A 55,069-nucleotide genomic window follows, 5' to 3' on the forward strand; every position below is an offset into this window, starting at 1 on the left:
AGTCAGGTCACCGTCGGCCAGGTCGGCGATTTCGTCCAGAAGACGCATGATCGCGTTCTGGTTGCGCTCGTTCTTCTGCGCGGTTTCGTGCAGTTGGCGATTGGTTTCACGGACCATGACCAGGCCGATCAGGATGATCGACGTCAGCGCCAGCAGGCCCAGCACGTAGCCACCGATGGTGTGGACGGAGCGGCCTGCGGCGAGGTTCTCCAGTGCCGTGGTCAAGTGCGAGGCTTCGTCGAGCAGGGTCTGTGACAGGTTGAAGATATTGCCAGCCGATTCGCGGACCTTGAACAGCTCCGGCGAAGTCTCGAGAATTTCGTCCACCGAGCCCGAAACGAACTCGAACAGCTCGCTGATTTCAGTGAGGCGTGCCCGGGCGTCGCGGTCCTGGACCTGGGAAATCTTCAAGGTTGGATCACCTTGCAGCATGCCGTTGAGTACCTGGCCGAAACGTGCGGCATCGCGGCCGAAGGTGTCGGCGGCCTGGCTGGCGTTCTCATCCCCCGCCAATACGGTGTTCACGGCGCCAAGAATGCGTTCGGCCAGCAGCGACTGACGTTGGGCCATGGCCACCTGGCCGGCGGGCGCGCCACGTTGCAACAGGATTTCGACGACTTTCTCGTACTCGACCTGCAACTGCGGCACGGTTTCGGCCAGGGTCGCCGCCACCTGGTGCAACGACAGCACGGTCTGCTCACTGGACAGGATGGCATCGGTGTTCTTGAGCAGGCGCTCCCAGTCCAGTTGCACGGCGCGCAACTGGGGCCGCAGGGTCGAGGGCGCCGGCGGCAGTCCAGTCACCGGGTCGCCTTGCTTGAGATACCCCCAACGCTGGGCGAAATCGTTGCGGGCGTCGCTCAACAGCTTGAATGCCGCAGCCTTGCCAGCGGCGGCCTCGGTGGCGTTTTTGGCAATGCGCTGGGACAGCACGCGCAACTCGCCGGCATGGCCGATGTACTGCTTGTCGTAGGTGGACTGGGTATTGAGGTAGGCGAAATTGGCGAACAACAGCATGATGAAGACGATCAGCGCGACGAACAGCACGATGATCTGCGAACGACTGCGCGACGCTTCCAGTGGCTTGCCTGTGCTTGCTTTGATCATCGGTTCTCGCCTGTACTGCCCAATCCAACTCGCCATGGGTGACTGACCTCAGGGCGGCTCTGTGGGAGCAAGGCTTGCCCGCGATGATGACAACACGGTTTGCTGCCGACCGAGGCGTCTGCATCGCGAGCAAGCTTTGCTCCCACAGGCTCGCTCCCACAGGAGGCTGCGCTGTATCTGTTAAATCGCCACATCCATGAACCCCGCCGACCGCGTCAATGCGAAAGGACTGAACACCTGCCACTGCCGCTCGCCGCGAAACCGGCCCTTGACGAAAACCGCTTCCGGCCCGTCGAGATCGCCAACAGGCGTGGGCTCCAGGCTGTCCTGCGCGAAATGCTGCAGCCCGAGGACTTCGTCCACCAGCAACCCGGCAAATATCTCGTCGTGATCCACCACCAGCACCCGCCTTTGCTTGCGCACGGCCGACAGTTCATGACCGAAAAAACCGCACAGGTCCATCAAGGGCAACAGCCGGCCACGTAGGTTAGCCACGCCGCGCACCCATGGCTTGACCCCGGGCAGATGCGTATGGCGCGGCTCATGCAGCACTTCGCTGACTTCGTCCATGGGGGCCACGTACCAGTGCTCGCCCAGGCGAAAGCCGATGCCACTCCAGTTGTGGCGCAGGATCGGCTGGGACGGCAGGTCCGCGGCCAGCGACCGGCAGCGCCGGTCAATCTGCGCCAACAGTTCGAATGCGGTCAGGGATGGGCTCATGGCCGCGGCGTCAACCCGCCAGTACGTTGTCGAGGGTCTTGATCAGGGTGTCTTCGTCCACCGGCTTGGTCAGGTAATCCTTTGCGCCCTGGCGCGTGCCCCAGACCTTGTCGGTGTCCTGGTCCTTGGTGGTGATGATGATCACCGGGATATGGCCGGTTTCAGGGTCCTTGGTGAGCTGGCGTGTCGCCTGGAAACCATTGAGGCCCGGCATGACGATGTCCATCAGCACAGCGTCGGGCTTTTCCTGGCGCGCCAGGGCCACGCCGTCGGCGCCGTTCTCGGCTTTCAGGACCTGATGGCCGTGCTTTTCCAGCATGCCGGTCAACTTGTACATTTCGGTCGGCGAATCATCGACGATCAGAATTCGTGCCATGGTGTTCCCCATTCTTGTCGACCCCAGGCCCAACGGCCGAGCGTCATTTAATGTGCCTGGTGCGGCTGGACGGCGGCAAAGCCCGGGACATGGGCCTGTATCGCGCCCAGCAGTTCTTCCCTGCTGAAAGGCTTGGTCAAAAACTGATCGGAACCGACGATGCGTCCCTTGGCCTTGTCGAACAGGCCATCGCGGGACGACAGCATGATCACCGGCGTGGCCTTGAACGCACTGTTGTTCTTGATCAGGGCGCAGGTCTGATAACCGTCCAGACGCGGCATCATGATGTCGACAAAGATGATGCCCGGATGATGGTCGGTAATCTTGGCCAGGGCATCGAAGCCGTCGACAGCCGTGATCACTTCGCAACCCACGTTGCGCAGCAAGGTTTCGGCGGTGCGGCGGATGGTCTTCGAGTCGTCGATGACCATGACCTTCAAGGCGCTGGGTTGTTGTTGCGTAAGATGCTCTGCCATTGCCACTGCGAACCGGTTTTTTACGCGTAAATGCGACCGACGGCGCAAGCCCTTGATGTTCAAGGCCCGCGCGCCACATGGCAGCCTTTTTAGCACAGTCTCCGGCGCCGGGCTATCGGCCGCTCGGTGCGATGGTTTTTCCTTGACCGCCAATTCTCCGGGCGCCACTCTGACGCCACTTTTTTACATCATTCGTGTCCATCAGATTTCGAGGAACCAAGCCATGAGCGTACGCGTCGGCATTGTCATGGACCCTATTGCCAGCATTTCCTACAAAAAGGATAGCTCGCTGGCCATGCTGCTGGCCGCCCAAAAGCGCGGCTGGGAGCTGTTCTATATGGAGCAGCGCGATCTCTACCAGGCCGAAGGCCAGGCGCGGGCGCGGATGAAGCCGCTGAAAGTCTTCGCCAACCCGGAGAAATGGTTCGAACTGGGCGCCGAAAGCGATGCATTGCTGAGCGATCTGGACGTGATCCTGATGCGCAAGGATCCGCCTTTCGACATGGAGTTCGTGTACTCCACCTACCTGCTGGAACAAGCCGAAAGCGCCGGCGTGCTGGTAGTCAACAAACCCCAGAGCCTGCGCGACTGCAACGAAAAGCTGTTCGCCACACTGTTCCCGCACTGCACGCCCCCCACCATCGTCAGCCGGCGCCCGGATGTACTGCGAGAATTCGCCGACCATCACGGCGACGTGATCCTCAAGCCGCTGGATGGCATGGGCGGGTCTTCGATCTTCCGCCACACCGCCGGCCATCCGAACCTGTCGGTGATCCTGGAAACCCTGACTCTGCACGGCCAGCAGCAGATCATGATCCAGGCGTACCTGCCGGCCATCGTCGACGGCGACAAGCGCATCCTGATGATCGACGGCGAGCCGGTGGACTATTGCCTGGCACGCATCCCGGCGGCCGGCGAAACCCGTGGCAACCTGGCGGCCGGTGGTCGGGGCGAAGCGCGACCGCTGACCGAGAAAGACCGCTGGATCGCCGCCCAGGTCGGTCCGACCCTGCGGGAAAAAGGCCTGCTGTTCGTGGGCCTGGACGTGATCGGCGAACACCTGACGGAAATCAACGTCACCAGCCCGACCTGCATCCGCGAGATCGACAACGCCTTCGGCACCGACATCGGCGGCCTGCTGATGGATGCCATCGATCAGAAGCTCAAGGCTCGTTGATCCGGATCTGATGAAGGAAACCGACATTGCGTTATCATGCCCGGCCTGAAAAAAACGCGATGCTGGTTTCCTTGTCATGACCCTCCCATCCGATCTGCCCCAAGAACTCGCCCATCGCGGCGTGCGCCCGGCCGATCGCCTTGGTTTTACCTTGTTCCTGGCAGCGCTGATCCACCTGGCCCTGCTGCTGGGCGTCGGGTTTGCCACGGTCGAACCCAAGCAGATCAGCCAGACCCTGGAAATCACCCTGGCCACCTTCAAGAGCGAAACCAAGCCCAAGCAGGCGGACTTCCTGGCCCAGGATAACCAGCAGGGCAGCGGCACCCTGGAAAAGAAGGCGACCCCCAAGACCACCGAGATCGCACCCTTCCAGGACAATCAAGTGCAAAAGGCCACCCCTGCGCCGGCAGCCAAGCCCGAAGTGCAGGAAACCGCGCCCAAGGCGGCCGTGACCACTGTGGCACCGAAGCCGAAAAAAGCCCCGGTCAAGGAAGAGGTCAAGCCCGATCCCAAGCCCAAGGCCCCGACGCCGACCTTCGACAGCGCCCAGTTGTCCAGCGACATCGCCAGCCTGGAAGCCGAACTGGCCCAGGAACAGCAGCTCTATGCCAAGCGCCCGCGCATTCACCGCTTGAGCGCCGCCTCGACCATGCGCGACAAGGGCGCCTGGTACAAGGATGAGTGGCGCAAGAAAGTCGAGCGCATCGGCAACCTCAATTACCCCGACGAAGCCCGACGCAAGCAGATCTACGGCAACCTGCGGCTGATGGTCTCGATCAACCGCGACGGTTCCTTGTATGAAGTGCTGGTGCTGGAGTCTTCCGGCCAGCCATTGCTGGACCAGGCGGCCCAGCGCATCGTGCGCCTGGCCGCGCCATTCGCGCCGTTTACCGGGGACCTGTCGGACATCGACCGCCTGGAAATCATTCGCACCTGGAAATTTGCCCGGGGTGACCGGCTTTCGAGCAACTGATCCACCGCAAAACCTTTGTGGGAGCGGGCTTGCCCGCGAAGACGGTGGCCCAGTCACAAGATAGCCATTGACTGTCCTGGCCCCTTCGCGAGCAAGCCCGCTCCCACAGCGGGATGAGGACCCACTGCTGCATTTCCTGCACATCCCCAGCTTGTCAGTTCCGCCCTGCACCGCCACACTAGCGCCTATGAAAAATGTCAGCCCCACCTACCTCAAGCATCATTTCCTGATTGCCATGCCGCACATGGCCGATCCGAACTTTGCCCACACCTTGACCTACATCGTCGAGCACACGGCCAATGGCGCCATGGGGCTAGTGATCAATCGGCCGCAGGAGCTCAACCTGGCGGACATTCTCGAGCAGTTGCGCCCCGAAGTAGAGCCGCCATTGTTGTGCCAGCACGTCCCGATTTTCATCGGTGGCCCGGTACAGACTGACCGCGGCTTCGTGCTCCATCCGTCGGGACAGAGTTATCAGGCCACCGTGGAGCTTGATGGCATATCGCTTTCCACCTCCCAGGACGTACTGTTCGCCATTGCCGATGGCGTCGGCCCGGAAAAAAGCCTGATCGCCCTCGGTTATGCCGGTTGGGAAGCCGGGCAGCTGGAAGCCGAACTCGCCGACAACGCTTGGCTGACCTGCCCGTTCGACGCCGACATCCTGTTCAATACCAGCAGCGAACTGCGCCTGGAAGCGGCGGCCAGCCGGCTGGGTATCAACCTCAGCCTGCTGACCAGTCAGGCAGGCCACGCCTGATGGCCCTGCGTTTGCTGCTGGGATTCGATTACGGCACCAAACAGATCGGCGTCGCGGTCGGCCAGGTCGTGACCGGGCAGGCCCGCGAGCTGTGCACGCTGAAGGCGCAGAACGGGGTGCCGGACTGGAATCAGGTCGAAGCGCTGATCAAGGAATGGAAACCCGATGCCGTGGTGGTCGGCCTGCCACTGAACATGGACGGCACGCCCAGCGACATGTGCGTACGCGCCGAAAAGTTCGCCCGCCGGCTCAACGGCCGTTTCAACCTGCCTTTCTATACCCACGACGAACGCCTCACCACGTTCGAAGCCAAGGGCGAGCGCCAAGGGCGCGGGGGGCAGAAAGGCAGTTACCGCGACAACCCGGTGGACGCCATCGCCGCCGCCCTGCTGTTGCAGGGCTGGCTCGATGCCAATACCGCCCTGTTCGATACCTGATTTTCGAAAGCGCCGCCAAGGCGCTTTCTTTTAGCGATGAACCGCGCCACTCACACCGGCCCGGAAACCTGAAGGAGCCAGCATGAGCCTGCCCAATCCTGCCGAACTGATCAGTCAGATGGCGATCCGTCTCAAGGCACACCTGGAACAACGCGGCATCAGCGAGCCGCGCTATATCGGTATTCGCACCGGTGGCGTGTGGGTCGCCCAGGCCTTGCTCGAAGTATTGGGCAGCCAGTCGCCCCTGGGCACCCTGGATGTATCCTTCTACCGCGACGACTTCAGTCAGAACGGCCTGCATCCGCAAGTGCGTCCTTCGGCGCTACCCTTCGAGATCGAGGGCCAGCACCTGGTGCTGATCGACGACGTTCTGATGAGCGGCCGAACCATCCGCGCCGCCATGAACGAGTTGTTCGACTATGGCCGCCCGGCCAGCGTGACCCTGGTCTGCCTGCTGGACCTGGACGCCGCCGAACTGCCGATTCGCCCGAACGTGGTCGGCGCGACGCTGACGCTGGCCGCTCACGAGCGGGTCAAGCTCTTGGGCCCGACGCCGCTGCAACTCGAACTGCAAGACCTTGCCCTTTAACTGCCCTTGTAAGAGTCCATCGCGATGACGCCTCTCGAAACCAAGCGCCCGCTGCAGCTCAACGATCAGGGCCAGCTGCGGCACTTCCTGTCCCTCGACGGCCTGCGCCGCGAGCTGCTGACGGAAATTCTCGACACTGCCGACTCGTTCCTCGAGGTCGGCGCCCGGGCGGTGAAGAAAGTCCCGTTGCTGCGCGGCAAGACCGTGTGCAACGTGTTCTTCGAAAACTCCACCCGCACCCGCACAACCTTCGAGCTGGCCGCCCAGCGGCTGTCGGCGGACGTGATCACCCTCAACGTGTCCACGTCTTCGGCGAGCAAGGGTGAGACCCTGCTCGATACCCTGCGCAACCTCGAAGCCATGGCTGCGGACATGTTCGTGGTGCGTCACGGCGATTCCGGGGCGGCGCATTTCATTGCCGAACATGTCTGCCCGCAGGTGGCGATCATCAATGGCGGCGACGGCCGTCACGCCCACCCGACCCAAGGCATGCTGGACATGCTCACCATCCGCCGCCACAAGGGCGGCTTCGAGAATCTCTCGGTGGCCATCGTCGGCGACATCCTGCACTCCAGGGTGGCCCGCTCCAACATGCTGGCCCTCAAGACCCTCGGCTGCCCGGACATCCGGGTGATTGCACCCAAGACCCTGCTGCCCATTGGCGTCGAGCAATACGGCGTGAAGGTCTACACCGACATGACCGAAGGCCTCAAGGACGTGGACGTGGTGATCATGCTGCGCCTGCAACGTGAACGCATGACCGGCGGCCTGTTGCCCAGCGAAGGCGAGTTCTACCGCCTGTTCGGCCTGACCACCGCCCGACTGGCCGGGGCCAAGCCCGACGCCATCGTCATGCACCCGGGACCGATCAACCGAGGCGTAGAGATCGAGTCGGCAGTGGCCGACGGTCCGCATTCAGTGATCCTCAACCAAGTGACCTACGGCATCGCCATTCGCATGGCCGTGCTCTCCATGGCCATGAGCGGACAAACGGCCCAGCGCCAACTCGACCAGGAGAACGCCCAGTGAAACTCAGCATTCTCGGCGCACGCGTGATCGATCCGGCCAGCGGCCTGGATCAAGTGACCGACATTCATATCGATGCCTGCAAGATCGCCGCGCTTGGCGCCGCACCGGCCGGCTTCACTGCCGCCCAGACCCTCGATGCCCGGGGTCTGGTGGCCGCGCCCGGTCTGGTAGACCTGAACGTCGCCCTGCGCGAGCCCGGCTACAGTCGCAAAGGCACCATTGTCAGCGAGACACACGCTGCCGCCGTCGGTGGCGTGACCAGCCTGTGCTGCCCGCCACGGACGAAACCGGTCCTGGACACGTCGGCCGTGGCCGAACTGATCCTCGACCGCGCCCGCGAAGCCGGCAACACCAAGGTGTTCCCCATTGGCGCCTTGAGCAAAGGCCTGGAAGGCGAGCAACTGGCCGAACTCATCGCCCTGCGTGACGCCGGTTGCGTGGCCTTCGGCAACGGCTTGAACAACTTCCGCAACACCCGCACGCTGTGTCGCGCCCTGGAATACGCGGCGACCTTCGGCCTGACGGTGATCTTCAACTCGCAGGATAATGACCTGGCCGACGGCGGGCTGGCCCACGAAGGCCCGACCGCCAGTTTCCTCGGCCTGCCCGGCATTCCGGAAACCGCCGAGACCGTGGCCCTGGCCCGGGACCTGCTGCTGGTGGAACAGAGCGGCGTGCGCGCCCACTTCAGCCAGCTCACCAGCGCTCGTGGCGCGGCGCTGATCGCCCAGGCCCAGGCTCGTGGTCTGCCGGTCACCGCTGATGTGGCGCTGTACCAGTTAATCCTGACCGACGAAGCGCTGATCGACTTCAACAGCGTCTATCACGTCCAACCGCCCCTGCGCACCCGCGCCGACCGGGATGGCCTGCGTGAAGCCGTGAAGTCCGGCGTGATCTCGGCCATTGCCAGCCATCACCAGCCCCACGAGCGCGATGCCAAGCTGGCGCCGTTCGGTGCCACGGAGCCTGGCATCAGCAGCGTCGAATTGTTGCTACCGCTGGCCCTGACATTGGTGGAAGACGGCTTGCTGGACCTGCCGACCCTGCTGGCTCGCCTGAGCACCGGCCCGGCCCAGGCGCTGGAGCTGCCGGCTGGCAAACTGGCCGTCGGCGCGGCGGCGGACCTGGTCCTGTTCGACCCGTGCGCATCGACCGTGGCCGGCGAAGCCTGGCGCTCCAAGGGTGACAACTGCCCGTTCCTCGGTCACAGCCTGCCGGGTGTGGTGCGTTATACCTTGATGGATGGACGGATTACCCACCAGGCCTGATACCGCGTCGCCTGCTTCGCGAGCAAGCCCGCTCCCACACTGGATCTTCAGTGATCACATATCTTGTGAGCACCCTATGATCAAATGTGGGAGCGGGCTTGCTCGCGAATACAGGCGACTCGGTCTTCCCGCCTTACTGAAAAGCCCCTCGCTTCTGCGCATTACGAATCGACACCTGATCGTTCAGCGTCCAGAAGTCATACAGCACCCCCAGGAAGAACACCCCGCCGGTCAGCAAGTAGACGATACCGCTGAGCCACTTGCCCTGATACATGCGGTGCACACCAAAAACACCGAGAAACGTCAGCAGGATCCACGCCACGCTGTATTCGATCGGCCCCGGAGTGAAGCGCAGGTCCGCTTCGCGGTCCATGGACGGTATCAGGAACAGGTCGATCAGCCAGCCAATGCCCAGCAAGCCCAGCGTGAAGAACCAGATCGTGCCCGTCACCGGCTTGCCATAGTAGAAGCGGTGGGCACCGGTGAAACCGAAAATCCAGAGCAGATACCCGATGACTTTGCTGTGTGTATCGTGCGCTGTGCCCTGCTGATAGTTGTTCATGAATGGTCTCTTTACCTCGATAGATAAATTTGTTGGGACTTTTTGTGACTTTTTCGTGTCGAGCCGACAAGCGGTGCCTGATGATGCGAATCGGCGAAAGCCCCGGAATACGGGGGTTCTGTCGGACAATCCATACAAAATGCCGCAATTACCCGCTTTTTAGCGCCCTTTTGAATCGACAAACGGCCTCGGAATCGCAAAAAAAGCTGTTATAAAGTTGCGCGCTAACCTTTATGAGCCCTGCCTAATGCGTCCATTTTTCAAGACATGGCTGACCCTTTGCCTATTATTGCCCCTGGCCGCCCACGCCACCAACCGTGAGCAACGTCTTCCCAATATCAATGGCTTCACACCTAAATCCCATGTTTCTGCTCCTTCGAGCAAGAACCGGCAGAACGCCCAGCGTGTGAGCACCGCCAACAGCAAGCTGGTGCCGCCCATGGCCGCCAAGACAAGCAGCACTGTCCTGAGCCGCGCCGTGAATGTGCTTGGCACCCCTTATCGCTGGGGCGGCAGCAGTCCGAGCAAGGGTTTCGATTGCAGTGGACTGGTGAAATATGCCTTCAACGATGCCACCTTCGATCTGCCACGCACCTCCAATGCAATGGCCAGCGGGCATGGCGAGAAAGTCGATCGCAAGGACCTCAAGCCCGGCGACCTGATTTTCTTCAAGCTCAAAAGCCGTCGGGTCAATCACGTAGCGATCTACCTGGGCAACGACCGTTTTATCCATGCGCCGCGTCGTGGCAAGTCGGTGACCATCGACAATTTGAACAAACCCTACTGGGACACCCATTACGTGGTGGCCAAGCGGGTCTTGCCGAAAGAGCCGGCGGGGATGCGAGTCGTTCAGCGCTGATCCAGCGTTCAAGGCCCAGCCGATAGCCCCATCGCGAGCAGGCTCGCTCCCACAGGGAATGCACTCTTCTGTGGGAGCGAGCCTGCTCGCGATAGCGTCCTCGAAACCTACTTAGAAATTATCCGGCGTGCGCGCCCTCTCCCGCGCATGCTCCCGGCTGATCAGCCCCTTGCTCACCAGATCCTTCAAGCACATGTCCAGGGTCTGCATTCCCAGCGAGCCGCCAGTCTGGATGGCCGAGTACATCTGCGCCACCTTGTCTTCACGGATCAGGTTACGGATCGCCGCCGTGCCCAGCATGATTTCATGGGCCGCGACGCGACCGCCGCCGATCTTCTTGATCAGCGTCTGGGAGATCACCGCTTGCAGCGACTCCGACAGCATCGAGCGAACCATGGACTTTTCATCGCCCGGGAACACGTCCACCACCCGGTCGATGGTCTTGGCCGCCGAAGTGGTGTGCAGGGTGCCGAACACCAGGTGCCCGGTTTCAGCAGCGGTCAGCGCCAGGCGGATGGTCTCCAGGTCGCGCATCTCCCCCACCAGGATCACGTCCGGATCTTCCCGCAGGGCCGAGCGCAGAGCCGTGGAAAAACCCTGGGTGTCGCGGTGCACTTCCCGCTGGTTGATCAGGCATTTGCGCGGTTCGTGGACAAATTCGATGGGGTCTTCGATGGTGAGGATATGGTGATGCTTATGAGTGTTGAGGTAATCGATCATCGCCGCCAGCGTAGTGGACTTGCCCGAACCGGTTGGCCCGGTCACCAGCACCAGTCCCCGGGGCGCTTCGGTCACTTTGCGAAACACATCGCCCATCCCCAGGTCTTCCATGGTCAGGACTTTCGACGGAATGGTCCGGAACACCGCTCCCGCCCCACGATTCTGGTTGAAGGCGTTGACGCGAAACCGTGCCACACCCGGTACTTCGAAGGAAAAATCGGTTTCCAGAAGCTTTTCGTAATCGACTCGCTGCCGGTCGTTCATGATGTCGTAGATCAACTCATGGACCTGCTTGTGGTCCAGTGCCGGCAGGTTGATCCTGCGCACATCGCCGTCGACGCGGATCATTGGCGGCAGCCCGGCGGACAGATGCAGGTCCGACGCTCCCTGTTTGGCGCTGAACGCCAGCAGTTCGGTGATATCCATAGCGCTCCTCAATTCCAGTAGAATGCCGCGAACCTCAGACCCGCTGGCGCTTCTTTATGTCCACCATAGCAGACAACATCGCCCAGGTAGTTTCACGGATCCGCGCCGCGGAACAAGCCGCCCAACGTGCCGAACACAGCGTTCAGCTGCTGGCGGTAAGCAAGACAAAACCCGCCCAGGCCCTGCGGGAAGCCTATGCCGCCGGCTTGCGTGATTTCGGTGAGAACTACCTGCAAGAGGCACTGGGCAAGCAGGCCGAACTGACCGACCTGCCCTTGATCTGGCACTTCATCGGCCCCATTCAGTCGAACAAGACACGCGCTATCGCCGAACATTTCGCCTGGGTGCATTCCGTGGATCGCTTGAAAATTGCCCAACGCCTGTCCGAACAGCGCCCGGCCGAGTTGCCGCCGCTGAACATCTGCATCCAGGTCAACGTCAGCGGCGAAGCCAGCAAATCCGGCTGTACCCCAACGGACCTGCCAGCCCTCGCCGACGCCATCAGCGCTTTGCCGCGCCTGAGGCTGCGTGGACTGATGGCCATTCCTGAACCAACCGAAGATCGCACGGCCCAGGACACTGCCTTTGCCACTGTCCAACGCCTGCAAGCCAGCCTCGACCTGCCACTGGACACCCTGTCCATGGGCATGAGCCACGACCTCGAATCCGCCATCGCCCAGGGCGCTACCTGGGTCCGTATCGGCACGGCCCTGTTTGGCGCCCGCGACTACGGCACCCGTTAACCCATGCCGACTCAACTCTTCAATCAAGGACCTGTCATGAGCAACACGCGTATTGCCTTCATCGGCGCCGGCAACATGGCCGCCAGCCTGATCGGCGGCCTGCGGGCCAAGGGCCTGGATGCCTCGCAGATCCGCGCCAGCGATCCCGGTGACGAGACCCGCGCCCGAGTGAGCGCCGAGCACGGCATCGAAACCTTCGCCGACAACGCCCAGGCCATCGACGGCGTCGACGTCGTCGTGCTGGCGGTCAAGCCACAGGCGATGAAAACCGTGTGCGAAGCCCTTCGCCCGAGCCTCAAGCCTGATCAATTGGTGGTATCGATTGCCGCTGGCATCACCTGCGCCAGCATGAACAATTGGCTCGGTGCCCAGCCGATCGTACGTTGTATGCCGAACACCCCGGCGTTACTGCGCCAGGGCGTCAGCGGTCTGTTCGCGACCCCGCAGGTCTCTACCGGACAACGCCAGCAGGCCGAAGAACTCTTGTCGGCCGTGGGCCTGGCGCTGTGGCTGGAGAGAGAACAGCAACTGGACGCGGTCACCGCCGTATCCGGCTCGGGGCCGGCGTATTTCTTCCTGCTGATCGAAGCCATGACCGCCGCTGGCGAGAAGCTTGGCCTGCCTCGGGAAACCGCCGCTCGGCTCACCCTGCAGACCGCCCTCGGCGCCGCGCATATGGCGGTGTCCAGTGACGTTGACGCCGCCGAGCTGCGCCGTCGCGTGACTTCGCCCGCCGGCACCACCGAAGCGGCGATCAAATCGTTCCAGGCCGGGGGCTTTGAAGCCCTGGTGGAAAAAGCACTCGGCGCCGCCGCGCATCGCTCGGCCGAGATGGCCGAACAACTGGGCCAATAAAGGAGCCATTCATGATCGGATTGAACACCGCAGCGGTCTATGTGCTGCAAACCCTTGGCAGCCTGTACCTGTTGATCGTGCTGCTGCGCTTCGTGCTACAGCTGGTGCGCGCCAACTTCTACAATCCGCTGTGCCAGTTCGTCGTCAAGGCTACCCAGCCGCTGCTCAAGCCGCTGCGTAGGATTATCCCGAGCCTGTTCGGCCTGGACATGTCGTCGTTGCTGCTGGCGATCCTGATACAAATGGCGCTGATGGCCCTGACCCTGCTGTTGACCTATGGCACCACTGGTAACCCGCTGCAGCTGCTGATCTGGTCGATCATCGGCGTGACCGCGTTGTTTCTGAAGATCTTCTTCTTCGCCCTGATCATCAGCGTGATCCTGTCGTGGGTCGCGCCGGGCAGCCACAACCCGGGCGCCGAGCTGGTAAACCAGATCTGCGAGCCGGCCCTGGCACCGTTCCGTCGCATCGTGCCGAACCTCGGCGGCCTGGACATCTCGCCAATCCTGGCGTTCATCGTGCTCAAGCTGATCGACATGCTGGTGATCAACAACCTGGCGGCAGTGACCATGATGCCGGAGATCCTGCGGGTGCTGATCTGACCCGATACCGGCCTGATCAGTCAGCACCTCTCTCTGTGGGAGCAAAGCTTGCTCGCGAAACAGGCACCTCGGTCCCCAAAAGACCGCATCGTCCCCATCGCGGGCAAGCCTTGCTCCCACAGGGTCTACGTTCACCGGAGAATCAGCCCCGCCCTTTGCTTGCCGCCCGCCCCAGCGGTCTTTAGACTTACGCCTCATTTCAACGAGAGCAGGGTCGATGCCAGCTGTCTTTCCCCCCGATTCCGTTGGTCTGGTGACGCCGCAAATGGCGCATTTCAGCGAGCCCCTGGCCCTTGCCTGCGGCCGTTCGTTGCCAGCCTATGACCTGATCTACGAAACCTACGGCAGCCTCAACGCCACGGCCAGCAATGCCGTGCTGATCTGCCATGCCTTGTCGGGTCACCACCACGCCGCCGGCTACCACAGCGTCGATGACCGCAAGCCCGGCTGGTGGGACAGTTGCATCGGCCCCGGCAAGCCCATCGACACCAATCGATTCTTCGTGGTGAGCCTGAACAACCTCGGCGGCTGCAACGGTTCCACCGGTCCCAGCAGCATCAATCCGGACACCGGCAAGCCCTTCGGGGCCGAATTCCCGGTATTAACCGTGGAAGACTGGGTGCATAGCCAGGCCCGTCTGGCCGACCGGCTCGGCATCGCCCAGTGGGCCGCCGTCATCGGCGGCAGCCTGGGTGGCATGCAGGCCCTGCAATGGACCATCACCTACCCGGACCGCGTGCGCCATTGCCTGGCAATCGCCTCGGCCCCCAAGCTGTCGGCGCAGAATATCGCCTTCAACGAAGTGGCGCGCCAGGCGATCCTCACCGACCCGGAATTCCACGGCGGCTCGTTCCAGGAACAGGGCGTGATTCCCAAGCGCGGGCTGATGCTGGCACGGATGGTCGGGCACATCACCTACCTGTCCGATGACTCCATGGGCGAGAAATTCGGCCGAGGCCTCAAGAGCGAGAAGCTCAACTACGACTTCCACAGCGTCGAGTTCCAGGTCGAAAGCTACCTGCGCTATCAGGGCGAAGAGTTCTCCGGGCGTTTCGATGCCAACACCTACCTGTTGATGACCAAGGCCCTGGACTACTTCGACCCGGCGGCAAACTTCAACGACGACCTGGCGAAAACCTTCGCAGGCGCCACCGCCAAGTTCTGCGTGATGTCGTTCACCACCGACTGGCGCTTCTCCCCCGCCCGCTCCCGGGAACTGGTGGACGCGTTGATGGCTGCGCGCAAGGACGTCTGCTATCTGGAAATCGACGCCCCCCAGGGCCATGACGCCTTCTTGATCCCGATCCCGCGCTATCTGCAGGCGTTCGGCAACTACATGAACCGTATTACGCTGTGAGGACGCCATGAGAGCCGATCTGGAAATCATCCAGGAATGGATCCCCGCCGGCAGCCGTGTGCTCGACCTGGGTTGCGGCAACGGCGAACTGCTGACTTGGCTGCGGGACAACAAGCAAGTCACAGGCTATGGCCTGGAAAACGACCCGGACAATATCGCCGAATGCGTGGCCAAGGGGATCAATGTCATCGAGCAGGACCTGGACAAGGGCCTGGGCAATTTCGCCAGCAACAGCTTCGACATCGTGGTCATGACCCAGGCGCTGCAAGCGGTGCACTACCCGGACAGGATCCTCGACGAAATGCTGCGGGTCGGGCGCCAGTGCATCATCACCTTCCCCAACTTCGGGCACTGGCGCTGCCGCTGGTACCTGGCGAGCAAGGGCCGCATGCCAGTGTCGGAATTCCTGCCCTACACCTGGTACAACACGCCGAATATCCATTTCTGTACCTTCGAGGATTTCGAGGAACTGTGCCGCGAGCGCCAGGCCAAGGTCATCGACCGCCTGGCGGTGGACCAGCAGCACCGCCATGGGTGGGCCAGTAAACTATGGCCTAATCTATTAGGTGAGATAGGCATTTATCGGGTCAGCAGCCCAGGCCTCACCGACCACCAGGTCGCGGTGTAACCCCCGCCTGATCAGGAGCACGACATGAAACGTCTAGCGTTGTTTCTCATTACCGCCTGTCTGAGTGTCATGGCCATGGCCGCCGAGGTCATCAAGCCCGAACGCATGGAGGTGTTTGGTGACATCACTGTGCATTACAACACCTACAACTCCACCTTTCTGAAGCCGGAAACTGCCAAGGCAGCCGGACTGAGCCGAGACAGCAAGGAAGGCGTAATCATTATTTCCGCGCTCCGGGCTGGCAAATCCCTGGAGGCCGAGGTCAGTGGCTCAATCAAGGACCTCATCGGCAACAGCATCCCGCTGACCTTCAAAAAGGTGGACGAGCCGAACGCGCTCTATTACGTCGCTCAGTATCCTGTACAACAACAGGAAGTTCGTACCTTTGAAGTCGCTGTGAAAACCGGCGACAAAGTCAACACCCTCAATTTCAACCAGGAACTGTTCCCCGGCCAATGATGAACCTCAGCCAACTCGTACTGGCCAGCCACAACGCCGGCAAACTCAAGGAACTCCAGGCCATGCTCGGCGGGTCGGTGCAGCTGCGCTCGATCGGCGAATTCAGCCAGGTGGAGCCTGAAGAAACCGGTTTGTCCTTCGTCGAGAACGCCATCCTCAAGGCCCGCAACGCGGCGCGTATTTCCGGCCTGCCGGCATTGGCCGACGACTCCGGGCTGGCGGTGGATTTCCTCGGCGGCGCGCCGGGCATCTATTCGGCGCGCTACGCCGACGGCAAGGGTGATGCGGCGAACAACGCCAAGCTACTCGAAGCCCTCAAGGACGTGCCTGAAGCCGAGCGCGGCGCGCAGTTCGTTTGCGTGCTGGCCCTGGTACGCCATGCCGACGACCCGCTGCCGATCCTCTGCGAAGGCTTGTGGCATGGGCGCATCCTCACCGAGGCCAGCGGCGAACACGGCTTTGGCTACGACCCGCTGTTCTGGGTGCCGGAGCGCAACTGTTCCAGCGCCGAGCTGGGCCCGGTTGAAAAAAACCAGCTTAGCCACCGCGCCCGCGCCATGGCCCTGCTGCGTCAACGCCTGGGTCTGCAATGACCAATGATTCCCCCGCACCGCTGATACACGGCGGTGCACAAGCGCCCAGGGCGCCGCTGCCGGTGTTGCCACCCTTGGCGCTGTACGTCCATATCCCGTGGTGCGTGCGTAAATGCCCGTATTGCGATTTCAACTCCCACGCCGCCAGCGCACAGCTGCCGGAAGAGGCATACATCGACGCCCTGCTGGCCGACCTCGATCAGGACCTGCACGCAGTACACGGCCGACAACTGAGCTCGATCTTCTTTGGCGGCGGCACTCCAAGCCTCTTCAGCGCCCAGGCCCTGGGTCGGCTGCTCGAAGGCGTGGCGACGCGAATACCCTTCGCCCCGGACATCGAGATTACCCTGGAAGCCAACCCCGGCACCTTCGAGCAGGAGAAGTTCGTCGCGTACCGGGCCTTGGGCATCAATCGCCTGTCCATTGGCATCCAGAGTTTCCAGCAGGCCAAGCTCGAAGCCCTGGGCCGGATCCACAACGGTGACGAAGCCGTGCGGGCCGCCGGCATGGCCCGCCAGGCCGGGTTCGATAACTTCAACCTGGACCTGATGCACGGCCTGCCCGACCAATCCCTCGACGACGCCCTGAGCGACCTGCGCCAGGCCATCGCCTTGAAGCCGACTCACCTGTCCTGGTACCAACTGACGTTGGAGCCGAACACGGTGTTCTGGAACCAGCCACCAACGCTGCCGGAAGACGACACCCTGTGGGACATCCAGGAGGCGGGGCAGGCACTGCTGGCCGAACAGGGTTACGCACAGTACGAAGTCTCCGCCTATGCCCAGCCCGGCCGGGCGGCGCGGCACAACCTCAACTACTGGAGCTTTGGCGATTTCATCGGCATCGGTGCCGGCGCCCACGGCAAGCTCAGCCATCCGGACGGGCGCATCGTGCGCACCTGGAAGACTCGCTTGCCCAAAGACTACCTCAACCCGGCCAAGCGCTTTCTGGCTGGCGAAAAAGTCCTGAACAACGAAGAGCTGCCCTTCGAGTTCCTGATGAATGCCCTGCGGCTGACCGAAGGCGTAGAGGCGCGGCTGTATCCGCAGCGTACCGGGTTACCTCTGGAAAGCCTGGCCGAAGGCCGGCGCGAGGCCGAACAAAGCGGGTTGTTGCAGGTCGAACCGTCACGTCTGGCGGCGACCGAGCGCGGACAGCTGTTTCTCAACGACTTGCTGCAGAAATTTCTGAGCTGATCAACACAAGGAAATCGAATGGATCTGGTACTCGACCTGCTCGCCACCGTGTCCCGCTGGAGCCGCAGCAACCTGTCGGAAATCTCCCTCGCATTGGTAGGCTGCCTGCTGGTGTTGTTTGGCGCCGACATCAAGGGTTGGATCGAGCAACGCCTGGGTAGCATCGCCGGAGCCTTGCGCGTCCCCTTGATCGCCCTGCTGTGCATGATCGGCAGCGGCGCGGCACTGATCTACGCCACGCCGTGGGTGGTTCGGGGCTTGAGCCAGTTCAACAACTACAGCCTGGCGCCGGTATTGTTGGTGGTGCTGGTGTTGATCGGGGTGGTGGCGGATCGGCGCTGAACCCAGCCACACCGCAAAAACAATTGTGGGAGCGAGCCTGTGGGAGCAAAGCTTGCTCGCGATTCAGGCGACTCGGATCCAGCTTGATACCGAGGCGCGGCTATCGCGGGCAAGCCTTACTCCCACAGCCCGCTCCCACATTGGGTACAGCGTATGGCTTACGCCAACTTCTCGAACTTCAAATCCCAAACCCCATGCCCGAGCTTTTCGCCCCGGCGTTCGAACTTGGTGATCGGCCGCTCGGCCGGACGCGGGATGTATTTGCCGTCTTCGGCCAGGTTGCGGTAACCCGGCGCGACGTTCATGACTTCCAGCATGTACTCGGCATAGGGTTCCCAGTCGGTGGCCATGTGCAACACACCGCCGACCTTCAACTTGCTGCGTACCAGCTCGGCGAATGACGCCTGGACGATACGGCGCTTGTGGTGACGGCTCTTGTGCCAAGGGTCTGGAAAGAACAGCATCAGCCGGTCGAGGCTGTTATCGGCCACACAACGGTTGAGCACTTCGATGGCGTCGCAATCGTAGACCCGCAGGTTGGTCAGCCCCTGGGTGAGCACGCCGTTCAGCAGCGCGCCGACACCGGGCCGGTGCACTTCCACGCCGATGAAATCCTGGTCAGGCGAGGCAGCGGCCATTTCCAGCAGCGAATGACCCATGCCAAAGCCGATTTCCAGCGAGCGCGGGGCCGAGCGGCCGAATACCTGGTCGAAATCCACCGGCCCATCGGCCAGCGGCAGGACGAACAGCGGTGCGCCCTGCTCCAGGCCACGCTGCTGGCCTTCGGTCATGCGCCCGGCGCGCATCACGAAACTCTTGATACGGCGGTGCTGGCGCTCTTCGCCTTCTTCCGGCAGGACCGGCGTGTCGTTCGATTCAGTCATCAATAACTCTTACTTGATCAGACCATCCAGCGGCGAGGAGGCGCTGGCGTAAAGTTTTTTCGGCATGCGGCCGGCCAGATAAGCCAGGCGGCCGGCCACAATGGCGTGTTTCATGGCTTCGGCCATCAGCACCGGTTGCTGGGCGTGGGCGATGGCGGAGTTCATCAACACGGCTTCGCAACCCAGCTCCATGGCGATGGTGGCGTCGGAGGCGGTGCCGACACCGGCATCCACCAACACTGGAATCCTGGCTTCTTCGAGGATGATCTGCAGGTTGTAAGGATTGCAGATGCCCAGCCCCGTGCCGATCAGGCCAGCCAGCGGCATGACCGCGATGCAGCCGATTTCCGCCAGTTGACGCGCAATGATCGGGTCATCGCTGGTGTACACCATCACGTCGAAACCTTCCTTGACCAGGGTTTCGGCGGCCTTGAGGGTTTCGATCACATTGGGGAACAGTGTTTTCTGGTCCGCCAGCACTTCCAGCTTCACCAGGTTGTGGCCATCGAGCAGCTCACGGGCCAGGCGGCAGGTACGCACGGCTTCGACGGCATCGAAGCAGCCGGCGGTGTTGGGCAGGATGGTGTAGCGATCCGGCGGCAGGATATCCAGCAGGTTCGGCTCGCCCGGGTTCTGGCCGATGTTGGTCCGGCGTACGGCGACGGTGACGATTTCGGCGCCCGAGGCCTCGATGGCCAGGCGGGTTTCTTCCATGTCGCGGTACTTGCCGGTGCCTACCAGCAAGCGCGACTGGTAGGTACGACCGGCCAGAACGAAGGGCTTGTCGCTACGAACGATGCTCATGGGAAATCCTCTGTAGGGGTGAGGTTCTTGCGAAATGCTGTGAAGCCGCCGTGATCAGCCGCCGCCGATGGCGTGGACCACTTCGACGCTGTCACCGTCGTTCAGCGTGGTGTCGGCATGCTGGCTGCGCGGGACGATATCCAGATTGAGCTCCACCGCGACGCGACGTCCGGCAAGATCCAGACGGGTCAGCAGGGCCGCAACGGTTTCACCGTCGGGCAGTTCAAAGGGTTCGCCGTTCAACTGAATGCGCATGCCGCATGCCGCCATCATTTTTAGGGGCTGGCATTCTAGCCCGATCCGTCAGGGCGACCCAAGTCCCTTGGTCAGGGAGCCCTGCAAGCGGCAGGATTCAAGCGGCAAGTTGGAGGCGCCAGGCCGCAAGCCCCAGGCAGAGCCAGCCGATCAGGAACGCTACGCCACCGAACGGGGTGATGATGCCGAGCTTGCTGATACCCGTCAGGGTGAGCAGGTACAGGCTGCCGGAGAACAGGACGATGCCGATCACGAATGACAACCCGGCCCAGGTCACGATCCGACCCGGAATATGCGTTGCCAGCAGCGCAACGCCCAGCAGTGCCAGCGTATGCACCAGTTGATAAGTGACCCCGGTGTGGAAAATCGCCAGGTACTCGGCGCTGAGGCGATTTTTCAGGCCATGGGCGGCAAATGCCCCCAGCGCCACGCCTGTGAAGCCGAAGAAAGCGGCCAGCATCAGAAAGTTACGCAGCATGAGAACTCCAGTCAGACTCGGTGGGCAGGGTCTGTATAATGGCCCGCTCGACCGGTTCGGCCAAGCCATCCCTATGCTGCGTTCACTGCGTTCACTGTTTCGACGATTCGTTAAAGCCTCGCTCTGGTTCGCCATCGGCAGCGTTGTGCTGGTGCTGTTGTTTCGCGTGGTGCCGCCACCGTTCACCGCGCTGATGATCGAACGCAAGGTCGAATCCTGGTTTGGCGGGGAACCGATTGACCTGCAGCGCACCTGGCAACCCTGGGATCAGATTTCCGACAGCCTCAAGGTCGCGGTCATTGCCGGCGAGGACCAGAAATTCCCTGAACACTGGGGTTTCGACATCAGCGCGATTCAGGCCGCATTTGCCCACAACGGGCGCGGCGGTTCGATTCGCGGTGCCAGCACCCTCAGCCAGCAAGTGTCCAAGAACCTGTTCCTGTGGTCGGGTCGCAGCTGGCTGCGCAAGGGGCTGGAAGCGTGGTTCACCGCTCTGATCGAGGTGTTCTGGCCCAAGCAGCGGATCCTCGAGGTGTACCTCAACAGTGTCGAGTGGGATAGCGGCGTGTTCGGCGCCGAAGCCGCAGCGCGACATCATTTCCGCGTCGGCGCCGATGCGCTGTCCCGCCAACAGGCGAGCCTGCTGGCGGCGGTCTTGCCCAATCCCCGTAAATGGAGCGCCAGTCGACCTAGCCCTTATGTGTTGCGGCGGGCGAGCTGGATCCGCCAACAGATGAGCCAGTTGGGTGGGGACAGCTATCTGCTGGGGCTGAACCATGCACGCCGGGCACCTTGGGCCCAGTAGCCACAACGCCATAGAGTCTTTATGGAAGATTCCTTGTGGGAGCGAGCCTGCTCGCGATAGCGGTGTATCTGACACATTGATGCCACTGACCTATCGCTATCGCGAGCAGGCTCGCTCCCACAGGGTCGGCGGTGGATTCAAATGTCGGGCACGAACAAAAACGCCCCGATCATCACTGATCGGGGCGTTTTTTTGTCATTACTGCAAGTCAGGCCGCAATCGACACCTTGAGCTTGTTCATCGCGCTTTTCTCAAGCTGGCGAATCCGCTCGGCCGACACGTTGTACTTCTGCGCCAGGTCGTGCAGCGTGGCTTTTTCCTCGGCCAGCCAGCGCTGGTAGAGAATATCGCGGCTACGCTCGTCCAGCACTTCCAGGGCTTCGTGCAGGTTGGTGTTGGAGTTATCGCTCCAGTCGGCGTCTTCCAGTTGACGCGCCGGGTCGTACCGGTGGTCTTCCAGGTAGTTGGCCGGCGATTGGAAGGCACTGTCGTCGTCCGCTTCGGCAGCCGGGTCGAAGGCCATGTCCTGGCCGGTCAACCGGCTTTCCATCTCGCGCACTTCCCGAGGCTCGACACCCAGGCTTTCGGCCACGCGATTGACTTCGTCGTTGTTCAGCCAGGCCAGACGCTTCTTCTGGCTGCGCAGGTTGAAGAACAGCTTGCGCTGGGCCTTGGTGGTCGCGACTTTCACGATGCGCCAGTTGCGCAGGATGAACTCGTGGATTTCCGCCTTGATCCAGTGAACCGCGAACGACACCAGCCGCACGCCCATTTCCGGATTGAAACGCTTGACCGCCTTCATCAGGCCAACGTTGCCTTCCTGGATCAGGTCGGCCTGGGCCAGCCCGTAGCCGGAATAGCTGCGGGCAATATGTACGACAAAACGCAGGTGGGCGAGCACCATTTGCCGAGCCGCCTCAAGATCCTGCTCATAGTAGAGACTCTCGGCCAGTTCACGCTCCTGCTCGGGTGTCAGCAAAGGGATGCTGTTCACCGTATGCACATAGGCCTCCAGGTTCGCACCCGGGACCAGAGCATACGCAGGTTGCAAAGAAGTGGTCATACGAAAAAACCTCCGACTCACATAACTCGTGCAGTTCAGCACTGCGAAAATTGACCTGGAACTCTAAAACTAGTTCCCACAAAAACCGAAAGGTCAATACGCGCAAAAAACACTATTTTGGCGCAAGCTCACGCAAGTGGCGTGCGACCGCAATCCATGCACCGATATAACCCAACAGCACCGCGCCAAGCAAGAGCGACAGACCGTCGGCGACCGGCACTCCGGCCAACGCGAAATCACTGCCGTACAAACCGGCCAGTCCCACCACCGCATCGTTCAGCCAGTCCAGACCGAACGCCAATACGCCCCAGGACAGGATCCCGGCACCGAAGCCATACAGCGCGCCCATATAGAGGAAGGGCCTGCGCACATAACTGTCCGTGCCGCCGACGAGTTTAATCACTTCTATCTCGGTGCGGCGGTTTTCAATATGAAGACGAATGGTATTGCCTATCACCAAAAGTAATGCAGAAACCAGAAGCACCGTCAGACCGAAGACAAACCGGTCGCCGAGCTTGAGGATTGCCGCAAGACGCTCGACCCAGACTAGATCAAGTTGCGCCTGTTGTACCTTCGGAAGTTCGGAAAGTCTTTGTCTTAATGCTTCAAGGGTCGGCTTATCGACCTCCTTCGGCGTCACCAGGACCACACCCGGCAGCGGGTTCTCCGGCAGTTCCCTGAGCGCTTCGCCCAGGCCGGATTGCTGCTGGAACTCCTCCAATGCCTGTTCGCGGCCAATATATTCGGCATCGGCGACGCCCGGCATGGCCTTGATCTGCTCGCGCAACGCCTCGCCCTCGGCCGGCGTCGCCTCCAGTTGCAGGTAAAGGGAAATCTGCGCCGCGCGCTGCCAGGAGCCCCCGAGACGCTCCACGTTGCTGAGCAATAATGACAGGCCCATCGGCAGGCTCAGGGCGACCGCCATGACCATGCAGGTAAAGAAACTGCCAATCGGCTGCTTGCCCAGGCGGCGAAGGCTGTCGAGCAGGCTGGCGCGATGACTTTCGATCCAGGCATGCAGCAACGTGGCGAAGTCCGGACCGTCGTCATCGTGCTTTTTCTTTTTCGGCTGAGGCTCGGAGGCTTTCGGAGCCACGCGTTCGGCCACTTTGGGGCTGCGGGTTGCGCTCATACGCCAGCCTCCCCGTCACCGATCAGGCGGCCACGCTGCAAGGTCAGCATGCGATGACGCATGCGCGCGATCAGGGCCAGGTCGTGACTGGCGATCAGCACACTGGTGCCCAAACGGTTGATGTCTTCGAATACGCCCATGATTTCCGCCGCCAGACGCGGGTCGAGGTTACCGGTGGGTTCGTCCGCCAGCAACAAGGCCGGGCGGTGTACGATGGCGCGGGCGATGCCGACGCGCTGTTGCTGGCCGGTGGACAGGTCGCCGGGGTATAGCTCGGCCTTGTCCGACAAGGCCACGCGTTCCAGGGCCGAATCCACACGCTTGCTGATCTCGGCCTTGGACAACCCCAGGATCTGCAGCGGCAAGGCCACGTTATTGAACACGGTGCGGTCGAACAGCAATTGGTGGTTCTGGAATACCACGCCGATCTGCCGTCGCAGGAAAGGAATCTGGGCATTGCTGATGGTGCTCAGATCCTGACCGGCCAGCAGCAGCTTGCCACTGGTGGGTCGTTCCATCGCCAGCAGCAGGCGCAGCAAGGTACTTTTACCGGCGCCGGAATGGCCGGTGACAAACAGAAACTCACCCCGACGCACCCGAAAGCTCAGTTCATGCAAGCCGACGTGACCGTTCGGGTAGCGTTTACCGACCTGTTCGAAACGAATCATGAATGCTCCCGCTCGGCAAACAGTGCCTGGACAAAGGGCTCGGCTTCAAAGGTGCGCAAATCGTCGATGCCTTCGCCCACGCCGATGTAGCGGATAGGCAGGCCAAATTGCTTGGCCAGGGCGAAGATCACCCCGCCCTTGGCGGTGCCGTCGAGCTTGGTCAGGGCCAGACCTGTCAGTTCGACGGTCTGGTTGAATTGCTTGGCCTGGTTGATGGCGTTCTGGCCAGTGCCCGCGTCCAGCACCAGCAGCACCTCATGGGGCGCGTCGGCATCGAGCTTGCCGATGACCCGTCGAACCTTTTTCAGTTCTTCCATCAGGTTGTCTTTGGTGTGCAGGCGACCGGCCGTGTCGGCGATCAGAACATCGATGCCACGGGCCTTGGCGGCCTGTACGGCGTCGAAGATCACCGAAGCGGAGTCGGCGCCGGTGTGCTGGGCGATCACCGGAATTCTGTTGCGCTCGCCCCATACCTGCAACTGCTCGACCGCGGCGGCACGGAAGGTATCGCCGGCAGCGAGCATGACCTTCTTGCCTTCCAGCTGCAGCTTCTTCGCCAGTTTGCCAATGGTGGTGGTCTTGCCGGCGCCGTTGACGCCCACCACCAGAATCACGAACGGCTTGTTCTGCGCAGCGATCACCAATGGTCGTTCCACCGGCTTGAGCAGGTTGCCCAGCTCGCCTTGCAGGGACTTGTACAACGCGTCGGCATCGGTCAGCTGTTTGCGGGCGACTTTCTGAGTCAGGTTCTGAATGATCAGCGACGTCGCCTCGACGCCGACGTCGGCGGTCAACAGTCGGGTTTCGATGTCATCCAGCAATTCGTCGTCGATGACTTTTTTGCCCAGGAACAGGCTGGCCATGCCTTCGCCGATACTGGCGCTGGTCTTGGACAGACCCTGCTTGAGGCGGGCGAAAAAGCCGACCTTGCCTGGCTCGGAGGCGGGCGTCGGCTCGTCGAGGACCGGCGCCTCGGACAGAGCGGGAACCGACTCCGGATCTGGCAGGGAGGCAGCGGGCGCTTCGGCGACCGGCTCCACGACCGGGGCCGGGATCGGTGGCGTAATATGGGGTGCCTGCACATCTTCCACCAGCCCTACCGGCTCCTCCGCCACCGGCAGGGTCAACCAGGGCGTTTGCCCGGCGGGGGGCGTCAGCGGCAGTTCGGCCACCGGTTCGGCAGCGGGCTCGGTCTGAGGCTCGACCGGTTGCAGCACCGGCTCGGCCAATGGCAGAACGATGGGCGCGGCGTCTTCGACCACTGCCTCGGCGGCAGGCTCGGGTTGCGGTTGTTCGACGACGGTTTCCTGCGGCTTCTTGCGCAGCCATCCGAACAGGCCTTTTTTCTCGCCAGCCGCAGCTGGGGTCTTCTTGTCGTCGTTGGAACCAAACATGGAGGACGGCTATCTCACGGTAGCGACGCGCCACAAGGGCGCCTCGGTGATCAATATTCGATGCTGAACAGACTGCGTTTCATCCAGCTTGTTCACGCGCAACATTTTGTCCAAGTGTTCCTGGAACACCTCGACCTTGATTTTTCGAAGGACTGGCAAGGCATCGTCGGCGAAAACGCCGCGATCAACGAGCCAAACCGACACTTTATCGGTACGTCTACCCGACAAAAGGCCCGATAGGCGTGGCCGCCAGTAAAACGGACCAGTATCCTAGCACCCTCTCGCCCGCCGACGCTAAGACATGGCGGGCAACCCAACAGGTTTAAACACGAATGAATGCTCTCGCCCGCCGCGCCGCAGGCCTGCTGCTCAGCGCAGTCTGCCTGCCCTTTTCAGCCTTGGCTGCCGATCCACAACCCACTCATGAATTCACCCTGGACAACGGCCTGAAGGTCGTGGTGCGCGAAGATCACCGGGCGCCGGTGGTGGTATCCCAGGTCTGGTACAAGGTCGGCTCCAGTTACGAGACACCGGGGCAGACCGGTTTGTCCCACGCCCTGGAGCACATGATGTTCAAGGGCAGTGAAAAAGTCGGACCAGGCGAAGCCTCGCTGATCCTGCGAGACCTGGGGGCCGAAGAGAACGCGTTCACCAGCGATGACTTCACCGCGTATTACCAGGTGCTGGCCCGCGATCGCCTGGGCGTGGCCTTCGAACTGGAAGCCGATCGGATGGCCAGCCTGCGCCTGCCACCGGAGGAGTTCAGCCGCGAAATCGAGGTCATCAAGGAAGAACGTCGCATGCGCACCGACGACAAGCCGATGTCCAAGGCTTATGAGCGCTTCAAGGCCATGGCTTACCCGGCCAGCGGCTACCACACGCCGACCATCGGCTGGATGGCCGATCTGGACCGGATGAAGGTCGAGGAACTGCGTCACTGGTATGAGTCCTGGTACGCCCCGAACAACGCGACCCTGGTGGTGGTCGGCGACGTGACACCGGATGAGGTCAAGTCACTGGCCCAGCGTTATTTCGGCCCGATTGCACGGCGCGACGTCCCTGTGGCGAAAATCCCCCTGGAGCTGGGCGAACCCGGCGAGCGCCAGATCACCCTGCACGTGCAGACCCAACTGCCCAGCGTAATGATGGCGTTCAATGTACCCGGCATCGCCACAGCAACCGACAAACGCTCGGTCAACGCGTTGCGGCTGATTTCGGCGCTGTTGGACGGCGGCTACAGCGGGCGGATCCCGACCCAGTTGGAGCGCGGCGAAGAGCTGGTCTCCGGCGGCTCGTCGAGCTACGACGCCTACACCCGGGGCGACACGCTGTTCTCTTTGTCGGCGACCCCCAATACCCAGAAGAACAAGACCCTCGCCCAGGCCGAAGCAGGCTTGTGGCGCTTGCTTGAACAACTGAAAACCACCCCACCGACCGACGACGAACTGGAACGCGTCCGTGCCCAGGTCATTGCCGGCCTGGTGTACGAGCGCGATTCGATTACCAGCCAGGCCACCGCCATGGGCCAGCTGGAAACCGTCGGTTTGTCCTGGAAGCTGATGGACACCGAACTTGCCGAACTGCAAAGCGTGACCCCGCAAGATATCCAGAAGGCAGCCCAGCTGTATTTCACCCGCTCGCGCCTGAGCGTCGCGCACGTCCTGCCCGAGGAGAAAGCTCATGAGTGAGCGCAAACCATCCCGCCTGCTGCTGATCGGCCTGGTGTCGATCGCCCTGGTCGGCGCCCTGGCCTTTTATCTGTCACCATCGAGCAGTACGGACGCCAGCCAGGCATTGGACAAGGCCAGGTCCGGTAACAAACTGCAATCCCTGTCCGAACTCGATGGCAAGGCACCCAGCCGACGCCAGCTTGACGTACAGACCTGGAAAACCGCCGACGGTGCCAAGGTATTGTTCGTCGAAGCCCGGGAATTGCCGATGTTCGACCTGCGCGTGACGTTCGCTGCCGGCAGCAGCCAGGATGGCGATGCGCCTGGCCTGGCGACGCTGACCAACGCCATGCTCAACGAAGGCGTGGCCGGCAAGGATGTCAGTGCCATTGCACAAGGCTTCGAAAGCCTGGGCGCGGACTTCGGCAATGGCGCCCACCGGGACATGGCCCTGGTGTCGCTGCGCAGCCTCAGTGCAAAGGACAAGCGGGAGCCGGCCCTGAAGCTGTTCGCCGAAGTGGTCGGCAAACCGACTTTCCCCACCGACTCCTTCGAACGCATCAAGAACCAGCTGCTGGCCGGTTTCGAGTATCAGAAGCAAAACCCCGGCAAACTGGCGGGCCTGGAACTGATGAAGCGTCTCTACGGCGATCACCCGTACGCCCACTCCAGCGACGGCACCGCCGAAAGCATTCCACCGATCACGCTGGCCCAGGCCCGTGCGTTTCACGCCAGGGCCTATGCCGCCGGCAACGCTGTGATTGCCCTCGTGGGGGACCTGTCCCGCGCCGAAGCCGAAGCGATTGCCAGCCAGGTGTCTGCCAGCTTGCCAAAAGGCCCTGCCCTGGCGAAAACACCGTCGCCGGTGGAACCGAAGGCGAGCACCACCCATATTGAATTCCCGTCCAAACAGACCAACCTGATGCTCGCGCAGCTGGGCATCGACCGTGACGATCCGGACTATGCCGCCGTGTCCCTGGGCAACCAGATCCTCGGTGGTGGCGGATTCGGCACGCGGCTGATGACCGAGGTGCGGGAAAAACGCGGCCTGACCTACGGTGTGTACTCCGGCTTTACGCCGATGCAGGGTCGTGGCCCGTTCATGATCAATCTGCAGACCCGTGCCGAGATGAGCGAAGGCACGCTGAAACTGGTCCAGGACGTGTTTGCCGATTACCTCAGGGACGGCCCCACCCAGAAAGAACTCGACGATGCCAAGCGTGAACTGGCCGGCAGTTTCCCGCTGTCCACGGCCAGCAACGCGGATATCGTCGGCCAGCTCGGCGCCATGGGCTTCTATGATCTGCCACCAAGTTACCTCGAAGACTTCATGCGCCAGTCCCAGGTACTGACGGTCGAGCAGGTCAAGGCAGCGTTGAACAGGCATCTGAGCATCGACAAAATGGTCATCGTCACCGCCGGCCCGACCGTGCCGCAAAAACCGCTGCCAGCCCCCACAGACAAACCCACCGAGCAACCGCTCGGGGTTCCGGAGCACTAATGGCCCGCCCATCGAATTCCAGCAAGAAACCCGTCCATAACGGGATCAACCAGCTACGTATCATCGGCGGGGAGTGGCGCAGCAGACGGCTGAGCTTTCCAGACGCGCCAGGCTTGCGTCCGACACCGGACCGGGTACGCGAAACCCTGTTCAACTGGCTGGCGCCTTATGTGCCAGGCGCCCGGGTGTTGGATCCATTCGCCGGCAGCGGCGCCTTGTTCCTCGAAGCGCTGTCCCGCGGCGCGGCCATGGGCCAGGCGCTGGACGCCAGCAGCCTGGCCGTCTCTAGCCTGAAAGAGCACCTGGGCACCCTGCGCTGCACCGTCGGTCAGGTACAGACGGCCGACGCATTACGTTATCTGGAAAGCCAACCGGCTACGCCATTCGACCTGGTGTTCCTCGACCCGCCGTTCAACCAGAACCTGCTGCCGACGGTGTGCGCCTTGCTCGAAGAACGCCATTGGCTGGCCGAGGATGCCTGGGTCTACACTGAAAGCGAGACCGCTCCATCCACCCTCGGCTTGCCGGGGAACTGGCGCTTGCATCGCGAGCAGAAGTCCGGGCGGGTGTATTACGCGTTGTGGCAACGCATGGCCGTTGCCGTTGGCTGAACGGACGGTCGCTGCATCGAGAACAACAATAATGTCTGCCGCATCAGAACGATTCGTCCCGGCTCCGGGCTTGGGCAACCCGCACCTGCAAACCTTGTGGGGACCGTTATGGCGCAAGACCCTCCCTATCGATCGCCAACGTGAACGCCTGTGGCTGGAGGACGGCGACTTCCTCGACCTCGACTGGCATGGCCCCCACAGGGCCGAGGTACCACTGGTACTGGTGCTTCACGGGCTGACCGGCTCTTCCAACTCGCCTTACGTGGCCGGGCTGCAACAGGCCCTCGGACGTCTGGGGTGGGCCAGTGTCGCGCTGAACTGGCGTGGCTGCTCTGGCGAGCCGAACCTGCTGCCTCGCAGCTATCACTCGGGTGTCAGCGAAGACCTCGCCGCCGCTATCGTCCATGTGCGAGCTCGACGGCCATTGGCGCCACTGTTTGCGGTGGGCTATTCGCTGGGGGGCAATGTGCTGCTCAAGCACCTGGGAGAGACCGGCAGTGACAGCCAGTTGCTGGGAGCGGTGGCGGTTTCCGTGCCGTTTCGCCTTGACCAGTGCGCCGACCGCATCGGTCAGGGCTTTTCCAGGTTTTATCAGGCGCACTTCATGCGGGAACTGGTCGCCTATGTGCGCAACAAACAACGCCAGTTCAAGCACGACGGGCGCCACGAAGGGTTGGCAGCGCTGTCGGCATTGGGCTCCCTGGAAAACATGCGCACGTTCTGGGACTTCGACGGCCGGGTGACAGCCCCCCTGCATGGCTTTTCCGACGCGTCGGATTACTACCGCCGCGCCTCCAGCCGGTATTTCATGGATGGGATCCGCACACCGACCCTGGTCATCCAGGCCGCCGACGATCCTTTCGTCTTTCCCCACAGCGTGCCTGAGCCCGGCGAATTGTCAGCTTCCACACGACTTGAGTTGCATGCCCAGGGCGGGCATGTGGGGTTTGTCGAGGGGACCCTGCGCAACCCCGGGTATTACCTGGAGCGGCGCATACCCCAGTGGTTGGCCAGCCTGGGCCTATGATCGATACTCGGTTCGCTCCCATATTGGTCCTGGGCTCAGCTGCTATTCCCCCGTCGCCACACTACGCTGCGGATCATTGATCCATTCGCTCCACGAGCCGGCGTATAACCGCCCTAACGGGTACCCCGCCAGGCATAAGGCGAACAGGTTGTGGCATGCCGTCACACCGGAGCCGCAATAAGCCACCAGCTCGGTCGGTGAACGCCCGCCGAGTTTTTCAGCGAAACGTTCCTTGAGCCGATCCGCCGGCAGGAAGCGTCCATCACCGCCCAGGTTGTCAGTGAACGCCGCGCACTGCGCCCCCGGAATGTGGCCGGCCACCGGATCGATTGGTTCGACCTCACCCTTGAATCGCGGCAACGCCCGGGCGTCCAGCAAGGTCATGTCCGAGCGACCGAGGCGTTGCTCAAGCTCTCGGGCACTGAGCAGCAGGGCCGCGTCCGGTGAACCGCTGAAGGCCCCGCGCTGAACAGCGGGTGGATCAAGGCTCAGGGGCAAACCGGCGGCATGCCAGGCCTTGAGCCCACCGTTGAGAATGTAGAGACCATCGCGCTTGCCCAGCCAGACCAGCAGCCACCAGGCCCGAGCGGCGTAGGCGCCGGGGCCGTCGTCATACAGCACGATATCGCTGTCGTGATTGATGCCCCAGGCCTGGAGGCGCTCGATCAAGGCGCCAGGCTCCGGCAACGGATGACGCCCGGTCACGCCCTTGGTCACCGGGCCGCTCAGGTCCCGTTCGAGGTCCGCGAACGAAGCCCCGGCGATATGACCCTCGGCGTAACTGCGCTGACCGTAATCCGGATCCTCCAGGGCAAAGCGACAGTCCAGAATCACCAAACCGGGCTGTGTCCTCCTTTGCTCAAGGGCTTGAGGGCTGATGAGTTGCGCGATGGGCATGCTGAAGCTCCTTTGACTGAATCGGGTCCGAATCCTACTGCCCTTCCTCCAGAGTCTGGGCCAAGGGGACATAATATTCCTTGAACAGTGCGTCCACCGCTTCGCGCGCCTCATCGGTCACGAAGCCGGCCTCCAGCACGAGTACCTGGTACACCCCGCGCTTGATGGCCTGTTCGCTCAAATGGCTGGAGTTTTCTCGCGTGGTACACAGAAACCGCACCCACGAGGTGAGGATGATCCAGGCGTTGAGCGTCAGGGACTCGATCTGTACCCGGTCCATCTTCAGGATGCCGGCGGCGACGAAACCTTCATAGATAGCAGTGCCGTGGATCAGGCAGCGCTGGGAAAACCGACGATAGCGGGCGGCAAGGTCCGGATCGCTGTCGAGCAGGTGTTCAAGGTCCCGATGCAGGAAGCGGTAGCTCCACATCGCCGACAGCAGTTCCTGCAGGTAGAAACGCTTGTCCTCCACCGTAGCCGCCCGGCCCTGGGGCGGTCGCAGGAAACTGTCCACCAGGTTTTCGTATTCGCTGAACAGCACGGCGATGATCGCCTGCTTGTTAGGGAAGTGGTAATAGAGATTGCCAGGGGACATGTCCATGTGGGCGGCAATGTGATTGGTGCTGACGCTGCGCTCGCCCTGCTGGTTGAACAGCTCGAGGCTGTTTTGCACGATGCGCTCGCTGGTTTTCATTCGTGTGGCCATGGCTTGGGCTTTACTTTGACGAAGGCATTGAACGGCATCTTACGATCTATCGTCTCCGGGACAAACCCAAAGCCGTCATGGATGTCATTTGACTTTTTAGAGCATAAGCTCTAAAAAACACCCACTCTAATAATAACCGGGGCCTGCCAATGTCTGCCGACATCGCTTTTCTGCACGAATCCCAACAGAACCTGGATGAGCTGCAGCCGCTCTTCGATGCCCAGCGCCAGGCCTACGCCGCTCATCCCTTGCCAACCGCCGCCCAACGCCGACAGTGGCTCAAGGCACTGCGGCAGATATTGAGCGACGAACGACAGGCCTTGATCGACGCCATCAGTCAGGATTTCAGCCACCGTAGCGCCGACGAAACGCTGCTGGCGGAGCTGATGCCAAGCCTGCATGGCATCCATTATGCGAGCCGGCATCTTCAGGGTTGGATGAAACCTTCCCGACGCAAGGTAGGCATGGCCTTCCAGCCCGCCTCGGCCAAAGTGGTGTATCAGCCATTGGGCGTGGTCGGGATCATCGTGCCCTGGAATTACCCCCTGTTTCTGGCTATCGGACCGTTGGTCGGAGCGCTGTCGGCGGGCAACCGGGTGATGCTCAAGCTCAGCGAGGCGACGCCGGCGACCGGGTTACTGCTCAAGCAATTGCTGGCCCGGGTGTTCCCCCAGGACTTGGTGTGCGTAGTGCTCGGCGAGGCTGACGTCGGCGTGGCATTTTCCAGGTTGCCGTTCGATCACCTGCTGTTCACCGGCGCCACCAGCATCGGCCGGCATGTGATGCGTGCCGCCGCCGACAACCTGACCCCCGTGACCCTCGAACTGGGCGGCAAATCACCGGCCATCGTATCCACCGACGTCCCCTTGAAGGACGCCGCCGAACGCATTGCCTTCGGCAAGATGCTCAACGCTGGACAAACCTGCGTCGCACCGGACTACGTATTGGTGCCGCAGAACCGAGTAGGTGAATTCGTCGAGGCGTATCGCGAAGCGGTTCGTGGGTTTTATCCGACCCTGACTGATAACCCGGACTACACCGCTATCATCAACGAACGACAGCTTGCACGGCTCAATGGCTACATCAGCGATGCCACCAGCAAGGGTGGTTTGCTGATCGAGCTGTTCGACCAGGGCCAGGGGCGGCGCATGGCCCACAGCCTGTTGCTCAATGTCAGCGACGACATGACCGTCATGCAGGACGAGATCTTCGGCCCGCTGCTACCCATCGTGCCCTATGAGCACCTGGACCAGGCGTTTGCCTACATCAATCAGCGGCCGCGTCCGTTGGCGCTCTACTATTTCGGCTACAACAAGGCCGAACAGAACCGCGTACTCAACGAGACCCATTCCGGCGGCGTCTGTCTGAACGACACACTGCTGCATGTGGCCCAGGATGACCTGCCATTCGGCGGCATCGGCGCCTCGGGGATGGGGCATTACCACGGACATGAGGGTTTCCTGACCTTCAGCAAGGCCAAGGGCGTGCTGACCAAACAGCGCTTCAACGCCGCCAGGTTGATTTACCCGCCTTACGGCAGACCGCTTCAGAAATTGATCCAGAAGCTGTTCATCCGCTAAAGCGCGTCTTGCCAGGTAATAACAATAATGAACCCAAGCCTGACCGATACACCCGCCCTGTCACGGCGCGGCCTGCTGAAATTCAGCGTCGGCGCCAGCCTTTTCCTGAGTGCCGTTGGCCTCGCCGGTTGCTCGCCAAGCCAACCGGGCCAGGGCCTGACGGCCGTGCGCGGCAGCGATCTGCCATTTCTGCGTGCCGTTATCCCTGTGATGCTGGACGGAGCGGTGGCCGTTGAGCAACTGCCCGCCGCTACGACTGCCACCCTGCAAAGCCTGGACACCGGCCTGGCTCATCTTTCCCCGGCCATGCTCAAACTCGTCCACCAACTGTTCGACGTGCTCACGCTGGGCATCACCCGAGGGCCACTCACCGGCGTCTGGGGCGCGTGGGAAAACGCCAGCGCCGATGACATCCGCCAGTTTCTCGATCGGTGGGAAAACAGCTCCCTGGACCTGCTGCGCCAGGGCCACGCCTCCTTGCTGCAAATGGTGATGATGGCCTGGTACAGCACGCCCGAGGCCTGGGCCCACTGCGGCTATCCGGGACCGCCTACCGTTTGAAAATTCAGGCAAACACCCTGTAGGAGCGGGCTTGCTCGCGAAAGCAGTGTGTCAGTCAATCTCAATATTGCTGATCCGCCGCATTCGCGAGCAAGCCCGGTTCCGCAAAGGGAGTCGGCGAAAATCCCTAAACGACAAGAGAATCTGAAATGCCCGTACCCGACCCGTTCCGCGAAGGCATGGCCCGCGGCTGGACCACCTACAACGGCGCGCAGTTGACCCAGGACCTGGTCCTGGAAGCGGATGTGGCGATTATCGGCAGCGGCGCGGGCGGCGGCACCACGGCGGAAATCCTCAGTGCCGCCGGCTACAAGGTCCTGCTGATCGAGGAAGGCCCGCTCAAGACCAGCAGCGACTTCAAGTTGCTCGAGGATCGAGCCTACACGAGCTTGTACCAGGAAGGCCTCGGGCGCATGAGCAAGGATGGGGCCATCACCATTCTTCAAGGGCGGGCGGTGGGCGGCACGACCTTGATCAACTGGACGTCCAGCTTTCGCACACCGGACCAGACCTTGGATCACTGGGCCTCGGCACACAGCGTCAAGGGGCACAGTCCCGCCGAAATGGCCCCCTGGTTCGAGCGCATGGAGCAGCGCCTGGGCGTGGCGCCATGGTTGATTCCGCCCAATGCCAACAATGACGTGATCCGCAAAGGCTGTGAACGGCTGGGCTACGATTGGCACGTCATCCCGCGCAACGTGCGGGGCTGCTGGAACCTGGGTTATTGCGGCATGGGCTGCCCCACCAATGCCAAGCAGTCCATGCTGGTGACGACCATTCCGGCCACGCTGGACAAGGGGGGCGCGTTGCTTTACCTGGCGCGGGCTGAACGCCTGACCCTACGCAATGATGCGGTTGTCGATCTGCAATGCGTGGCAATGGACGAACGCTGCGTGGCGCCGACCGGGCGGCGCATTACCGTCAAGGCGCGGCACTACGTACTGGCCGGCGGTGGCATCAACAGCCCGGCCTTGCTGTTGCGCTCCGATGCACCAGACCCACACCAGCGCTTGGGCAAGCGTACCTTCCTGCATTTGGTGAACATCTCGGTCGGGCAGTTCGACGACGTCATCAATCCGTTCTACGGGGCGCCGCAGTCGGTCTATTCGGATCATTTCCAATGGCAGGACGGGACCACCGGAAAAATGTCCTACAAGCTTGAGGTCCCTCCCTTGCATCCCGCTCTTGCCGCCACGTTGCTGGGCGGCTTCGGCCAGGAGAATGCCGGGTATATGGCGCAACTGCCTCACACCCATGCGATGCTGGCCTTGCTGCGTGACGGTTTTCATCCGGACAGCCGTGGCGGCAGCGTTGAATTGCGCAGCGACGGCACGCCGGTGCTCGATTATCCGGTATCGCCCTACGCATGGGACGGTGTGCGACGGGCGTTCCACAGCATGGCCGAAATCCAGTTCGCCGCAGGCGCCCGGGCGGTCATGCCGGTGCACAGCGATGCGCGTTACGTAAAAACCCTGGCCGAAGCCCGGACGCTGATCGATGAATTGGACCTTTCCTTGTTCCGCACCCGCCTGAGCAGCGCGCATGTCATGGGCGGTTGTGCCATGGGGGAAGATCCCAGAATGGCCGTGACCGACAGTCTTGGCCGTCATCATCAACTGAGTAACCTGTCGATCCACGACGGTTCGCTGTTCCCCACCAGCATTGGCGCCAATCCGCAGTTATCGGTGTATGGCCTGACGGCACAACTGGCGAATTCGCTGGCCGAACGGCTAAAAAACTCATGAATACCCGGATGATTCGTACCGTCTATAGTGCTTTCTTATCCCACAGCCGACTTGGCCGACCGAGTAGGCTGCGATACCATCCGACTCCCCAACGGACTCCCGCCAGGACGACGCGATGAACCGAGTGTTGTACCCAGGTACCTTCGACCCTATTACCAAGGGCCATGGCGATCTGGTCGAACGCGCCTCGCGCCTGTTCGATCATGTGATCATTGCCGTCGCCGCCAGCCCGAAGAAAAACCCGCTGTTCCCCCTGGAACAACGCGTGGAACTGGCCCGCGAGGTCACCAGGCACCTGCCCAACGTGGAAGTGGTCGGCTTCTCGACCCTGCTGGCGCAATTCGCCAAGGAAAAGAACGCCAACGTGTTCCTGCGTGGGCTACGTGCCGTCTCGGATTTCGAATACGAATTCCAGCTGGCCAACATGAACCGTCAGTTGGCGCCTGACGTGGAAAGTCTTTTCCTGACGCCGTCGGAGCGCTACTCGTTCATTTCGTCGACTCTGGTGCGGGAAATTGCAGCCCTGGGCGGCGATATCAGCAAATTCGTCCACCCGGTCGTTGCCGATGCGCTGACTCAGCGCTTCAAGAAGTAGCCCGCCGGCTGCGACCCGCTTCGCAGCCGCATCCTTGCCCCATGGTGCAGTCTATCGCGCCCGCGTGCACTGAGCCCGCCAATGCGGCACAATTGAGCACATCCGTTTTCAGATGCCCGGGCCCAACTCCCCGGCAGGAGCTTGCATGTCCCTGATCATCACCGACGATTGCATCAACTGCGACGTCTGCGAACCCGAGTGCCCGAACGAAGCGATTTCCCAAGGCGAAGAGATCTACGTTATCGATCCGAATCTGTGCACCCAGTGCGTCGGCCATTACGACGAACCCCAGTGCCAACAGGTCTGCCCGGTGGATTGCATCCCACTGGACGAAGCCCATCCGGAAACCGAAGAGCAGTTGATGGCCAAGTACCGCAGGATTACGGGCAAGGCTTGAGCCAGAAGGTTCTGTAGCGCCTGTATTGGCCCTATCGCGAGCAGGCTTGCTCCCACAGGGATCTGCAGTGTCTGCAAAAATTGTGTCCTGAGCAGCTCTCCTGTGGGAGCGAGCCTGCTCGCGATGAGGCCATCAGCCATACCACGAAGCCAATGGCCTTCACTCCTGCCGCTCAAACCCCTCTCCAATACACCCCAGACACCGCACGAACGTGGCCTTGGCCGGGTCCACAACCAATGCCTTCCCCGCATCGCCAACCCCACCACCCAGCGCGGTAAAGGGCAACGACACCACGAATGCACCGGCCCCGATCACGGTGGCGGCGAGCAGGAGCGGGCGGGCGATCAGCAGATCGCCGATCATGGCGTAGGCCGGCGGATTCTGGATGGTGTAGCGCGGATCACCGCTGCCGGTGTTCGCCAGCGCAGGCAAACCGACACTCAGCAGCAGCGCAAGAACGACGGGGCGAAGCAGATTCATGGGTCGGTCCTTCGGCTAGACAGTATGACTACTGACTATAGACCGTAGGAGGAATCACCTCTGACAGCGGGGACACCAGACACTCGCACGCTGGCCCAGCCGAATTTCCCGCAGCCCCGTTCCACAAACCTTGCACAGCTCACCGCCCCGGCCATACACGAACAGTTCCTGCTGGAAATACCCGGGCTGGCCATCGCCCCCGATAAAGTCCCGCAACGTGGTGCCGCCGCGTTCGATGGCATGGGCAAGGATGCGCTTGATCTCGATGGCCAGTTTCAGATACCGGACCCGGGAAATACCCCCGGCCTCCCGGCGCGGATCGATCCCGGCGGCGAACAGCGCTTCGGTTGCATAAATGTTGCCCACGCCTACCACCACCGCGTTATCCATGATGAACGGCTTGACCGCCATGGAACGTCCACGGGAAAGCTGGAACAGGCGTTCGCCATCGAACAGATCGGTCAGCGGCTCCGGCCCGAGGCGGATCAGCAGTTCGTGGTTGAGCGGATCAAGGCTCCAAAGCATCGCCCCGAAACGTCGAGGATCGGTGTAGCGCAAGGCCAGGCCGGACTCCAGCTCGATGTCCACATGCTCGTGCTTGCCAGCCGGCATCCCCACCTCCACCAAACGCAGATTGCCGGACATGCCCAGGTGGCTGATCAATGTGCCCACCTGGGCATTGATCAGCAGGTACTTGGCGCGCCGCTCCACTTGCACGATCCGCTGGCCCGATAGCCGCACATCGAGGTCTTCCGGAATCGGCCAGCGCAGGCGACGGTCACGCACAATCACGCGGCTAACCCGCTGTCCTTCAAGGTGTGGCGCAATCCCGCGACGGGTGGTTTCGACTTCCGGCAGTTCTGGCATGGCGTTCTCTAAATGAGCGATGTTCGGTGCTATCGGGTTTCAGCGAGTGGCAAGGTCGCGGATTTCCTGTTTCTGAGTCTGGAAGTCATATTCCGACAAGCCGATGTAATCGAGCACCAGCTCGCCGACACACGCCCATTCGTGGTCCTCGGCCTGGTTGCCCAGCACCCGGTATGACGCACAGATGTGTTCGGACATCTTCAGGATCGCCAGCAAGTTTTTCAGTTGACTGTTGTTGCGTGAAGACTCGTCGCTGAAAATCGCCAGGGCGTTATGGTGGTTGGCGATGGCCTGGCTGACGTGGTCCGGCAAGCGCCATGACTTGGAGGTGTAGTAACCGACCACCGCATGGTTGGTATTGAACAAACGGTTCTCGGTGTCCACTACCCGGCAGTCGGCACTGGCACTGGCATATGCCTCCTCCAGCACGCTCATGTAATTGGGGAACTGCTTGAGCATCAAGGGCACGCCGCAATCATGGAACAACCCCAGGGCATAGGCTTCGTCGCCATTCTCCAGGCCGACCCGCTTGGCCAGGGTCAGGCAGGTCATTGCCACATCCTGGGCCGTATCCCAGAAACGGTTAAGGGTGACAATGGTGTCGTCGTGCAACTCGCCCTTGATCGATTGCGCGTTGATCAGGTTGATGATCGAGCGACTGCCCAATAGATTCACAGCGCGCTGGATCGAGGTGATCTTGTTACGCAAACCGTAATACGGCGAGTTGACGATTTTCAACAAGGCCCCGGAAAGACCGGGGTCATGGGAAATCAGCTTGGCGATGGTCTCCAGGTCCGGGTCGGGCATGTACTGCTCCATCTGCAGATCCACCATGATCTGCGGCTGGGGCGGAACGCTGATGCCTTGCAGGGCTTGTTGGATCTGTTCGGCGGAAAGCTCTTTGGACATGGCTGCACATACTCTGGGACAGGCGGGGATTCTAACCCTTAAGGACGGGTCCGACACGCCGCCGGGGCGGATCGGGAAAACTTTCACTCAGGCACTCCCCTAGTTCGGCCGCTCACCTGCCCGGCTTGAGGAAATTTTGCCCGGAGCCCTGACACGCCCCCCTGTGGGAGCAAGGCTTGTCAGGAGGAGGACGTCCCCCGCGTTTCATCGCCCACCGAGCCCGCCTGTCACCGCGACGCGGTATACTCCCGCTCTTTTTTTCCGGAGCGACCTCATGTCCCTGCCCAGCCTGCGCCTCAAAGCCAATGCCGACCGCCGCCTGCGCGCCGGTCATCTGTGGGTCTACAGTAACGAAATCGACGTAGCCGCCACGCCGCTGCACGGTTTCAAGGCCGGCGACCAGGCGATCCTCGAGGCCGCCGGTGGCAAACCGTTGGGCGTTGTCGCAATGAGCCCGAACAACCTCATCTGCGCACGCCTGCTGTCGCGCGATGCGAAGTTGCCACTGGACAAATCCCTGCTGGTACACCGCCTCAACGTGGCGCTGTCCCTGCGTGAGCGGTTGTTCGACAAACCGTTCTATCGTCTGGTCTACGGCGATTCGGATCTGTTGCCGGGCCTGGTAGTCGACCGCTTCGGCGACATCCTCGTGGTACAGATCGCATCTGCCGTCATGGAAGCTCACAAAGACGACGTTATCGCCGCTCTTACCCAGGTGCTCAAGCCCAGCGGCATCCTGTTCAAGAACGATTCCGCCGCCCGTGACGCCGAGGGCCTGGAACGCTACGTCGAAACGGTCTTCGGCCTGGTGCCTGAATGGGTAGCCCTGGAAGAGAACGGCGTGAAATTCGAAGCGCCGGTCATGGAAGGCCAGAAAACCGGCTGGTTCTACGATCACCGCATGAATCGCGCACGCTTGGCGCCCTATGCCAAGGGCAAACGCGTGCTGGACCTGTTCAGCTACATTGGCGGGTGGGGCGTGCAAGCCGCGGCATTCGGCGCCAGTGAAGTGTTCTGCGTCGACGCTTCGGGCTTCGCCCTCGACGGTGTCGAGCGCAACGCGGCACTTAATGGCTTCGCCGAGAAGCTGACCTGCATCGAAGGCGACGTGTTCGAAGCCCTGAAGGAGCTCAAGGCCAGTGAAGAACGTTTCGACGTGATCGTCGCCGACCCTCCGGCCTTCATCAAGCGCAAGAAAGACCTCAAGAACGGCGAAGGCGCCTATCGCCGCCTCAACGAACAAGCCATGCGCCTGCTCACCAAGGACGGCATCCTGGTCAGCGCTTCGTGCTCGATGCACCTGCCTGAGGATGATCTGCAGAACATCCTGCTGACCAGTGCCCGCCATTTGGACCGCAACATCCAGCTGCTTGAACGCGGCGGCCAGGGACCAGACCACCCGGTACACCCTGCCATTGCCGAAACCCGCTACATCAAGAGCATCATCTGCCGGCTGTTGCCCAACAGTTGAGTTTCACGACGGGGCCGACGCTTCGGCTCCGCACTCGCGCACATTCCAATCGCAGCCCAGGCTGCGATTTTTTTGTCTGAAAAATCATTTTATGCCGTCGTTAATAACGACACCCATAAATTCTGTACGAACTCTCCCACATTATTACTGGAGCTTTCCTACTCAATATCCGCTTGCCAATCATTCATTAAAAATCAATTATTCAAGCGTCACTTCGAAAGTGATTCCACTGAAACACAACACTTATCAAAAACAAAGGAGCTGTATCATGAAAGCAATCAATCTGGAAGCTGACAAAATCGCAAACCTGGCCGGCCTGGTTGTTCCAAAAGCCGTCGCCAAATAAGTACGTAAGCGGGTAGAAGCAGGGCCGGGGAACGCCGGCGCCCTGGCCCTGTCCTGGCCCTTCGTATAAGCGGAATCAGTCCCCATGCATATAAACCCTTGCCTGTTCATCCTTGCCCGCCCCCCCCATCAGGTCGTCTGGAACTATGAACAACATACTCAATTCGAACTGGAACTTGATTACTCGACACGGCTTGCAGAACTCATACAAGCCCCCACTAAATTCGATATTCACAACGCCATCGACATGGACCTTCTGAAGGCCGATATCATTATCGAAAAAGAAAGAGAGCCCGCTCATTGGAAGTGGGATGAACTCTCCAGAATCTTTCATCTCGGCACGAAAAACATTCCGTACGCAAACATTCCTCAAGATGTAAATGAATGGGCGAACCTGTATCTGCAACATTGCGACGAAGTGCTGTCTTCGCCCAGGCCTCCCGCCAGGATCAAACATGATTCCGCCGCCCGAGTGGCCCTGTCGCCCCCTCTACTGACCGACTTGCAGCACGCTTCGCTGGCGCGAGCCCTGATCGACCGACAAACGTCGCGTTCATTCCACGAACAGCCAGTATCCATCGAGCAAGTCAGCACACTGCTGTACCTGACCCTGGGTTACCTGAACGAACGCCAGGGCGCCCGTGAGGGTGCCTGTCCGGAATCATTGGGCGCCAGACGCAGCAGCCCATCAGGGGGCGGCCTGAATGCCTGCGAGGGTTACCTTTACGTCCGCAACGTGACCGGGCTGACACCGGGCCTCTATGCCTATCATCCTGACGAACACGCCTTGAGCCTGATCGGCCCCCTGCCGGATGCGCCCTTGGGTCGAATGCTTTGCGGCCAGCACTTCATAAACCCCTTGCCGTTCGGGTTGTTCATCACCTCGCGCTTCGACAAGCTCTGGTGGAAATACGAGCACTCCCGCGCCTACCGCATGGCTTTCGTCGAAACGGGCCATGTTTCCCAGACGTTCCTGATGGTCGCTACTGCCCTCGGTCTAGACACCTGGCTGACCGGGGCGCTGAGCGACCAAGAGGTCGAGCGGCTGCTGGGGCTCGAGGACTCCTGCGAACAACCCCTGTTTTTTGTCGGCTGCGGCCATGGCGACGGACAGGTGCACTGCAAAGAGCTGATGGCCCTGATCGAACGCCAGGATGCTGCGTCATGACCGGCGCCACCTTCATGCAGTTGCCGCGCTACACCTTGGGCGATTGGGACAACAAGGCTGCGGTGCGCACCCGTCGGGATCACTACCGTCTGCCCGACGACCTGGAGCAGCAACTTTCAACCCGGGACTGGTTTCCGCCAGCCTTCATTCCCTATGTCGAACATCCATTTGTCCACCACGCAGGCCGCGCCGTCGCCCAGCGTCTGGCGGCTAATCACCTGGTGTACTTCCTCGACTACACGACGTTGCTCGAACACCGGGTCGTCAATCGCTCGGTCGAGACCATCGTGCATGGTGAACTGGCCGTGCCTGTCCCACGACAGATGAAAACCGCGGCCCTGCAGCTTTATACCGACGAGGGCTACCACGCACTTTTTTCCAATGAGATGGCCGAGCAGATCGCAGCCCTCTACGGTATCGAGGATCGCCAACCGCCCAGGCGCATCAATCGGCTATTGGCCATGATCGAAGACACTTCCCCTACGGACCGTCCCCTGGCCTGGTTCCTGCTGGGGTTCGTTTCCGAAACGATCATTGCCAGGGAGCTGCTCGCCGTTACCCGCCATACCCTGGTTTGCACGGTGTACCGGATGCTCAGGAACCACCTCGAAGACGAGGCGCGCCACAGCCGCTACTTCAGTCAGGTGTTCCAGTACCTGTGGTCAGCCCTGGACGCCACGCAACGCGACCTCGCCGCCGGGATGCTGCTGCGTATCATCGGGCTCTATTTCGAGCCGGACGAGCCCTGGCTGTTGCGCAGCCTCGCCAGCGCCGGCTTCGAGGAACAATCCTCACGACAGATCATTTCCGCTCTTCTGCAGCCAGGTGCTCATGCCCAGCGTGTTCGTTCCGGCGCGGTATCGACGTTTACCGCCATGAGCAACGCACGCTTCTTCGATAACGACCACTACCGGATGGTTTTCACCCAAGCGGGGTTCATCAATGGCTGATACCAGGCGTACACCCCACCCCCATAAGCCAGCCGCCGTCGGTTTACTGCTCACGCTGACCTTGCTCGGCGTGTTCCCGATCGATGTGGTACTGCCCTCGTTCCCTGCGCTATCCGAGCACTTCGGGCACTCATCGTCCGACATCGCCCTGTCCGTCAGTCTGTTCGCGGTGGGCATCGCCCTCTCGCAACTGCTGGTGGGCCCTCTCTCCGACGCCCTGGGCCGCAAAGCCCTGTTGCTGGTTGGCATCACGGTCGCGGCGATGGGGGCGATCGGGTGCGTCATAGCCGATAGCTACGGGTTCTTTCTGTTTTTCCGAGTCGTCCAGGCACTGGGGTGCGGCTGTTTTGTCCTTTCCCAAGCCTTGATCCAGGACCTCTTTGACGGAAGGGAACAGCAACGACTGCGAATATTCCTGGTGACCTGCGGCGGTATATTCATTTCGGTTTCTCCCTTGGCCGGCACCGGACTGCAAAGCTGGATGGGCTGGCAGGGCAGCTTCCTGGTATTCATCGCCCTGGCAATCGGGGCATTTACAGGGGCCTGTCTTTTACTTCCGTCCTCTGCGACGGCCCCGCCTGTGGAACACCTGAACTTCATCGAGGCGTATCGAAAGGTCTGCAGTGACTTCAGCTTCATGGCCTATTGGCTGACCTCTGCGCTGGCTTTTTCCTGTCACTTTTCCTTCATCGTCATCTCGCCACTGGTTTTCATCGATCAGTTGAAGCTTTCGCCCGAGGCATTTTCGCTGACCCTGCTGGGCTACGGCCTGGCCTATATTGGCGGTGGAGCAATGGCAACCGTGTTGAGCAACCGGATCGACTCGCAGACACAAATCGTCTCCGGCCTGGGTCTGATCCTGACGGCGGGGATACTGATGTTCGGACTCGCCAGTCAGTTGGGCCTGTCCATCGCCACCTTGCTGCTGCCCATGATTGTTTGCACCGCCGGAACCACCATTGCCCGCGCCGCCGCCCACACCCGGGCCATGAACCTGTTTCCCGAGCAGGCCGGTACGTCGGCATCGGCCGGCAGCGTACTGATTTTCATCGTCGGCGGGATGACCAGCGCCACGATCAGCCTCACCCCGCTGGACCTTCAAACCACGTTGGCCCTTTGCCTGATATTGCTCAGCCTCCTGGGGCTGGCGCTCAATGGCCTGGTCCGGCATCGCCACAAAGTTCTGTTGCCCGGTTGAACGCCCCCCTTGTCGTTCCGCGCGGCATTGGCAGCCGTTCAGCGATTTGCGTCATTTCATCCTGACGCCAGCGGTGTAGAATCAGGGCATTCATCGCCATTCATCCCCGGCGGGTTTATGAGCTCATGCTGAGGCGCGCAGTGATCCTGCAAAGTCATCGGTCGCTTCTGGACACACAGCCACTCTCGAGTGCTCCAGACATCAACAGAAGCTCACTTCCCATTGATACCTGATTTGTACCTGATTAGCCGCCCGGAGTGTTCCATGCCCGAATACCGCTCGAAAACATCCACCCATGGCCGCAATATGGCCGGCGCCCGCGCTTTGTGGCGCGCCACGGGGATGAAGGATGACGACTTCAAGAAGCCGATCATCGCCGTTGCCAACTCCTTTACCCAGTTCGTACCCGGCCACGTTCACCTCAAGGACCTGGGCCAACTGGTCGCCCGCGAAATCGAACGCGCCGGTGGCGTCGCCAAGGAATTCAACACCATCGCGGTGGACGACGGCATCGCCATGGGCCATGACGGCATGCTCTATTCGCTGCCGAGCCGCGAGATCATCGCCGACTCCGTCGAATACATGGTCAACGCCCACTGCGCCGACGCCATCGTGTGCATCTCCAACTGCGACAAGATCACCCCCGGCATGCTCATGGCCGCCCTGCGCCTGAATATCCCGGTGATCTTCGTTTCCGGCGGCCCGATGGAAGCCGGCAAGACCAAGTTGGCCAGCCATGGCCTGGACCTGGTAGACGCCATGGTGATCGCCGCCGACTCCAGCGCCTCCGACGAGAAAGTCGCCGAGTACGAGCGCAGCGCTTGCCCGACTTGCGGTTCGTGCTCCGGCATGTTCACCGCCAACTCCATGAACTGCCTGACCGAAGCCCTGGGCCTGGCCCTGCCGGGCAACGGTTCGACCCTCGCCACCCACAGCGATCGCGAACAGCTGTTCCTGGAGGCCGGCCGTACCATCGTCGAGCTATGCAAGCGTTACTACGGTGAGAACGACGAGTCGGTACTGCCGCGCAACATCGCCAGCTTCAAAGCATTCGAAAACGCCATGACCCTGGACATCGCCATGGGCGGCTCCACCAACACCATCCTGCATTTGCTGGCGGCAGCCCAGGAAGCCGAGGTCGATTTCGACCTGCGTGACATCGATCGCCTGTCCCGCAACGTGCCGCAACTGTGCAAGGTCGCGCCGAACATCCAGAAGTACCACATGGAAGACGTGCACCGAGCCGGCGGCATCATCAGCATCCTCGGCTCCTTGGCCCGTGGCGGCCTGTTGCACACCGACCTGCCGACGGTGCACAGCAAGACCATGGCCGATGCCATCGCCAAATGGGACATCACCCAGACCAACGACGAAGCCGTTCACCACTTCTTCAAGGCCGGCCCGGCGGGCATTCCGACGCAAACGGCATTCAGCCAGTCGACTCGCTGGGAAACCCTGGACGACGACCGTGAAAACGGCTGCATCCGCAGCGTCGAGCACGCGTACTCCAAAGAAGGTGGCCTGGCCGTGCTGTACGGCAACATCGCTCTGGATGGCTGCGTGGTGAAAACCGCTGGCGTCGACGAGTCGATCCACGTGTTCGAAGGCAACGCCAAGATCTTCGAAAGCCAGGACAGCGCCGTACGCGGCATCCTCGCCGATGAAGTCAAGGCCGGCGATATCGTGATCATTCGCTACGAAGGTCCGAAAGGCGGCCCGGGCATGCAGGAAATGCTCTACCCAACGTCCTACCTGAAATCCAAGGGGCTGGGCAAAGCCTGCGCCCTGCTGACCGACGGCCGTTTCTCCGGCGGCACCTCGGGCCTGTCCATCGGCCACGCTTCGCCGGAAGCCGCCGCAGGTGGCGCCATCGGCCTGGTGCGCGACGGTGACAAGATCCTGATCGACATTCCGAACCGCTCGATCAACCTGTTGATCAGCGACGAGGAACTGGCCGAACGCCGTGCGGAACAGGACAAGAAAGGCTGGAAGCCCGCGGAAGTACGCCCGCGCAAGGTGACCACTGCGCTCAAGGCCTATGCCCTGCTCGCCACCAGCGCCGACAAGGGTGCGGTACGCAACAAGGCGATGCTGGACGGGCTGTAAACGTTCATAGCGAAACAAAAGTGCCCCGCCAAGTGCGGGGCATTTTGTTATCAGATATGCCGGGACGATTCACTGTGGGAGCGGATCTGGAGCTGGGATTACTGAATATCCTCCGGCTTCACGATCACCCAGTTCTTGTCCGCCGTGACCGGTAATCCTTCCTTGGCCTGGGCAGCAGCGTGCTTGGCCATCATGCCGTTGATCTGGGCCATGTACTTGTCCTTGCGGTTGACCCACAAATGGATCCCACCCTTGGCCACATCAACATCGTGGAACAGCATGTAGCCGTCGCTGCTGGGCGTATCACCGGCCACCAGTACCGGTTTCTTCCATTCGTCGATGTAGGTCAGGATTGCCGCGTGCTTGCCGGCCATCCAGGTCGCCGGGGTCCACAGATAAGGGGTGTATTCCAGACCGAGGTTGGCTTTCTCGTCATACTTGCCGGCGGTGATCTGCTTACGGGCGGTGGTCAGCTCGCCGGTCTTGCGGTCCTTGAGCAGCGTGGTCACGCCGATGACGTTCTGCGGCTTGAGGTTGTAGCCATATTTGGGATCGGAAGCAACCATGCGCACCAGCTCTTCCGACGCCGCGGTCATGACATAGACCTCGATGCCATTTTCCATCAGCTTGTTGTAGAGCTCGACCTGGCCGGTGAAGACTTTGGGTGGGTTGACGTTGTAATTGACCACCTTGTCGCCATCGTAATACGTGGTCGGCACCGGTTTGCCGGAGGCCATCAGCTCGTCAACGTAGCCCTTGAGTTCCTTGAGGGTGAAGCCGGAAAACACCTGGGCGACCCACGGATAGCAGACCATGTCGTCCACTTCGCACAAGCGGTAGTAGTAGCTGAACAGACTTTCCTTGTGGTCGGCCGTGTCCTTGAACGGCATCAACTTCAGGGACGGGTCCAGGGTTTCACGGCTGATGAGGCCCTTGTTTTCCATGAACGGCAGCAATGACTCTTCAAGGTCATAGCGGTAGCTGGTGTTGTCCATGTCGAACACCGCGTAATGACCCTTATTGGCGTTGGCTGCGATCATCGCCTCCAGCGCCTTGGCCTGCTCCGCCGGCCAATGCTTGAGTTCAGTGGCAAGCACTTGGCTGGCAAGGCCAAGACCCACGGCGACAGCGAGAAAACGAGGTACGAGCTTCATCGGCATTTCTCCCAGGGTTCAGAGAACACGACGCTAACAAATGCCTGTGACAAACCCCGCCTGCCCGCGACCGCTTGCGTCTTGATTACGCCAGCGACATAGCTATGAACGCCAAGCTCTTATTCCATAAACGACATTAAACATGCTTTTTTAGTCTTAATTCTTTAGTAATCAGCCTGTTAGGCTCCCCGGTTCGCGGTCGCAGCTTCAAGCGACCGGCACAGTCTTATCGGAGTTCTACTTGATGAATCTGCCGCTGATCCTCAATCTGCTGGTGTTCCTCGCCTTGCTGTTCGGTCTGGCGCAAACGCGCCATGGCACTTGGAGTCTGGCAAAAAAAGTGCTGCTGGCACTGATCCTGGGCGTGGTCTTCGGCATCGCCCTGCACACGATTTACGGCGCCGGCAACCCGGTGCTCAAGGCGTCCATCGGCTGGTTCGACCTGGTGGGCAATGGTTATGTGCAATTGCTGCAGATGATCGTGATCCCGCTGGTCTTCGCCTCGATCCTCAGCGCCGTGGCCCGCCTGCATAACGCCTCGTCCCTGGGCAAGATCAGTTTCCTGACCATCGGCACGCTGCTGTTCACCACGGCCATCGCCGCCCTGATCGGCATCGGCTTGACCAACCTGTTCGGTCTCACCGCCGAAGGCCTGGTGGCTGGGACCCAGGAGCTGGCGCGCCTGCAAGTCATCCAGAGCGACTATGCCGGCAAGGTCGCCGACCTGAACATCCCGCAGTTGCTGCTCTCGTTCGTCCCGCAGAACCCGTTTGCCGACCTGGCCCGGGCCAAGCCGACCTCGATCATCAGCGTGGTGATTTTTGCAGCCTTCCTGGGCGTCGCCGCGTTGCAGTTGCTCAAGGATGACGCGCAGAAAGGTCAGAAAGTGATCAACGCCATCGACACCCTGCAAAGCTGGGTGACACGCCTGGTCCGGCTGGTGATGAAGCTGACCCCCTACGGCGTGCTGGCATTGATGACCAAGGTGGTGGCCGGCTCCAACCTGCAGGACATCATCAAGCTCGGCAGCTTTGTCGTGGTGTCGTACCTGGGGCTGGGCCTGATGTTCTTGGTCCACGGCCTGCTGGTCTCCGCCGCCGGGATCAACCCGCTGCGTTTCTTCCGCAAGATCTGGCCGGTGCTGACCTTTGCCTTCACCAGCCGCTCCAGCGCCGCGACCATCCCGCTGAGCATCGAGGCCCAGACCAGCCGCCTCGGTATCCCGCGCGCCATCGCCAGCTTCTCCGCTTCGTTCGGCGCCACCATCGGCCAGAACGGTTGCGCCGGTCTCTATCCGGCCATGCTGGCGGTGATGGTTGCGCCGACGGTGGGTATCAACCCACTGGATCCGCTGTGGATCGCGACGCTGGTGGCAATAGTGACCTTGAGTTCGGCCGGGGTGGCGGGTGTCGGTGGCGGCGCGACGTTCGCGGCGCTGATCGTGCTGCCGGCCATGGGCTTGCCGGTCTCGCTGGTGGCGTTGCTGATTTCCGTCGAACCGTTGATCGACATGGGCCGCACGGCGTTGAACGTCAGCGGCTCGATCACCGCCGGCGCCATTACCAGCCAGGTGATGCAGCAGACTGACAAGGCTGTGCTGGATGCCGAGGAGCATGCTGAGTTGGTGCATGCCTGATAGCTAATCACTGTGGGAGCAAAGCTTGCTCGCGAAGAACGATGGCGCGGTTCGACTGAAGCACCGCATCGACCTGAATCGCGAGCAAGCTTTGCTCCCACATGGTTTAAAGCTTTTCCCACACCTCAAAGCTGTAGGCCGGCTTATCCCCTTCCGCCGGATTCGGCTGGTTCGAGACCAGTTTCCACTGGCTCTGATCGAACTCCGGGAACCACGCATCCCCATCCGGACTCAGCGCCACACGGGTCAGGTACAGCCGATCGGCCTGTTCCAGCGCCTGGGTGTAGAGTTGGGCACCGCCAATCAGCATCAACTCATCAACGTCCTGCTCCAACGCCCAGGACTCGGCCCGCGCCACGGCAGCTTCCAGGGTGGAGAAGACTTCCGCGCCCTCCAGCTGCAGGCCAGGCTGGCGGCTGACCACGATGTTCAGGCGCCCAGGCAGCGGTCGGCCCAGGGAGTCCCAGGTCTTGCGCCCCATGATGATGGGCTTGCCCAAGGTGGTGGCCTTGAAGTATTTGAAATCCCCGGGCAGGTGCCAGGGCATGCTGTTGTCGATGCCGATCACGCGGTTTTCACCGAGGGCTGCGATCAGGCTGAGAGGGAGAGATTTTTTCATGACGGCGAGGATACCAGAGCCCCGACGTACCCCGACAGGCGCCGCAGCGGTTATCCTCAACGTTCATTTGCGACGGAAGCGCCCGTGACTGGAACCCTGACTGAATTGCAAAGCCTCTGGCTGACCGAGACGATACGCCTGCGTGAAGAGCATGCCGGCCCGCTGCAAGACCAGGAAGCCAACCGCCTGGCCCGTGCGGCGGGCGGCGATTTATCCAGCCGCATCCGCCACCGAGCCCTACGCTTGGCCGAGCGCGACGGTCTGACCCAAGCCCTGTGCCATTGGTTGCAAGGGGCGCGCCTGGCCGTGCTGGTATTGACGGTGCTTGCCATTGCCAGCGGTGCCGGCCTGGGATTCGCCGCGCTGGGTGACGGACAGACACCCGTCAATGTGTTCTGGGCCTTGGGCACTCTGCTGGGACTGAACCTGATCCTGCTCATCGGCTGGGCTCTGGGCCTGCTATTCGTCGGTGAGCAAGGCGCGACGCTGGGGCGCCTGTGGCTGTGGCTCAGTGAGAAACTGGCCCGGGATGCCAAGGCCGCGCAACTGGCGCCGGCGTTGCTGGTGTTGCTGCAACGGCACAAGCTCAATCGCTGGGCCCTCGGCGCGCTGGTCAACGGCTTGTGGTCGCTGGCGATGCTCAGCGCGCTGGTCATCGTCTTGATGCTGATGGCGACCCGGCGCTATGGCTTTGTCTGGGAAACTACCATTCTCGGCGGCGAAACCTTCGTCGCCCTGACTCGATCCCTCGGCGCCTTGCCGGCTCTGTTGGGGTTCAGTGTGCCGACCATAGACATGATCCGCGCCAGCGGCGACGGTGCCCTCAATCTGGAGACCGCACGCCAGGCCTGGGCCGCTTGGCTGGTCGGCGTGCTGCTGGTCTACGGGGTGTTGCCGCGCCTGTGCCTGGCGTTGCTCTGCCTGTGGCGTTGGCGACGTGGCCGGGCGCGGCTGTGTCTGGACTTGAACCTGCCGGGCTACGCTCAATTGCGCGAGCACCTGATGCCCAGCAGCGAACGACTGGGCATCAACGACGCCGCACCCGCGCAGTTGCATCGGATCGAGCCGGCAGCCGGTGCGGCGCAAAGCGACGGCGCGCTGTTGGTGGCCATCGAGCTGGACGATCGACCCTGGCCTCCGAAACTACCGGACACAGTGAAGAACGCCGGTATCCTCGACAGCCGCGAGTCCCGCAACAAGCTCCTGGAACAATTGTCGCGCTTTCCACCCGCGCGACTGGCGATTGCCTGCGACCCTCGGCGCTCGCCGGACCGCGGCAGCCTGGCGTTGATCGCCGAGCTGGCCCGCAGCGCCAGCACCACCCGCGTCTGGCTGTTGCAGGCACCGGCCGGCGAAGCGTTGGACGCCGAGCGTCTGGGGGATTGGCACACGGCGCTGCGACAGTTGCAACTGCCCTTCGCCGATTGCGCGCCCTTGAACTGGTTGGAGAGCGGCCATGACTGATCCGATTAAACCGCTCAAGTTGGCCGTGGTCGGTCATACCAATGTTGGCAAGACCTCCCTGTTGCGCACACTGACCCGTGACGTCGGCTTTGGCGAAGTCTCCCACCGGCCGAGCACCACCCGCCACGTCGAAGGTGCGCGCCTGTCGGTGGACGGCGAAGCGCTGTTGGAGCTGTACGACACGCCGGGCCTGGAGGACGCCATCGCCCTGCTCGATTACCTGGAGCGCCTGGAGCGTCCCGGCGAACGCCTCGACGGCCCGGCGCGCCTGGCTCGCTTCCTCGAGGGCAGCGAAGCCCGGCAGCGTTTCGAGCAAGAGGCCAAGGTATTGCGGCAACTGCTTGCCAGCGATGCCGGACTGTATGTCATCGATGCCCGGGAACCGGTGCTGGCCAAGTATCGCGACGAATTGGAGGTACTCGCCAGTTGTGGCAAGCCGCTACTGCCGGTGCTGAATTTTGTCAGCAGCGCCAACCATCGCGAACAGGCCTGGCGCGAAGCCTTGGCGCGGCTGGGGCTGCATGCGCTGGTGCGCTTTGACAGCGTGGTCCCGCCGGAGGATGGCGAGCGCCGCCTGTATGAGAGCCTCGCGCTGTTGCTCGAAGGCGCTCGTGGGCAACTGGAGCGGCTGGTCGCCGATCAACAGGCCCAACGCCAGGCCCGCCAGCAGAGCGCGGCGCGGCTGATCGCTGAATTACTGATTGACTGCGCCGCCTGCCGCCGCAGTGTCGCCAGCGATCCCGAACTGGAACGCCAGGCCATCAGCGAGTTGCGTAGCGCAGTCCGTCAGCGCGAACAGCGTTGCGTCGAAGCCTTGCTCAAGCTGTTCGCTTTCCGCGCCCAGGACGCGGCGGCGAGCGATCTGCCGCTGCTGGATGGTCGCTGGGGTGACGACCTGTTCAATCCCGAAACCCTCAAACAACTGGGGGTGCGCGTCGGCGGCGGGATCGCGGCGGGCGCCGCGGCCGGTGCCGGCGTAGATTTGCTGGTGGGTGGCCTGACCCTGGGTGCCGCCGCGCTGGCAGGCGCCATCGCCGGCGGCGCCGTGCAAACCGCCCGCGGCTACGGCAACCGGCTGCTGGGCAAGCTCAAGGGGCAACGAGAATTGACCGTGGACGACAGCGTGCTGCGCCTGTTGGCCCTGCGCCAGCGACAACTGCTGCAAGCCCTCAATCAGCGCGGCCATGCGGCGATGGAGAGCATCCGCATCGCCACGCCCCAGGACAAAAGCTGGCGCGAAGGCAAGCTTCCCGAAGCCCTCACCAAGGCTCGAGCTTATCCGCAGTGGTCATCGCTCAACCCACAGCCACGCTTGAGCCAGGCTGAGCGGCAGGAGCAGATTGAGCAATTGGCCGGGCAGCTTTGATATCAGTCCAGGAGAAACGGCCAAGGAAGCCGGTTCGATCGGAGTTATTCGTTGATCAAGGCTTGCAGCGCCGCCGCGGCTTCCGGCAATTGCAACTCGCTGAACACCTGCACGCCATGGCGCTTGAGCAACGCAGCGGTCACGCCTTCGCCACGGACTTTCACACCGCTGAACGTCCCGTCATAGGTCAGCAGGTTACCGCACGACGGGCTGTTGGCCTTGAGCACGGCGATCCGGATGCCGTGTTCACGGACCTGATCCAGCGCCTGACGGGCACCGGATAAAAACTGAGCGCTGACGTCTTCGCCATCGGCGGTGACCACCGCAACCTCGCCGTCGAGCACACGTACGCCCTGCCCACCGGCAATCTCCGCCGGTGCCCGAGGCGTGGGCAAGCCACCTGCGACTTCCGGGCACAGCGGCACGACCCGGCCTTCGTCCAGCCATTGCTGCAGCACATCGAACGGCCCGCTGGCACCACCGTCATAGCGCACACGATGGCCGAGCAGGCAGTGACTGACCAGGATCCTTTCCATGCTCAGAACAACTCGTTGCCACGGCGCCGGAACCAGCCGGTCAAGGACAAGCGGTTGCGGGTGGCGGGCAGCACTTCATGGGGGATATCGCCCGACAGGAACACCACCAGGCAACCACCCCTGGGCAGTACGTCATGTTCGGCGCCGTCCAGGTACATGCGCAGTTGACCGCCCTGGTCCGGCAGCCAATCGTCGTTGAGGTACAACACCGCCGACACCATGCGCCGATCGTCGTCGCGAAAGCGATCGACATGCTTGAGGTAGAACGCGCCCGGTGGGTACAGGGCGAAATGGCTTTCGAAATCTTCCAGGCCCAGGAACAGCCCCCGGTTCATCGCCTCGCGCAGGCTGTCCATCAGGCCCAGGTAACGGTCGCAGGCCTGCGCCTGACCGGGTTCGATCCACTGGATACGATCGCCCCGAATGCCCTCACGGATTTCCGAGAACGGTCCGCGTCCGACAGCGGCCGGGGCCAGTTCGCCCTCGGCGGCGCGTTGGCGACATTCGGCCGCCAGGGCACGGGTCAAATCGTCCGGCAGAAAAAGGTCCTGCTGCGACCAGCCGCGCTCGGCGAGGTCGTCCACGATACGTAACAGCAGCGGGTGATCAGAAGGTATTTGCATGGCGCGCATAGTATGCCTGTGCCGGTAAAACCAACAGCGCCACGCAGCGGGTTTGGCGCTGCGGGTGGCACTGTCGTACGAACTTGATACGAATTCTCGACAAGACCCCACACCCCACGGAGAATAGTCGGCTGCTGACAGGAGTCCCTATGCGCCGTTTGCTTTTCTCACTGTTGATGTTCTGCGTCTTGCCTGCCTGGGCAGACAGCTACGACCAGTTGTACAAGGTCGCCGGCTGGCCGGAACAGCGCGCGCATTTCAACGATGCCTTGAGCGCCGCGCAACAGCGTTATCAGAACAGCCTGCCGCCGGCGGTCTTCCAGGCGCTGGTGAACAACAGCAATCAACGTTTTGCCCCACAGGCCATGGATCAGAGGGCCGAGGCACAACTGCGCAAACATCTCGGCAACCCGGGGCCGGCCCTGGATTTCTTCCAGTCGCCACTGGGTCGCAAGGTGGTGGCCGCCGAGTTGCTGGCCACACGTCGCGATCAACTGGCCAAGAATGCCAGAGGCCTGCCCAAGATGCAGGCCAGCGACAACCGCCTGCTGATCATCGGCCACCTGGCGCAGGCACTGCCCGCCCGTGAGGCCGGCGCCGAAGTCAGCCTGGCGATTGCCGGCGTGGCGGCCGACAGCCTGAGTTCGATGATCCCCGGCCTGTTGGGCGCTGGCCAGACCCAGAGCATGCTGAACGGCCAGCGTCAGCGGCTGATGGAACAGATCGGCGCCGACCTGAACAATACCCTGCTCTACGTCTACCGCGACCTGACGGATACGGAACTGGAAGAGTTCGCCACTTTCGCCGAATCGGCCGAGGGCCAGGCTTATTATCAAGCGGCGCTGGCGGCGATTCGGGCGGGTTTGGCGGTGGGACAGAATCTGGGGCAGTAGGTCGATCTTTGGCGCCTGCTCGCGATAGCCATGTTCAGGTCAATCCCGGAGCCGACTCATCCGCTTGCTCAAGAACCCAAACATTTCCTGACGCATCGCCAGCGCTTCGTTCGCCAGGTGATGCCGGCCCTCGGGTAGCATCAACACCTGGGGTCGATCGAATTTGCTACGCAGCACTTGCAGGTTGTGCTTCCAATCCACCGTCATGTCCGCCTGCCCCTGCACGATCAACGGCCGGCGCGGGCTACTGGGAGCGGCTT

60 protein-coding genes (2 of these 60 running past the window's edge) are annotated in these 55,069 nt (G+C 61.8%); 36 read left to right on the forward strand and 24 right to left on the reverse strand.

All coding sequences use genetic code 11. The features are described from left to right. The 4 genes from LCU97_RS13375 to LCU97_RS13390 form a co-directional block, all read right to left on the reverse strand. Positions 1-1,107: the 5' portion of a methyl-accepting chemotaxis protein gene (locus LCU97_RS13375; RefSeq protein WP_053148219.1), read on the reverse strand. Its footprint begins 954 nt before the window's first position; 1,107 of the gene's 2,061 nt are visible here — the first part of the coding sequence; the start codon lies at positions 1,105-1,107; its stop codon lies beyond the left edge, outside the window. Positions 1,108-1,287: 180 nt separating this feature from the next. Next, complete coding sequence (locus tag LCU97_RS13380; RefSeq protein ID WP_053148221.1) at positions 1,288-1,827, reverse strand: chemotaxis protein CheW; 540 nt, start codon at positions 1,825-1,827, stop codon at positions 1,288-1,290. A gap of 10 nt (positions 1,828-1,837) precedes the next feature. Next, a complete protein-coding gene (gene pilH / locus LCU97_RS13385; protein WP_053149649.1) occupies positions 1,838-2,203 on the reverse strand; it encodes a twitching motility response regulator PilH in 366 nt (121 codons plus the stop codon). 47 nt (positions 2,204-2,250) lie between these two features. Then, entirely contained in the window at positions 2,251-2,679 is a 429-nt protein-coding gene (locus LCU97_RS13390; RefSeq protein WP_053148223.1) for a response regulator, read from the reverse strand. A gap of 223 nt (positions 2,680-2,902) precedes the next feature. Here LCU97_RS13390 and gshB point away from each other — a divergent pair, with 223 nt between their 5' ends. The 7 genes from gshB (at position 2,903) to LCU97_RS13425 (ending at position 8,909) form a co-directional block, all read left to right on the forward strand. Beyond that, positions 2,903-3,856, forward strand: coding sequence for a glutathione synthase (gshB, locus tag LCU97_RS13395; protein WP_232776763.1), 954 nt, complete (start codon positions 2,903-2,905; stop codon positions 3,854-3,856). A 76-nt stretch (positions 3,857-3,932) separates the two neighbouring features. Next, complete coding sequence (locus LCU97_RS13400) at positions 3,933-4,829, forward strand: energy transducer TonB (protein WP_053148227.1); 897 nt, start codon at positions 3,933-3,935, stop codon at positions 4,827-4,829. Positions 4,830-5,016: 187 nt separating this feature from the next. Then, positions 5,017-5,586, forward strand: coding sequence for a YqgE/AlgH family protein (locus tag LCU97_RS13405; RefSeq protein ID WP_053148229.1), 570 nt, complete (start codon positions 5,017-5,019; stop codon positions 5,584-5,586). Next, on the forward strand, positions 5,586-6,023 hold the full coding sequence (gene ruvX / locus LCU97_RS13410; RefSeq protein WP_053148231.1) for a Holliday junction resolvase RuvX: 438 nt from the start codon (positions 5,586-5,588) through the stop codon (positions 6,021-6,023). Before LCU97_RS13405 ends, ruvX begins: the two co-directional genes overlap by 1 nt. 82 nt (positions 6,024-6,105) lie before the next feature. After that, positions 6,106-6,612, forward strand: coding sequence for a bifunctional pyr operon transcriptional regulator/uracil phosphoribosyltransferase PyrR (pyrR, locus tag LCU97_RS13415; RefSeq protein ID WP_053148233.1), 507 nt, complete (start codon positions 6,106-6,108; stop codon positions 6,610-6,612). Positions 6,613-6,636: 24 nt separating this feature from the next. Continuing rightward, complete coding sequence (locus LCU97_RS13420) at positions 6,637-7,641, forward strand: aspartate carbamoyltransferase catalytic subunit (RefSeq protein WP_053148235.1); 1,005 nt, start codon at positions 6,637-6,639, stop codon at positions 7,639-7,641. Continuing rightward, positions 7,638-8,909 carry a dihydroorotase gene (locus LCU97_RS13425; protein WP_053148237.1) on the forward strand — a complete coding sequence of 424 codons (1,272 nt, stop codon included), beginning with the start codon at positions 7,638-7,640 and terminating at the stop codon, positions 8,907-8,909. The genes LCU97_RS13420 and LCU97_RS13425 overlap by 4 nt, the downstream gene beginning before the upstream one ends. Before the next feature lie 133 nt (positions 8,910-9,042). On the opposite strand, the gene LCU97_RS13430 is transcribed toward LCU97_RS13425, so the two are convergent. Beyond that, on the reverse strand, positions 9,043-9,471 hold the full coding sequence (locus LCU97_RS13430) for an NINE protein (protein WP_232776764.1): 429 nt from the start codon (positions 9,469-9,471) through the stop codon (positions 9,043-9,045). A gap of 247 nt (positions 9,472-9,718) precedes the next feature. Here LCU97_RS13430 and LCU97_RS13435 point away from each other — a divergent pair, with 247 nt between their 5' ends. After that, the gene (locus LCU97_RS13435) at positions 9,719-10,330 is read left to right on the forward strand and encodes a C40 family peptidase (protein WP_053148240.1); all 612 of its coding nucleotides are present in this window, start codon (positions 9,719-9,721) and stop codon (positions 10,328-10,330) included. 111 nt (positions 10,331-10,441) lie between these two features. Here the strand turns inward: LCU97_RS13435 and LCU97_RS13440 are convergent, their stop codons facing one another. Continuing rightward, a complete protein-coding gene (locus tag LCU97_RS13440; protein ID WP_053148242.1) occupies positions 10,442-11,476 on the reverse strand; it encodes a type IV pilus twitching motility protein PilT in 1,035 nt (344 codons plus the stop codon). Between the two features lie 56 nt (positions 11,477-11,532). Between LCU97_RS13440 and LCU97_RS13445 the strand changes: the two genes are divergently transcribed. From LCU97_RS13445 to LCU97_RS13485, 9 genes are all read left to right on the forward strand, one after another. Further along, positions 11,533-12,219 carry a YggS family pyridoxal phosphate-dependent enzyme gene (locus tag LCU97_RS13445; protein WP_053148244.1) on the forward strand — a complete coding sequence of 229 codons (687 nt, stop codon included), beginning with the start codon at positions 11,533-11,535 and terminating at the stop codon, positions 12,217-12,219. Positions 12,220-12,255: 36 nt separating this feature from the next. Then, positions 12,256-13,074 carry a pyrroline-5-carboxylate reductase gene (proC, locus tag LCU97_RS13450; protein WP_232776766.1) on the forward strand — a complete coding sequence of 273 codons (819 nt, stop codon included), beginning with the start codon at positions 12,256-12,258 and terminating at the stop codon, positions 13,072-13,074. 11 nt (positions 13,075-13,085) lie between these two features. Then, a complete protein-coding gene (locus LCU97_RS13455; RefSeq protein ID WP_232776768.1) occupies positions 13,086-13,676 on the forward strand; it encodes a YggT family protein in 591 nt (196 codons plus the stop codon). 217 nt (positions 13,677-13,893) lie between these two features. Continuing rightward, positions 13,894-15,033, forward strand: a complete 1,140-nt coding sequence (gene metX, locus LCU97_RS13460) for a homoserine O-succinyltransferase MetX (protein ID WP_053148250.1) — start codon at positions 13,894-13,896, stop codon at positions 15,031-15,033. A 7-nt stretch (positions 15,034-15,040) separates the two neighbouring features. Continuing rightward, positions 15,041-15,661 (forward strand): methionine biosynthesis protein MetW, encoded by a 621-nt coding sequence (gene metW, locus LCU97_RS13465; protein WP_053148252.1) that lies wholly within the window; start codon positions 15,041-15,043, stop codon positions 15,659-15,661. A 24-nt stretch (positions 15,662-15,685) separates the two neighbouring features. Next, on the forward strand, positions 15,686-16,120 hold the full coding sequence (locus tag LCU97_RS13470; protein ID WP_053148254.1) for a DUF4426 domain-containing protein: 435 nt from the start codon (positions 15,686-15,688) through the stop codon (positions 16,118-16,120). Continuing rightward, a complete protein-coding gene (rdgB, locus tag LCU97_RS13475; protein ID WP_053148256.1) occupies positions 16,117-16,713 on the forward strand; it encodes an RdgB/HAM1 family non-canonical purine NTP pyrophosphatase in 597 nt (198 codons plus the stop codon). Before LCU97_RS13470 ends, rdgB begins: the two co-directional genes overlap by 4 nt. Beyond that, positions 16,710-17,909: a radical SAM family heme chaperone HemW gene (hemW, locus tag LCU97_RS13480; RefSeq protein WP_232776770.1), complete on the forward strand. Its 1,200-nt coding sequence runs from the start codon at positions 16,710-16,712 to the stop codon at positions 17,907-17,909. The genes rdgB and hemW overlap by 4 nt, the downstream gene beginning before the upstream one ends. 18 nt (positions 17,910-17,927) lie before the next feature. Then, complete coding sequence (locus LCU97_RS13485; protein ID WP_053148260.1) at positions 17,928-18,251, forward strand: DUF3392 domain-containing protein; 324 nt, start codon at positions 17,928-17,930, stop codon at positions 18,249-18,251. Positions 18,252-18,409: 158 nt separating this feature from the next. On the opposite strand, the gene trmB is transcribed toward LCU97_RS13485, so the two are convergent. The 4 genes from trmB to LCU97_RS13505 form a co-directional block, all read right to left on the reverse strand. Next, the gene (trmB, locus tag LCU97_RS13490) at positions 18,410-19,135 is read right to left on the reverse strand and encodes a tRNA (guanosine(46)-N7)-methyltransferase TrmB (protein WP_053148261.1); all 726 of its coding nucleotides are present in this window, start codon (positions 19,133-19,135) and stop codon (positions 18,410-18,412) included. A 9-nt stretch (positions 19,136-19,144) separates the two neighbouring features. After that, a complete protein-coding gene (locus LCU97_RS13495; protein ID WP_053148263.1) occupies positions 19,145-19,939 on the reverse strand; it encodes a thiazole synthase in 795 nt (264 codons plus the stop codon). A gap of 54 nt (positions 19,940-19,993) precedes the next feature. Next, positions 19,994-20,194, reverse strand: a complete 201-nt coding sequence (gene thiS / locus LCU97_RS13500) for a sulfur carrier protein ThiS (RefSeq protein WP_053149652.1) — start codon at positions 20,192-20,194, stop codon at positions 19,994-19,996. Between the two features lie 97 nt (positions 20,195-20,291). Beyond that, positions 20,292-20,672 carry a DUF423 domain-containing protein gene (locus LCU97_RS13505; protein ID WP_053148266.1) on the reverse strand — a complete coding sequence of 127 codons (381 nt, stop codon included), beginning with the start codon at positions 20,670-20,672 and terminating at the stop codon, positions 20,292-20,294. 73 nt (positions 20,673-20,745) lie between these two features. Here LCU97_RS13505 and mtgA point away from each other — a divergent pair, with 73 nt between their 5' ends. After that, positions 20,746-21,477 (forward strand): monofunctional biosynthetic peptidoglycan transglycosylase, encoded by a 732-nt coding sequence (gene mtgA, locus LCU97_RS13510; RefSeq protein WP_053148268.1) that lies wholly within the window; start codon positions 20,746-20,748, stop codon positions 21,475-21,477. Positions 21,478-21,685: 208 nt separating this feature from the next. Here mtgA and rpoH read toward each other — a convergent pair whose 3' ends face one another. From rpoH to ftsY, 4 genes are all read right to left on the reverse strand, one after another. Further along, positions 21,686-22,540 carry an RNA polymerase sigma factor RpoH gene (gene rpoH / locus LCU97_RS13515; protein ID WP_053148269.1) on the reverse strand — a complete coding sequence of 285 codons (855 nt, stop codon included), beginning with the start codon at positions 22,538-22,540 and terminating at the stop codon, positions 21,686-21,688. A 112-nt stretch (positions 22,541-22,652) separates the two neighbouring features. After that, on the reverse strand, positions 22,653-23,672 hold the full coding sequence (gene ftsX / locus LCU97_RS13520; RefSeq protein ID WP_232776771.1) for a permease-like cell division protein FtsX: 1,020 nt from the start codon (positions 23,670-23,672) through the stop codon (positions 22,653-22,655). Then, positions 23,669-24,340 carry a cell division ATP-binding protein FtsE gene (ftsE, locus tag LCU97_RS13525; protein WP_053148274.1) on the reverse strand — a complete coding sequence of 224 codons (672 nt, stop codon included), beginning with the start codon at positions 24,338-24,340 and terminating at the stop codon, positions 23,669-23,671. Before ftsE ends, ftsX begins: the two co-directional genes overlap by 4 nt. Then, on the reverse strand, positions 24,337-25,734 hold the full coding sequence (gene ftsY / locus LCU97_RS13530) for a signal recognition particle-docking protein FtsY (RefSeq protein ID WP_232776773.1): 1,398 nt from the start codon (positions 25,732-25,734) through the stop codon (positions 24,337-24,339). The genes ftsE and ftsY overlap by 4 nt, the downstream gene beginning before the upstream one ends. Before the next feature lie 332 nt (positions 25,735-26,066). Here ftsY and LCU97_RS13535 point away from each other — a divergent pair, with 332 nt between their 5' ends. Genes LCU97_RS13535 through LCU97_RS13550 form a run of 4 tightly spaced genes read left to right on the forward strand, consistent with a single transcriptional unit; the run spans position 26,067 to position 30,543 of the window. Continuing rightward, complete coding sequence (locus LCU97_RS13535; protein ID WP_053148278.1) at positions 26,067-27,422, forward strand: M16 family metallopeptidase; 1,356 nt, start codon at positions 26,067-26,069, stop codon at positions 27,420-27,422. Continuing rightward, positions 27,415-28,905, forward strand: coding sequence for a M16 family metallopeptidase (locus LCU97_RS13540; RefSeq protein ID WP_053148280.1), 1,491 nt, complete (start codon positions 27,415-27,417; stop codon positions 28,903-28,905). Before LCU97_RS13535 ends, LCU97_RS13540 begins: the two co-directional genes overlap by 8 nt. Beyond that, on the forward strand, positions 28,905-29,516 hold the full coding sequence (gene rsmD, locus LCU97_RS13545; protein WP_053148282.1) for a 16S rRNA (guanine(966)-N(2))-methyltransferase RsmD: 612 nt from the start codon (positions 28,905-28,907) through the stop codon (positions 29,514-29,516). The genes LCU97_RS13540 and rsmD overlap by 1 nt, the downstream gene beginning before the upstream one ends. A 31-nt stretch (positions 29,517-29,547) precedes the next feature. Then, positions 29,548-30,543 (forward strand): hydrolase, encoded by a 996-nt coding sequence (locus LCU97_RS13550; protein ID WP_232776775.1) that lies wholly within the window; start codon positions 29,548-29,550, stop codon positions 30,541-30,543. A gap of 42 nt (positions 30,544-30,585) precedes the next feature. Here LCU97_RS13550 and LCU97_RS13555 read toward each other — a convergent pair whose 3' ends face one another. Both LCU97_RS13555 and LCU97_RS13560 read right to left on the reverse strand, forming a co-directional pair. Next, positions 30,586-31,440 (reverse strand): sulfurtransferase, encoded by an 855-nt coding sequence (locus tag LCU97_RS13555; protein ID WP_232776778.1) that lies wholly within the window; start codon positions 31,438-31,440, stop codon positions 30,586-30,588. 34 nt (positions 31,441-31,474) lie between these two features. Continuing rightward, positions 31,475-32,146 (reverse strand): TetR/AcrR family transcriptional regulator, encoded by a 672-nt coding sequence (locus LCU97_RS13560; protein WP_053148287.1) that lies wholly within the window; start codon positions 32,144-32,146, stop codon positions 31,475-31,477. Between the two features lie 149 nt (positions 32,147-32,295). Here LCU97_RS13560 and LCU97_RS13565 point away from each other — a divergent pair, with 149 nt between their 5' ends. From LCU97_RS13565 to LCU97_RS13585, 5 genes are all read left to right on the forward strand, one after another. Further along, complete coding sequence (locus tag LCU97_RS13565; protein WP_232776780.1) at positions 32,296-33,726, forward strand: coniferyl aldehyde dehydrogenase; 1,431 nt, start codon at positions 32,296-32,298, stop codon at positions 33,724-33,726. A gap of 27 nt (positions 33,727-33,753) precedes the next feature. After that, the gene (locus LCU97_RS13570) at positions 33,754-34,287 is read left to right on the forward strand and encodes a hypothetical protein (protein WP_053148291.1); all 534 of its coding nucleotides are present in this window, start codon (positions 33,754-33,756) and stop codon (positions 34,285-34,287) included. 149 nt (positions 34,288-34,436) lie between these two features. Next, positions 34,437-36,032: a GMC family oxidoreductase gene (locus LCU97_RS13575; protein WP_232776783.1), complete on the forward strand. Its 1,596-nt coding sequence runs from the start codon at positions 34,437-34,439 to the stop codon at positions 36,030-36,032. Between the two features lie 115 nt (positions 36,033-36,147). Continuing rightward, positions 36,148-36,627, forward strand: a complete 480-nt coding sequence (coaD, locus tag LCU97_RS13580) for a pantetheine-phosphate adenylyltransferase (protein WP_053148295.1) — start codon at positions 36,148-36,150, stop codon at positions 36,625-36,627. 145 nt (positions 36,628-36,772) lie between these two features. Continuing rightward, positions 36,773-37,024, forward strand: a complete 252-nt coding sequence (locus LCU97_RS13585) for a YfhL family 4Fe-4S dicluster ferredoxin (protein WP_009683359.1) — start codon at positions 36,773-36,775, stop codon at positions 37,022-37,024. Positions 37,025-37,183: 159 nt separating this feature from the next. On the opposite strand, the gene LCU97_RS13590 is transcribed toward LCU97_RS13585, so the two are convergent. The 3 genes from LCU97_RS13590 to LCU97_RS13600 are packed head-to-tail and all read right to left on the reverse strand — an operon-like array spanning position 37,184 to position 39,280. Next, positions 37,184-37,504 carry a hypothetical protein gene (locus LCU97_RS13590; protein ID WP_053148297.1) on the reverse strand — a complete coding sequence of 107 codons (321 nt, stop codon included), beginning with the start codon at positions 37,502-37,504 and terminating at the stop codon, positions 37,184-37,186. A gap of 54 nt (positions 37,505-37,558) precedes the next feature. After that, positions 37,559-38,371 (reverse strand): bifunctional DNA-formamidopyrimidine glycosylase/DNA-(apurinic or apyrimidinic site) lyase, encoded by an 813-nt coding sequence (mutM, locus tag LCU97_RS13595; RefSeq protein ID WP_053148299.1) that lies wholly within the window; start codon positions 38,369-38,371, stop codon positions 37,559-37,561. Between the two features lie 39 nt (positions 38,372-38,410). Further along, a complete protein-coding gene (locus tag LCU97_RS13600) occupies positions 38,411-39,280 on the reverse strand; it encodes an HDOD domain-containing protein (protein WP_053148301.1) in 870 nt (289 codons plus the stop codon). A gap of 274 nt (positions 39,281-39,554) precedes the next feature. On the opposite strand from LCU97_RS13600, the gene LCU97_RS13605 reads away from it, so the two are divergent. From LCU97_RS13605 to ilvD, 5 genes are all read left to right on the forward strand, one after another. Beyond that, on the forward strand, positions 39,555-40,751 hold the full coding sequence (locus LCU97_RS13605) for a class I SAM-dependent rRNA methyltransferase (protein WP_232776786.1): 1,197 nt from the start codon (positions 39,555-39,557) through the stop codon (positions 40,749-40,751). Positions 40,752-41,181: 430 nt separating this feature from the next. After that, a complete protein-coding gene (locus LCU97_RS13610; protein WP_232776789.1) occupies positions 41,182-42,264 on the forward strand; it encodes a SagB family peptide dehydrogenase in 1,083 nt (360 codons plus the stop codon). Continuing rightward, positions 42,261-43,214, forward strand: a complete 954-nt coding sequence (locus LCU97_RS13615; protein WP_053148307.1) for a diiron oxygenase — start codon at positions 42,261-42,263, stop codon at positions 43,212-43,214. The genes LCU97_RS13610 and LCU97_RS13615 overlap by 4 nt, the downstream gene beginning before the upstream one ends. Then, positions 43,207-44,412 (forward strand): MFS transporter, encoded by a 1,206-nt coding sequence (locus LCU97_RS13620; protein ID WP_053148309.1) that lies wholly within the window; start codon positions 43,207-43,209, stop codon positions 44,410-44,412. The genes LCU97_RS13615 and LCU97_RS13620 overlap by 8 nt, the downstream gene beginning before the upstream one ends. Positions 44,413-44,676: 264 nt before the next feature. Next, positions 44,677-46,518 (forward strand): dihydroxy-acid dehydratase, encoded by a 1,842-nt coding sequence (gene ilvD / locus LCU97_RS13625; RefSeq protein ID WP_053148311.1) that lies wholly within the window; start codon positions 44,677-44,679, stop codon positions 46,516-46,518. Positions 46,519-46,616: 98 nt separating this feature from the next. Here ilvD and LCU97_RS13630 read toward each other — a convergent pair whose 3' ends face one another. Beyond that, a complete protein-coding gene (locus tag LCU97_RS13630; RefSeq protein ID WP_053148313.1) occupies positions 46,617-47,672 on the reverse strand; it encodes an HAD family hydrolase in 1,056 nt (351 codons plus the stop codon). Positions 47,673-47,916: 244 nt separating this feature from the next. Here LCU97_RS13630 and LCU97_RS13635 point away from each other — a divergent pair, with 244 nt between their 5' ends. Continuing rightward, the gene (locus LCU97_RS13635; RefSeq protein WP_232776794.1) at positions 47,917-49,308 is read left to right on the forward strand and encodes an L-cystine transporter; all 1,392 of its coding nucleotides are present in this window, start codon (positions 47,917-47,919) and stop codon (positions 49,306-49,308) included. Positions 49,309-49,414: 106 nt separating this feature from the next. Here LCU97_RS13635 and LCU97_RS13640 read toward each other — a convergent pair whose 3' ends face one another. Then, positions 49,415-49,927 carry a dihydrofolate reductase gene (locus tag LCU97_RS13640; protein WP_232776796.1) on the reverse strand — a complete coding sequence of 171 codons (513 nt, stop codon included), beginning with the start codon at positions 49,925-49,927 and terminating at the stop codon, positions 49,415-49,417. Between the two features lie 96 nt (positions 49,928-50,023). On the opposite strand from LCU97_RS13640, the gene LCU97_RS13645 reads away from it, so the two are divergent. After that, positions 50,024-51,391, forward strand: coding sequence for a DUF2868 domain-containing protein (locus LCU97_RS13645; protein ID WP_232776974.1), 1,368 nt, complete (start codon positions 50,024-50,026; stop codon positions 51,389-51,391). Then, a complete protein-coding gene (locus LCU97_RS13650) occupies positions 51,384-52,757 on the forward strand; it encodes a GTPase/DUF3482 domain-containing protein (RefSeq protein ID WP_053148320.1) in 1,374 nt (457 codons plus the stop codon). Before LCU97_RS13645 ends, LCU97_RS13650 begins: the two co-directional genes overlap by 8 nt. A gap of 44 nt (positions 52,758-52,801) precedes the next feature. Here LCU97_RS13650 and LCU97_RS13655 read toward each other — a convergent pair whose 3' ends face one another. Together LCU97_RS13655 and LCU97_RS13660 are read right to left on the reverse strand one after the other, a co-directional pair. Next, on the reverse strand, positions 52,802-53,293 hold the full coding sequence (locus LCU97_RS13655; RefSeq protein WP_232776798.1) for a DUF523 domain-containing protein: 492 nt from the start codon (positions 53,291-53,293) through the stop codon (positions 52,802-52,804). Between the two features lie 2 nt (positions 53,294-53,295). Further along, positions 53,296-53,925: a 2OG-Fe(II) oxygenase gene (locus LCU97_RS13660; protein WP_232776800.1), complete on the reverse strand. Its 630-nt coding sequence runs from the start codon at positions 53,923-53,925 to the stop codon at positions 53,296-53,298. 140 nt (positions 53,926-54,065) lie between these two features. On the opposite strand from LCU97_RS13660, the gene LCU97_RS13665 reads away from it, so the two are divergent. Continuing rightward, positions 54,066-54,809, forward strand: coding sequence for a DUF2059 domain-containing protein (locus LCU97_RS13665; protein ID WP_053148326.1), 744 nt, complete (start codon positions 54,066-54,068; stop codon positions 54,807-54,809). 39 nt (positions 54,810-54,848) lie between these two features. Here the strand turns inward: LCU97_RS13665 and LCU97_RS13670 are convergent, their stop codons facing one another. Then, positions 54,849-55,069 carry the 3' portion of a phospholipase BipL gene (locus LCU97_RS13670; protein ID WP_232776803.1) on the reverse strand. It continues 727 nt past the right edge of the window, so only the last 221 of its 948 coding nucleotides appear in the window; the start codon falls outside the window, past its right edge; it ends in the stop codon at positions 54,849-54,851.

This window comes from Pseudomonas uvaldensis, assembly GCF_021271205.1.
GTDB classification, from domain to species: domain Bacteria; phylum Pseudomonadota; class Gammaproteobacteria; order Pseudomonadales; family Pseudomonadaceae; genus Aquipseudomonas; species Aquipseudomonas uvaldensis.

Bases quoted from the DNA above. Each gene is read 5' to 3' on its own strand.
- pyrR (WP_053148233.1), top strand. From the start codon at position 6,106: ATGAGCCTGCCCAATCCTGCCGAACTGATCAGTCAGATGGCGATCCGT.
- LCU97_RS13570 (WP_053148291.1), top strand. From the start codon at position 33,754: ATGAACCCAAGCCTGACCGATACACCCGCCCTGTCACGGCGCGGCCTG.
- LCU97_RS13550 (WP_232776775.1), top strand. From the start codon at position 29,548: ATGTCTGCCGCATCAGAACGATTCGTCCCGGCTCCGGGCTTGGGCAAC.
- LCU97_RS13655 (WP_232776798.1), bottom strand. From the start codon at position 53,293: ATGGAAAGGATCCTGGTCAGTCACTGCCTGCTCGGCCATCGTGTGCGC.
- LCU97_RS13605 (WP_232776786.1), top strand. From the start codon at position 39,555: ATGTCCCTGCCCAGCCTGCGCCTCAAAGCCAATGCCGACCGCCGCCTG.
- hemW (WP_232776770.1), top strand. From the start codon at position 16,710: ATGACCAATGATTCCCCCGCACCGCTGATACACGGCGGTGCACAAGCG.
- mutM (WP_053148299.1), bottom strand. From the start codon at position 38,371: ATGCCAGAACTGCCGGAAGTCGAAACCACCCGTCGCGGGATTGCGCCA.
- ftsY (WP_232776773.1), bottom strand. From the start codon at position 25,734: ATGTTTGGTTCCAACGACGACAAGAAGACCCCAGCTGCGGCTGGCGAG.
- LCU97_RS13505 (WP_053148266.1), bottom strand. From the start codon at position 20,672: ATGCTGCGTAACTTTCTGATGCTGGCCGCTTTCTTCGGCTTCACAGGC.
- LCU97_RS13575 (WP_232776783.1), top strand. From the start codon at position 34,437: ATGCCCGTACCCGACCCGTTCCGCGAAGGCATGGCCCGCGGCTGGACC.
- proC (WP_232776766.1), top strand. From the start codon at position 12,256: ATGAGCAACACGCGTATTGCCTTCATCGGCGCCGGCAACATGGCCGCC.
- LCU97_RS13660 (WP_232776800.1), bottom strand. From the start codon at position 53,925: ATGCGCGCCATGCAAATACCTTCTGATCACCCGCTGCTGTTACGTATC.
- LCU97_RS13635 (WP_232776794.1), top strand. From the start codon at position 47,917: ATGAATCTGCCGCTGATCCTCAATCTGCTGGTGTTCCTCGCCTTGCTG.
- trmB (WP_053148261.1), bottom strand. From the start codon at position 19,135: ATGACTGAATCGAACGACACGCCGGTCCTGCCGGAAGAAGGCGAAGAG.
- LCU97_RS13380 (WP_053148221.1), bottom strand. From the start codon at position 1,827: ATGAGCCCATCCCTGACCGCATTCGAACTGTTGGCGCAGATTGACCGG.
- LCU97_RS13630 (WP_053148313.1), bottom strand. From the start codon at position 47,672: ATGAAGCTCGTACCTCGTTTTCTCGCTGTCGCCGTGGGTCTTGGCCTT.
- coaD (WP_053148295.1), top strand. From the start codon at position 36,148: ATGAACCGAGTGTTGTACCCAGGTACCTTCGACCCTATTACCAAGGGC.
- LCU97_RS13430 (WP_232776764.1), bottom strand. From the start codon at position 9,471: ATGAACAACTATCAGCAGGGCACAGCGCACGATACACACAGCAAAGTC.
- LCU97_RS13650 (WP_053148320.1), top strand. From the start codon at position 51,384: ATGACTGATCCGATTAAACCGCTCAAGTTGGCCGTGGTCGGTCATACC.
- LCU97_RS13600 (WP_053148301.1), bottom strand. From the start codon at position 39,280: ATGTCCAAAGAGCTTTCCGCCGAACAGATCCAACAAGCCCTGCAAGGC.
- ftsX (WP_232776771.1), bottom strand. From the start codon at position 23,672: ATGAGCGCAACCCGCAGCCCCAAAGTGGCCGAACGCGTGGCTCCGAAA.
- LCU97_RS13535 (WP_053148278.1), top strand. From the start codon at position 26,067: ATGAATGCTCTCGCCCGCCGCGCCGCAGGCCTGCTGCTCAGCGCAGTC.
- ruvX (WP_053148231.1), top strand. From the start codon at position 5,586: ATGGCCCTGCGTTTGCTGCTGGGATTCGATTACGGCACCAAACAGATC.
- LCU97_RS13565 (WP_232776780.1), top strand. From the start codon at position 32,296: ATGTCTGCCGACATCGCTTTTCTGCACGAATCCCAACAGAACCTGGAT.
- LCU97_RS13555 (WP_232776778.1), bottom strand. From the start codon at position 31,440: ATGCCCATCGCGCAACTCATCAGCCCTCAAGCCCTTGAGCAAAGGAGG.
- LCU97_RS13400 (WP_053148227.1), top strand. From the start codon at position 3,933: ATGACCCTCCCATCCGATCTGCCCCAAGAACTCGCCCATCGCGGCGTG.
- LCU97_RS13640 (WP_232776796.1), bottom strand. From the start codon at position 49,927: ATGAAAAAATCTCTCCCTCTCAGCCTGATCGCAGCCCTCGGTGAAAAC.
- thiS (WP_053149652.1), bottom strand. From the start codon at position 20,194: ATGCGCATTCAGTTGAACGGCGAACCCTTTGAACTGCCCGACGGTGAA.
- LCU97_RS13445 (WP_053148244.1), top strand. From the start codon at position 11,533: ATGTCCACCATAGCAGACAACATCGCCCAGGTAGTTTCACGGATCCGC.
- LCU97_RS13420 (WP_053148235.1), top strand. From the start codon at position 6,637: ATGACGCCTCTCGAAACCAAGCGCCCGCTGCAGCTCAACGATCAGGGC.
- ftsE (WP_053148274.1), bottom strand. From the start codon at position 24,340: ATGATTCGTTTCGAACAGGTCGGTAAACGCTACCCGAACGGTCACGTC.
- LCU97_RS13405 (WP_053148229.1), top strand. From the start codon at position 5,017: ATGAAAAATGTCAGCCCCACCTACCTCAAGCATCATTTCCTGATTGCC.
- pilH (WP_053149649.1), bottom strand. From the start codon at position 2,203: ATGGCACGAATTCTGATCGTCGATGATTCGCCGACCGAAATGTACAAG.
- metX (WP_053148250.1), top strand. From the start codon at position 13,894: ATGCCAGCTGTCTTTCCCCCCGATTCCGTTGGTCTGGTGACGCCGCAA.
- ilvD (WP_053148311.1), top strand. From the start codon at position 44,677: ATGCCCGAATACCGCTCGAAAACATCCACCCATGGCCGCAATATGGCC.
- LCU97_RS13560 (WP_053148287.1), bottom strand. From the start codon at position 32,146: ATGGCCACACGAATGAAAACCAGCGAGCGCATCGTGCAAAACAGCCTC.
- mtgA (WP_053148268.1), top strand. From the start codon at position 20,746: ATGCTGCGTTCACTGCGTTCACTGTTTCGACGATTCGTTAAAGCCTCG.
- LCU97_RS13585 (WP_009683359.1), top strand. From the start codon at position 36,773: ATGTCCCTGATCATCACCGACGATTGCATCAACTGCGACGTCTGCGAA.
- LCU97_RS13455 (WP_232776768.1), top strand. From the start codon at position 13,086: ATGATCGGATTGAACACCGCAGCGGTCTATGTGCTGCAAACCCTTGGC.
- LCU97_RS13440 (WP_053148242.1), bottom strand. From the start codon at position 11,476: ATGGATATCACCGAACTGCTGGCGTTCAGCGCCAAACAGGGAGCGTCG.
- rpoH (WP_053148269.1), bottom strand. From the start codon at position 22,540: ATGACCACTTCTTTGCAACCTGCGTATGCTCTGGTCCCGGGTGCGAAC.
- rdgB (WP_053148256.1), top strand. From the start codon at position 16,117: ATGATGAACCTCAGCCAACTCGTACTGGCCAGCCACAACGCCGGCAAA.
- LCU97_RS13540 (WP_053148280.1), top strand. From the start codon at position 27,415: ATGAGTGAGCGCAAACCATCCCGCCTGCTGCTGATCGGCCTGGTGTCG.
- gshB (WP_232776763.1), top strand. From the start codon at position 2,903: ATGAGCGTACGCGTCGGCATTGTCATGGACCCTATTGCCAGCATTTCC.
- LCU97_RS13620 (WP_053148309.1), top strand. From the start codon at position 43,207: ATGGCTGATACCAGGCGTACACCCCACCCCCATAAGCCAGCCGCCGTC.
- LCU97_RS13615 (WP_053148307.1), top strand. From the start codon at position 42,261: ATGACCGGCGCCACCTTCATGCAGTTGCCGCGCTACACCTTGGGCGAT.
- LCU97_RS13390 (WP_053148223.1), bottom strand. From the start codon at position 2,679: ATGGCAGAGCATCTTACGCAACAACAACCCAGCGCCTTGAAGGTCATG.
- rsmD (WP_053148282.1), top strand. From the start codon at position 28,905: ATGGCCCGCCCATCGAATTCCAGCAAGAAACCCGTCCATAACGGGATC.
- LCU97_RS13610 (WP_232776789.1), top strand. From the start codon at position 41,182: ATGCATATAAACCCTTGCCTGTTCATCCTTGCCCGCCCCCCCCATCAG.
- LCU97_RS13590 (WP_053148297.1), bottom strand. From the start codon at position 37,504: ATGAATCTGCTTCGCCCCGTCGTTCTTGCGCTGCTGCTGAGTGTCGGT.
- LCU97_RS13495 (WP_053148263.1), bottom strand. From the start codon at position 19,939: ATGAGCATCGTTCGTAGCGACAAGCCCTTCGTTCTGGCCGGTCGTACC.
- LCU97_RS13435 (WP_053148240.1), top strand. From the start codon at position 9,719: ATGCGTCCATTTTTCAAGACATGGCTGACCCTTTGCCTATTATTGCCC.
- LCU97_RS13485 (WP_053148260.1), top strand. From the start codon at position 17,928: ATGGATCTGGTACTCGACCTGCTCGCCACCGTGTCCCGCTGGAGCCGC.
- metW (WP_053148252.1), top strand. From the start codon at position 15,041: ATGAGAGCCGATCTGGAAATCATCCAGGAATGGATCCCCGCCGGCAGC.
- LCU97_RS13665 (WP_053148326.1), top strand. From the start codon at position 54,066: ATGCGCCGTTTGCTTTTCTCACTGTTGATGTTCTGCGTCTTGCCTGCC.
- LCU97_RS13470 (WP_053148254.1), top strand. From the start codon at position 15,686: ATGAAACGTCTAGCGTTGTTTCTCATTACCGCCTGTCTGAGTGTCATG.